Below are 57671 nucleotides of genomic sequence, written 5' to 3' on the forward strand. Positions count from 1 at the left end.
AATAAGTTCCTGGGGATCATCCTCTCCCGGCTAGGCCTGCGGTAGTCCGCCCGCGCCGTCCGTTCCCGCGGGGATTGACCGCCGGGGGACGGAGGTGGTAGGGTTGCCCCATGCATCCCATCCGCTGCGAAGCCGTTGTGCTCGCCACCATGGATTATCGGGAGAGCGACCGGATCGTCACCCTGTTCACGCTCTGCCACGGCAAGGTGCGCGGCCTGGCCCGGGGCGCCCGCAAGAGCATGCGTCGCTTCGGAGGCGCCCTGGAGCCCTTTGCCCGCCTGAACGTGGAACTGGTCGTCCGGGAGGGGCTCTCGTCCCTGCGCGGCGTGGACATTGTGACCGTCTTTCCCCGCATCCGGCAGGATCTGGCCGCCATCGGCCACGGCGGGTATGCCGTGGAGCTGGTCGACCGCCTCCTGCCTGACGGTGCGCCGGTTCCCCGACTGTTCCGGCTCCTCGTTTCCTATCTGGAGCACCTGGACCAGGGGGGTGCCACCCCCTCGGACCGGCGCTTTTTCGAAGCCAATCTGCTGAATATCCTCGGCTACCGCATTGCCCTCGATACCTGTGCCGGCTGCGGCGTCGATCTTCCCGCCGATTCGGCCCGGCGTGCCGGTGCGGGGGGCGCGGTGCTCTGCGCCGGCTGCGGCCGCTACGGCGCGCCGTTGTCGGCGGAGACCGTCCGTCTTCTGCACCGGTGTCTGGGCACCGGGCGGTTCGGTGCCGTTGCCTTTTCCCCCGAGGCCCTCGGCGAAGCGGGCCGCTCCTGGACGGCGCCATCGGGACCCATCTCGCCCGTCCTCTTAATTCCCTTGCCTTTTTGCGCCAGTTGGCCCCGTGACGTCGCTGCAGCCCTGCATCCGACACCCCGCAGGGGGGCGGACGAATGGGCGCGAGTGCGGCAGAGCGCGGGTATTCCGGGGGCTGCTTGGTTTCCTGGCCTGATGGATTGCGGGTTGCGGCGGATTAAATTCTTGACAGGGTGGGAGAAGCATTGTAATCTCGTGAGCTCTAATTGTGCGTAACTTGGACGCTTTTTCATTTTGGCCAAACCCTGTTTACGCACGATAAAGCTATTTTCATTTTATGCCAGGGGAGGAACCACCTTGACCTTCCAGGATCTGATTCTCGCCCTCCAGGGATACTGGGCGCAGCAGGGATGCGTTATCCAGCAGCCCTACGACACCGAAAAGGGTGCCGGCACCTTCAACCCAGCCACCTTCCTCCGCGTTCTCGGCCCCGAGCCGTGGAACGTTGCCTACGTGGAACCGTCCCGCCGCCCCACCGACGGGCGCTACGGTGAAAACCCCAACCGCCTCCAGCACTACTACCAGTTCCAGGTGATCATGAAGCCGTCCCCCGTGAACATTCTGGATCTCTATCTGGATTCGCTCCGGGCCTTTGGCATCGATCCCGCGAAGCACGACATCCGCTTCGTTGAGGATGACTGGGAGTCGCCGACCCTGGGCGCCTGGGGCCTGGGCTGGGAGGTGTGGCTCGACGGCATGGAGATCACCCAGTTCACCTATTTCCAGCAGGCCGGCGGGATCGATCTAAAGCCGGTCTCGTCGGAGATCACCTACGGCTGCGAGCGGATCGCCATGTACCTGCAGGGGGTCGACAACGTCTACGATCTGGAGTGGGTCAAGGGGGTGAGCTACGGCGACATCCACCACCGGACCGAGGTGGAGTTCTCCACCTACAACTTCGAGGAAGCGGACGTGGACATGCTCCTCACCCTGTTCACCATGTACGAGAAGGAATGCGTGCGCCTGGTGGAGCGCGGTCTCGTGCTCCCGGCCTACGATTTCGTCATGAAGTGCTCCCACACCTTCAACCTCCTGGATGCCCGGGGGGCCATCTCGGTCACCGAGCGCGCCTCCTACATCGGCCGGGTCCGCAATGTGGCCCGTCTTTGCGCCGAAGGCTACCTTAAGCTCCGCGAAAGCCTGGGTTTCCCGCTGCTGAAAGGAGGACGGAAGTAACATGAGCAAGGAACTGTTTCTCGAAATAGGCACCGAGGAGATCCCCGCCGGCTTCCTGCCCAAGGCCATGGCCGACATGGAGGCCATCGTCACGAAGGAGCTGGAGAACGCCCGCCTTGCCTTCGGCGAGGTGAAGACCTTTGCTACCCCCCGTCGCCTGGCGCTGGTGGTGAAGGGGCTGCCGACCGTTCAGCCCGATGCGAGATTACCGCCCTGGGGCCGGCCAGGAACATCGCCTTCGGTCCCGACGGCACGCCGTCCAAGGCGGCCGAGGGCTTCGCCCGTGGCCAGGGGGTCGACGTGGCGTCCCTGACTCTGGTCTCCACCGAGAAGGGCGAATACGTGGCCGCCGTCCGCAAGGAGAGCGGCCGGCCGGTGCCGGACCTCCTCGCCGAGATCCTGTCGCGGCTGGTGGGGGGCATCCCGTTTCGCAAGTCCATGCGCTGGGCTGATCTGGACGTGCGTTTCGCCCGCCCCATCCACTGGATCGTGGCCCTGTTCGACGGGGTCGTCGTCCCCTTTGCTTTCGGCAGCGTCCAGAGCGGCAATGTCTCGCGGGGCCACCGGTTCATGGCCAACCAGCCGTTCCCGGTCCGTGACTTTGCCCACTACCTGGACGAGTGCGAGCGGCACTTCGTGATCCCCGATCCCGAGCGGCGCAAGGAAACCATCCGCCGGGAGATCCATCGGGTTGCCAAGACCGCCGGCGGCCATCTCCTCCCCGACGAGGGGCTCCTGGACGAGGTGACCTACCTGGTGGAGTACCCCAGCGTGGTCCACGGCACCTTTTCCCCGGACTTCCTCAAGGTCCCCCGCGAGGTGCTCATCACCTCCATGCGGAGCCACCAGCGCTACTTCTCCATCGTTGACGACGCCGGCAAGCTCATGCCCGGTTTCATCACCATCAACAATACCCTGACCGAGGACCCCTCCGTGGTGGTCAAGGGGAACGAGCGCGTCCTGCGCGCCCGCCTCTCCGACGCCCGCTTCTTCTTCGAGGAGGATCAGAAGGTGAAGCTGGAGACCCGGGTGGAGTCCTTGAAAAACGTGGTCTACCAGCAGAAGCTCGGCACCTCCTACGAGAAGATGGAGCGCTTCCGCGCCCTGGCCGAGGGACTGGCCGACCTCCTCAATCCGGCGGTGAAGGCCAAGACAGCCCGGGCCGCCTTCCTCTGCAAGGCCGACCTGGTTTCCGGCATGGTCGGCGAGTTCCCCGAGGTACAGGGGATCATGGGCCGTGAGTATGCCCTGCTCCAGGGCGAGGACGCCGAGGTGGCCGCCGCCATCGCCGAGCACTACCTCCCCACCCAGGCCGGGGGGGACCTCCCCGCATCAGACATCGGCGCTTTCGTCTCCATCGCCGACAAGCTCGATACCATCTGCGGCTGCTTCGGGGTGGGGCTGATCCCCACCGGTTCGGCCGATCCCTATGCCCTGCGCCGTTCGGCCCTGGGCATCATCAACATCATTCTCGACCGGGGCTGCCGCCTCTCGCTGGAAGGAGAGATCGGGAAGGCCCTGGAACTCCTCTCCGCCAAGCTGACCCGCCCCGCCGCCGAGGTGATGGCTGATGTGCTGGAATTCTTCCGGGGCCGGTTCGTGAACCTCATGGCCGACCGCTATCCGGCCGATGCCGTGGACGCGGCCATTGCCGCCGGCTTCGACGACCTGGTGGACGCCGAGGCCCGCATCGGCGCCCTGGCCGCCTTCAAGGGGCGTCCGGATTTCGATTCCCTGGCCGTGGCCTTCAAGCGGGTCTGCAACATCGTCAAGGAGGGGGTCGATCAGCCCGTGGCTGCGGCCCTGTTCCAGGAGCCGGCCGAGGGTGCCCTGTTCGCGGCGTTCCAGCAGGTCCGCGCCGACGTGGAGGCCCGCACCGCCGCCGGCGACTACTTGGCCGCGCTCACCGGCATTGCCGCCCTCAAGGGCGCCGTGGACGACTTCTTCGACAAGGTGATGGTCATGGCCGAGGACGAACGGGTCAGAACAAACCGGTTAGCACTGCTGACCGGGGTCGCCCGGCTCTTCGGAGGGGTCGCGGACTTCGCGAAGATAGCCGCCTAGCTCATGCTAGGCGGTTTTTTTGTTTTAATTTCCCTAAATACCGCTTGAGCAGTATTAAAAACAGTTTATCGTAGCTGAACGGGTTTGACCGTCAGTAAAAACTCAAGGAGGCGTGCAATGGCTGGCAAGTATGTTTACTTCTTCGGCAATGGCCAGGCCGAAGGAAAGGCCGAGATGAAGAATCTGCTGGGGGGCAAGGGGGCCAACCTGGCGGAGATGACAGCGATCGGGCTCCCGGTCCCGCCGGGATTCACCATCACCACCGAGGTCTGCACCTACTACTACGCCAACAACCGGAGCTATCCGCCGAGCCTGGCGGCCGAGGTTGCCGAACACCTGAAGAAGATGGAATCTCTCATGGGGCGCACCTTCGGCGACCGGAACAACCCGCTTCTGGTGTCGGTCCGTTCCGCGCCCGGGCTTCCATGCCGGGTATGATGGATACCATCCTGAACCTGGGACTCAACGATGAGACGGTCCAGGGGATCATCGCCCAGAGCGGGGACGAGCGCTTCGCCTACGATGCCTATCGCCGCTTCGTGCAGATGTACTCCGATGTGGTCATGGGCATGGACAAGGACCTGCTCGAACACCTCCTCGAGCAGAAGAAGGATGAGAAGGGGGTCCACCTGGACACGGACCTCACCGCGGCCGACTGGAAGGAACTGGTCGGCAAGTTCAAGGCAAAGATCCGCGAGACCATCGGCAAGGAGTTCCCCGAAGATCCGCAGGAGCAGCTCTGGGGCGCCGTGGGCGCCGTGTTCGGCTCCTGGATGAACCAGCGGGCCATCACCTACCGCCGGCTCAATAACATTCCCGCCGACTGGGGCACCGCGGTCAACGTCCAGTCCATGGTTTACGGCAACATGGGGAACGACTGCGCCACCGGCGTTGCCTTTACCCGCGACCCCTCCACCGGCGAAAACTATTTCTACGGCGAGTACCTGGTGAACGCCCAGGGCGAGGACGTGGTGGCCGGCATCCGGACCCCGCAGCCCATCAATCGGGCCAACAGCAAGGACACCACCCTCCCGGCCATGGAAGACGTGCTGCCCGAGTGCTACCAGCAGCTCGTCCAGATCCGCGGCATCCTTGAGAAGCACTACAAGGACATGCAGGACATCGAGTTCACCATCGAGAAGGGCAAGCTGTTCATGCTCCAGACCCGCAACGGCAAGCGGACCGCCAAGGCGGCCATCAAGATCGCCGTGGACATGGTGCGGGAAGGGCTCATCGACGAGAAGACCGCTGTGCTGCGAGTGTCTCCGTCCCAGCTCGACCAGCTCCTCCATCCGTCCCTTGATCCCAAGGCCCAGAAAAGGGTCATCGCCAAGGGCCTTCCCGCCTCCCCCGGAGCGGCCAGCGGCGAGGTGGTCTTCACCGCGGACGAGGCCGAGGCTGCCGCCCGCCTGGGGCTCAAGGTGATCCTGGTCCGGGTCGAGACGAGCCCCGAGGACATCCACGGCATGCACGCGGCCCAGGGGATCCTCACGGCCCGCGGCGGCATGACCTCCCACGCGGCGGTGGTCGCAAGGGGCATGGGCAAGTGCTGCGTTGCCGGCTGCGGCGACATCAAGGTCGATTACGCCGGGAGCCAGTTCGCCACCGCCAAGGGGCAGGTGGTCAAGAAGGGGGATGTCATCACCCTGGACGGCTCCACCGGCGAGGTGATGCTCGGCGAGGTGCCGACAGTTCCGCCGCAGCTTACCGGGGACTTCGGCACCCTGATGGAGTGGGTGGACCGCTTCCGCAAGTTGAAGGTGCGAACCAATGCCGACACCCCCAACGATTCGCGGGTGGCCCGCGAGTTCGGCGCCGAGGGGATCGGCCTCTGCCGCACCGAGCACATGTTCTTCGAGGCGGATCGGGTCGCCGCGGTGCGGGAGATGATCCTCGCCGAGGACGTGGAGGGGCGCAAGAGGGCCCTGGCCAAGATCCTGCCCATGCAGAAGGGTGACTTCGTCGGCATCTTCCGGGAGATGAAGGGGCTGCCGGTCACCATTCGCCTGCTGGATCCGCCGCTCCACGAATTCCTGCCCCACGAGGACAAGGACATCGATGCCCTGGCCAAGAGCATGGGGGTCACGGCCCAGTCGCTCAGGGCCAAGGTGGACTACCTCCACGAGTTCAACCCCATGCTCGGACACCGTGGCTGCCGGCTGGGGCTCACCTTCCCGGAGATTTACGACATGCAGGTGCAGGCCATCATGGAGGCTGCCTGCGAACTGACCAAGAACGAGGGGTTCAGCATCGTGCCCGAGATCATGATCCCGCTGGTGGGCGTGGTGACCGAGCTTGCCCGTCTGCGGGAGAACACGGTGCGCGTATGCGAGGAGGTCATTGCCGCCTGCGGCGTCAAGGTCGACTACCTCATCGGCACCATGATCGAGCTCCCCCGGGCCGCCCTCACCGCCGACGAGATTGCCCGGGAGGCCGAGTTCTTCTCCTTCGGCACCAACGACCTGACCCAGACCACCTTCGGCCTCTCCCGGGACGATGCCGGCAAGTTCCTGCCGTTCTACGTGGAAAGCGGGCTGCTGGAGGAGGACCCCTTCGTCTCCCTGGACCAGAACGGGGTCGGCCAGCTCGTGAAGGTGGCGGTGGAAAAGGGGCGCGCCACCCGCCCCGACATCAAGCTCGGCATCTGCGGCGAGCATGGCGGCGACCCCTCGTCAGTCATCTTCTGCCACCGGATCGGCCTCGACTATGTGTCCTGTTCGCCGTTCCGGGTGCCCATCGCCCGGCTCGCGGCGGCCCATGCCGTCCTGGATGAAGCGAAGTAGCAGCGTGCGTCAGCGGGGGAGACAGGGTCTCCCCTGCTTTTTTCCGGTCAAATATCAGCTTGACAGGCCGTGCGTATTGGTGCTAGAAAGCGAAAAATTCGTCCGGGCTCACCCAAAGCCCCATTATGCCGCTGGCAGTAACAGGAGGAGATGAGTAATGGCTAAAGGTGTGGTGAAATGGTTCAATGACAGCAAGGGGTATGGCTTCATCGAGCAGGAAAACGGCGAGGATGTGTTTGTCCATTTCTCCTCGATCCAGGGCGACGGGTTCAAGACCCTGGTCGAAGGACAGGCGGTGACCTTTGATGTGGTCCAGGGGGCCAAGGGACTTCAGGCGGCCAACGTTATGAAGGCGTAGGCATTACAGCCGCAAACGGTTGCACATTGCGAAGCCCCGGGGAAACCCGGGGCTTTTTTACGTGCTCGTGGGCCGAGGATGGGGGGTGAGCGTGGAAGCGTATTCATTTGGATAAAACAATTTTTTAAATAATTAAAGGTATGGGGAGGTCTGCCGATACAATAGGATAAGTATACGCCACGGTCAGAAGGAGCCCGCCATGTTTCGAACGAGACTTGCTTTCAAGGTTCTCGCCATCATCGGTATAACCCTGTTCTTGGGGTTTGCCGCCCTCGGCATCACCTCTATCTGGCTTGAATACAATGCCATTATGGATCTTCAGACCCGCAACACCCGGGGGCTCTCGACCCTCGTGGTCCGTGACATCGGCGAGCTCATGACAGCGGGGGACATGGCCGTTATCGAGCGCTACGTGGCCGATGTGCGGGGCAAGGGGGCTGTCCTGGACCTGCGCATTTATGATACCGCGGGGAGACCGGCCGGTACCAGCCAGGATGCGCCGGACGGGGAGGTGCAGGCGGCCCTTGCGTCCGGGACTGCTGCGGAAAAGCGCCACAAGGTGGATGGGCGGCACGTGCTGAGCTTCATCGTTCCCCTGGCCAATGAGGTGCGCTGTCAATCGTGCCATGGCAGAGCGACCGCTTCAACGGCGCCATGCTCCTCACCACGTCGCTGGAGGAGGGGTACGCCGGCGCCCGGAACCTGACCCTGGCCCTGGCCGTGGTGGGCGTGTGCTCGTTTTTTCTCCTTCTTGGCGTAATGTACCTGTTTTTCCAGCGGACCATCATCCGGAACATCGGCGAGATATCGCGGCGGGTGCAGGAGATTGCCCGGGGCGAAGGGGATCTCACCGCCGCCGTGCCGGTGCGCTCCAGCGACGAGCTCGGGATGCTGGCCGAGGGGATCAACCTGCTGGTGGCCAAGCTCCGTGAGATTATCTCGGGCCTGTATCACCAGGCCGGGCACATTGCCATTTCCGCCTGCCGCACCATCAAGGAAACCGAACGGCTGGTGACATCCACCCACGAGCAGAAGGATCTGTCCACGTCAGTGGCGGTTGCCTCCGAGGAGATAGCGGCGACTCTCAATGATGTGGCCGTCAACACCCAGCGGGCAGCCCAGTTGTCCCTTTCCGTGGACCGGGCCGCCCAGGGGGGGATGGCCACCGTGACGGAGACCGCCGAGAGCATCGACCGGATCAGGGACAGCGTCATGGCAACGCTCGACACCATGGACAAGCTGCAGCAGTCGTCGGGCCAGATCGGAGAGATCGTCGGCATCATCGGCGACATTGCCGACCAGACCAATCTCCTGGCGCTCAACGCGGCAATAGAAGCGGCCCGGGCCGGGGATTCGGGCAAGGGGTTCGCGGTGGTGGCCAATGAGGTTAAGGTGCTGTCGGACCGGACCGCTTCCTCCACCCGGGAGATCGGGACCATCATCAGGAGCATTCAGGCGGAGATTCGCGCGGTTGTGGCATCCATTGCCGAAGGGAAGGACAAGGTCGAGGTGGGCGTCGAGCGGTCAACCTCGGCGCGGCGGCAGTTGGAGGATATCCTGCGCCTGGCGGCTGAGTCCACGGACATGATCAACCAGATCGCCACGGCCACGGAGGAGCAGAGCGCCACCACCGGCGAGATCTCCGAGAAGATATCCCAGGTTTCGGGTACGGCCGAACGGGTAAACGGCCAGATGGAGCAGACGGCGGGGATCTTCCGGGAGCTTTCGGAGACCGCCGAGCAGATTTACGGCACCGTGGGCCGGTTCAAGGTGGGGACTATCATGATACGGTCAAGGGGTTGGCGTCGGAGATGCGGGACCGGGTCGCCGCAACGCTTGAGCGGGCCGCGGCGGATCGGCGCACTACTCTTGATGCGCTGTTCAGCACCGAGTACACGCCGATCCCCGACACCTTCCCCCAGAAGTACAGCACGCCCTCTGACCGGCTCTTCGACGAGATCATTTCGCCGATCCAGGAGGAGATCCTGGGGCGCGACAGCGGCATGTACTACGCCATATGCGTTGACCGGCGCGGCTACTGTCCTTCCCACAACCTCCGCTATTCGCGCCCCCTCACCGGCAACCGGGAGGCGGACAATGAGCATAACCGGACCAAGCGGATTTTCGATGATCGCACGGGGCTTCGGTGCGCGGGCAATACGGGGAGCTTCCTGCTGCAGACCTACCTGAGGGATACGGGCGAGGTGATGAATGACCTGTCGGTGCCGATCGTTATCGGCGGCAGGCACTGGGGCGCCGTGAGGATCGGCTACCGGGCCGACGATTGAGGCCGGCCACGGCTACCGGACCTTGAAGCCGGCCATGGCTTCGGTGAGACCTTCCGCCTGGCGCGCGAGGCGGGAGACGGCCTCTTCCATGAGCCGGGTCGTATCGAGACCGTTGACCGCGGTGGTCTCCATGTTTTCCACTGCCTCAACGATCTTCTGGCTGTTTTCCGCCTGAACCTGGGATGCCTGGCGGATGGTCGAGATCATGCGCGTCACCCCTTCGCTGGAGCGGACGATGTGGGTGCTGGTGTCGCGCTGCTCCCGGGTGGAGGTGAAGACGCGCCCCGTGAGGCTCTTCATGCGGTCCGCCGCCTCGGTGATCAGCTCGGTGCCGTGGGCCTGCTCCTGGGTGGCGCGCACGATCTGCCCGACCATTTCCGCCACCCGTTCCATGGCCCGGCGCATGTTTTCGCTGCCCTGGGCCTGTTCCACGGTGGTCCGCGCGATCTCGCCCACCTGATCGGCTGCCATCTTCACCCCGTCCACGATCTTTTCGAGCGCCTCCCCCGAACGGTAGGAGAGCGTTTCCCCCTCCCCGATCCGGTCTTCCGCCTGCTTGATGGCCTGAACCGCCCGCACCGTCTCCTCCCTGAGTCCGGAGATGATATCTGCTATTTCTCCGGTGGAACTGGTGGTCCGCTTGGCAAGTTCCTTGATTTCGTTCGCCACCACTGCGAACCCCTTGCCGTGTTCCCCTGCCTGGGCGGCGATGATGGAGGCATTGAGGGCCAGGAGCTTGGTCTGCTCCGCAATCTCGTTGATGACCGAGATGATGGTGCCGATGTCACCGACCCGGTGAGAGAGGGTGGTAATGGTGTCAGAGGCGCTGCGGGAGGAACGGCGGATCTCGCTGATGCCCGAGATGGTCCGATCCACCGAGTCCCGTCCCAGTTCCGCGTCGCGCAGCACCTCTTCCGAAATGGCAGCGGTTTCCAGGGCGCTTTTTTCCACCTGCTTGATGGACAGGTCCAGTTCGGCCACCAGGGAGGCGGTGCGGGAGGCATCCTCCATGAGCACCCCGACGCTTCTGCCGATCTCCTTTTCCGCGGCCGCCATCTGGATGATGGATGAGCTCACCTCGTCCACCTCCCGGGCAAGCCCTTCCATGTGTTCCGCCACCACCTCGATGCTCGTCGACATCTGGACGATGGCGGCGGCATTCTCGGAGGCCGTGCGCGACAGGCTTTCCACTGACTGGGCGACCTCGTTCACCGATCGGTCAATGGCGCGGATCCCGTCGGTGGTCCGCTGCACTGCCCCTGTCTGGACTTCCGCCGTGTCGAGCCCGCGCTCAACCGCGTCCTTGACCGTGGCCGAGATGGCCCGCAGCTCTTCGACGGCCTCCTTGACCCGGGTAACCGTTCCAGCCAGGCGGCCGAACATGGCATTGAAGTTGTCGGTGAGCAGCCCCAACTCGTCGGACGATTCATCCGTGACCGTGACCGTGAGGTCTCCTTCGGCCCCCCGGTCCATGGCAGATGCCAGATTGTTGACACGAGCCACCAGTTTTCTGGCGGAAAGCATCCAGAGAGCGAAGAGCGACAGCAGGGCGTTGCACCCGAGCATGCCTGCCAGAAGGTGCGCATGTCCCTTGCCGTAGCCGGCTGCTGGTGCATAGGTAAGCGCCAGGACCGCTCCCGTCGTTCCCACGGCGAGGCCGGCGGCGAGCGAAAAACGAATGAGTCTGGACCCCAGGCTGAGATTCTTTGCCACGGCAATCTCCCGGTATATGGTGGTGGTGAGGTGCGCGGAATGCTGACGCGATACGTCAAGTTGCGAGGTTGTATGCAAATGGCATTCCTGATATGGCGTTCGGGTAAAGGCCGGAACAGCGTTATCCAAAAGAGTAAACGCGCGCTCCTTCCTGGTAGAGTTCGATGGGGCCATCTTCGGAAACCTTGATGACCTTCCCCGAAAAGGAAGCTGCCGTGGCCGCGGTGGTGCGACCGCCGCCGGTCACCAGTTCCCGGGCGTGGGAGGTGTCGATGATGACCCCTGTGTCAAGCAGTCTGCCGCGGCGGCTGAAGACGGTCATGCCGTCGGACGAGAGGAGCCGCACCAGTTCGCCCGACTGCTTGAGCTGGCTGATGGTCTTTCCTTTCACCCGCTTTGCCAGCATCATGCCGAGTGGGTCGTCGCCCCCCACCGAGCCCCGCTTGAGGCGGGCGAGTTGCCGGTCCCCCCGTTCCAGGATCAGGACCACCGTGCCGTGGCGGGTTTTGGAGAGGGTATAGAGGGTCCAGGCAAGTTCCTCGATTTCCTCCGGATCGAGGCAGCCGGCCAGGAACGAGCGGAAGATGTCCGGATCGAAGATGCCCCATTGCCCCCTGCGCCGCACCAGAAGCTTGTCGGGGCAGATGATGGCTTCGATTTCCGATGACTCGTTGACTTTGACCGCAAAGGCCCCGGCCCCGGCGTTCCGGAGCAGGGCAAAGACGCTGCGGTGGGCGTTGCGGTCCACCTCGTCCCGTTCGGAAATGCCGCTGGGCTTGACGATGCCGGTGAGCTGCATCTGAACATTGGCGGCAAACAGCGAGTTGGCTCCATCGATGAAGCGGTAGGTGAGGGGATTGTCGAAGAGGGTGGGCGCCAGCGCCTGCTGGGGATTCAGGTCGAGCCATGCGCACTTCTGATGGCGCACCCGCTTGCGGAATTCCACCAGCGTCGTCCGGTACACGAGGAAACCGGTGGTGGCGGGCTTCCCCTCGTAGCGCTGGTAGGAGAGGTTCTTGAGGAGCTGGATCAACTGCTGGATGGACCAGAACGCCTTGCGGTGGTCGCCCCGGAGGAAGCGGGCCACCGTGATGTCCATCAGAGAGGCCAGGAGTGCGGTGCGGAAGTGAGCTGCATAGCCCTCCTGCCTGAAGCCCGAGTAGAGCACGGCAAAGGCGGCCACCAGTTCGCCGCAGAAAATCTCCTCGGTGCGGGTGAAGGGAATGGAGTGCCGGCACGCCGAAAAGAGGTAGGTGACCTCATCGACGACCATGGGTTTGCGCAGGACGTGCCCCCCCTCGGCCTCTTCCTCTCCCGGCCCCGTGAGGGCAACCCGGGCTCCGCCGAGCAGCCCCTGGAGGCTCGGCTTGATGGCATCGAAGACGTCTATGGGCATCGGCGCTCCGCTGGCTGTAAGGTCAATAGCATCGGTACCATTCTATCACCGGGCCGGTCAACTACAATACGTGTCTTTCCGGCGCCGGGAACCACCGGGCCGGTTGCCGTCAAAGAAAAAGGGGAATGGATTACCCATTCCCCTTTTCAGTGGCTCAGTCGCCACAACCGCAAGAATGCATCTCCCGTCCGCCAAACGGCGCTTTCCTGCCGCACTTCTGGCACCGCCAGAAGAGACCGCCTCACCCCGGCAGCAGGAGCATAAGCCCCTGACATTCGGGGCAGCTTTTCTGTGTTTCCATGGAAAACCCCCGACAATTATTCACCCGCTGACAGAGGGGTGTCTGCAAAAACAATGTCAATAATGTGCTAATTTGTATTATGTAACGGCTACCCGGAGCGCCGCCACGCCGACAACCTCGGCTTCCACGGTGTCTCCCGCCACGAGGGGGCCGACGCCTGCAGGGGTTCCGGTCAGGATCACGTCTCCCGGTTCCAGCGTGAAAACTCCCGACATGTAGCTGAGGATCTGGGGAATCCGGTGGATCATGAGGGAGGTGGAGCCGTCCTGGCGCATCTCTCCGTTCACCCGGAGGGTAATGCGCAGGTCGTGGGGGTCGGCCACCCGGCTCGCCGGAACAAAGGCTGAAAGGGGGCAGGAGGTGTCGAACCCCTTGGCGATCTCCCAGGGCAGTCCCTTCTTCTTTAATTCGGCCTGCACGTCCCGCAGGGTCAGATCAATGGCAACTCCGTAGCCGGCCACATGCTCCAGCGCCCGTTCGGGCGGGATGTCTTTTCCCCCTTTTCCGATCAGCAGCGCCAACTCGGCCTCATGGTGGCATTCGCGCGAATAGGAGGGGATGATGATGGTTTCCCCGTCACCGATGACCGCCGTGGCGGGTTTCATGAAAACAACTGGCGCGTCGGGAGTCTCGTTGCCCAACTCCTTGATGTGCTCGGCGTAATTGCGGCCGATGCAGAGTATCTTGCCGATGGGAAACTCATTCCCCGACGGGGAAAGCCTGGCTGTTTTCATCTCGTGCCTCCTTGGGGTGGGTGAGGTCTACAGGTTGCCGGCGCGGCACTGCTCCCGGTCGAGCCTGCACCCCTGCCAGGTGCCGCGCCGACGCAGCTCGTTCACGATCGCGTACCACATCTGGTTGTTCTTCAGGTTCCAGGTGGGCGCCACCCGGATGGCGAGGGGGGCCGAGCCGTAGAGGCGCTGGACGGCAATGCGGGGGGGGAGAAGCTCCAGGAAATCGCAGGCCGTGGTCACGTACTCGGCAAGGGTGATCGGTACGAATTCGCGCCTGAGGTAGAGTTCGGCCAGACGGGTCCCCTGTACCGCATGGAGCTGGTGAAGCTTAACCGAGTCCACCGGCAGCCCCGCAAGCAGGTGCGCCGTTTTCAGGAATCCTTCACGGGTTTCGCCGGGAAAGCCGTAAATGAGATGGGTGCAGAGGGCGATGCCCCGTCCCGCGATCCGATCAACGGTCCGGAGGTACTCGTCCAGGGTATGGCCCCGGTTGATCCGCTCCAGGATGGCGTCGTCCATGGACTGGAGCCCCAGTTCAATGCAGACGTAGTGCTCCCGCGCCAGATCGGCCAGCAGTTCAAGGGCTTCGTCCGCCAGGGCGTCGGGCCTGGTGCCCACCGAGATCCCCACCACGTCGGGATGGGAAAGGGCGCGGGTATAAAGGTCCCGCAAGCGGGCAACCGGCGCATAGGTGTTGGTGAATTTCTGGAAGTAGACGATGAACTTCTCGCTTCCCAGCCGTTGCCGGTGGTAGGCCATGCCCTCGGCCATTTGCAATTCGATCGACTTGTCGGGGACGGTGCCGCCTGGGGAAAAGGATGCGTTGTCGCAGTAGATGCAGCCGCCGGTGCCGCGGCTGCCGTCGCGATTGGGGCAGGTGAAGCCGCCGTCCACGTTCACCTTGCTCACATTGCAGCCGAAGCGGCGGCGCAGCCAGGTGCCGTAGGAGTGGAAACGAAGCTCGGGATGTATGAACAGGTCTGACATGACTTACTCGTCTCGGGTTCGGGGCGGCAGGAGCGCAAGGATCGCCCGGGCGCGTTCCCTGGGGTCCGGGGCGGCGATGATGGCAGAAATCAGGGCAATCCCTGCCGCGCCGGCAGCCAGCGCCTCGGGGATGTTCGCCTCCTTGATTCCTCCCAAGGCGAACACCGGAATGTGTATCTCCTGCGTCGTTGCAGCCAGGTGGCCAATGCCCACCGGCTCACCGTAGGCTGCTTTGGACGGGGTGGGGTAGACCGGCCCGAACGTGATGAAGTCTGCCCCCTGTGCCACGGCTGCTGCTGCCCCGTGGCGGCCGTGACACGAAACACCGATGAGTCGCCCGGAACCGAGCAGTTTCCGAGCCACGGCAGCCGGCATCCCCTCTTCGCCCAGGTGAACGCCGTCGGCCCCCGCGGCCAGGGCGATGTCGACCCGGTCGTTGATCAGGAGCCTGGCTCCGAAGCGGTCGGTGAGGCTGCGCATGGCCCGGGCGAGCTCAAGCAGCGCCCGGGCCGGCAGGTCCTTTTCCCTGAGTTGCACGCACCGCACGCCACCGGCCAGGGCCCCCTCGACCACGGCGAGCAGGTCCCTGCCACCTGTCTGGTGGCGGTCGGTGATCAGGTAGAGCGAAAAATCGACCTTAGCCAATCATCCCCTCGATGGGGCTCGATGCCGTGGCATAGAGTTTCTTGGGAATGCGTCCCGCCAGGTAGGCGAGCCGGCCGGCCCGCACCGCCATGTTCATTGCCTCTGCCATGGCGATGGGATCCCTGGCGCCGGCGATGCCGGTGTTCATGAGAACTCCGTCGATGCCCAGCTCCATGGCGATGGCTGCGTCGGAGGCGGTGCCGACGCCGGCATCGACGATGACCGGCACCTTGACCGCTTCCTTGATGATCAGGATGTTGTACGGGTTCCGGATGCCCAGGCCGCTGCCGATGGGGGCGCCCAGCGGCATGACCGCGGCACAGCCGATATCTTCGAGCTTTTTGCAGACAATGGGATCGTCGCTGGTGTAGGGAAGGACGGTAAACCCTTCCTTCACCAGAATTTTTGCTGCCTTGAGCAACTCTTCATTATCGGGGAAGAGGGTCTTCTCGTCGCCGAGCACCTCCAGCTTCACCAGATCGCTCATCCCGGCCTCCCGGGCCAGCCGGCAGGTCCTGACCGCGTCATCGGCCGTGTAGCAGCCGGCGGTGTTGGGCAGGAGCGTGTATTTTTTCGGGTCGATGAAGTCGAGCAGGCACCCTTTGCCCCGGTCGGCCAGGTTCACCCGGCGTACCGCCACCGTGATGATCTCTGCCCCTGAGACCTCCAGGGACTTGATCATCTGCTCGTTGCTGGCGTACTTGCCGGTGCCGACCATGAGGCGGGAGGAAAACTCGCGGCCGGCGATGACCAGTTTATCGGCTGCATTGGACATGGTGTAATCTCCTTGAAGTGTTTGGATCGCGACGCATTGTCGGGAACGGGCCGGACCGATGCGGCCGGCCTTACCCACCACCTACGAAGTGGACGATTTCCAGCGTGTCGCCCTCTTTGAGGGCAGTGCCCTGGTACTCCGCCTTGGGCAGGATGTCCGTGTTCAACTCCACCGCGACCCTGCGCGGGTCGATGTCGATGGAGTGGAGAAAGTCATGGACGTTCATGGGTGCGATGCTCTTGGCTTCGCCGTTGACGGTTATGTTCATGGGGCCTCCTGTGGGGACGGGGTGAGGTTGTGTAAACAAAAAAGGCCGCAGAAGCGGCCCATGGGTTGTGGTGATCCATGTTCTATCGCTTCCCTACGCCGGTATTACCCGGATCAGGTTCGAAGGGTCGCCCTGCCGTTTCGTGCCGTTCCCGGTTATCCGGGCGCGGTCCGAACGGCATCACAGACGGGCTCTCAGCCGAAACTCCCCTAGCGGTTCGATGGTATGTGATTGTCGAAACAGCCTAACGCACAGACAAAGCTAGCAATTCTCCTCTTTTTCGTCAAGCCTTTTCCCGTTTCGGCAGCCCGGCGCTGCACCGGCGGCTACTCTCTGCGGTTCCGGTCGATGGCATCGATGATCTCCTGGTCCTTTCGGATCGCTTCGGAGCAGAAGTTCCAGATGTGATAGCTCTCAAGCCCCAGAATGGTGATTCCTGCGACGAAAACGGCCCAGTAGTTCTCACCCAGGGATTTGGCGAAATAGTAGAACAGATAGAAGGCGGTCAGGTAGCCCACATGGGCGAACCCGCTGTATTGCTCGGATCCTCCCATCATCCGTGCCAGAATCAGGATGATGGCGGAAAAGGTATAGAGCACGAGCACTCCGCTGATCATGGTCGCTGAAGGCGGTTTCCCCAGAAAGGCCCGGACCGGGTCCGACATGGGAGGCAGAAAGCTGAAGTCCCAGAGGGCGGCGGTGCTCACTGCCAGGAACAGGGCCATGGCCCACAGCCCGCGGCTTGCCGTGACGCGGTAGCGGCGGATGCGCTCGGCCGCTTCCTGCCTCACCAGGTCGCGGTCGGGCGGTGAGATGGGGGTGTCGTGTGAAGGAGAACGTTCAGTGGTTCGCTTCATGGGTGCCGTTTCGATGGTTGACCTGACAGCGGAGTCAGGAGCGGTCCCGTTGGTTGCCGGCCGGTTCGTCTGGGGTGGCCTGGTCCGGTGACTCCCGCCGCTCCTTCAACTGGTGGGCCAGCTCCTGGTAGGCACGGGCCAGTTCTCCCACTTCATCGCGGTAGGCGGGTGCCTTGCGGCTCAGGTCTCCCCTCTTGACGGCGGTAACGTAATCGGCCAGTTCGCGGACCGGCAGCAGTACGTTCCGGCGCAGCAGGGCCGAGACTCCTCCCACGGTCAGGAGCAGCACCATCAGGCAGAAGACGACCATCCTTCCCTGCATGACGTTGAGGGTCTTCTGGAGCGGGGCTTCGGACAGGCCGATGTCGAGGGTGCCGAGCACCTTCTGGTTCGGGCTGTGGACGTGGCACGAGGCATTGAAGCATTCGGGCTCATTGTACACGGGAACGGTTATGGCAATGACGTGCCGCCCCTTTTCATTGATGAAGCGTCGGGCCTGGTCCATGCGCCCCATGCTGGTGAGGGGGACCGGGCCGGAGTGGCAGGCCACGCATCCCGCCTCTTTCTTGTCCAGGAGTTTTCCGATGTCCTCGGTGTGGGCCGAAAACATGATAACCCCTTTCTTGTTGAAGATGCGGGCGTGCTCGACCCCTTTCTGCTGCCCCACGTTGTCGATGATGTTGCGCAGGGTTTCCCGGTCATCCTTGAGCATGGCATAGCGTGCCGACTTGACGATGGTATCCGCCAGATTGGTTTCATGCTGAATGGCGTCGTTCAGCATGTCGGTCTTGATGACCGAGTAGAGGAGGATGCAGCAGACGATGACGAACCCTGTCACGGCGATTGCCGGCGGGACAATGGCTTTTGCGGCGAAACTCCGGGGCATGGGATCTCCTTTAAAAAGAAGTTTTCATGGTGAAGGTTAACCTCAATTATACAAAATGCAAGGGCGGGGTTGATGCCCCCGCCCTTTTCAGTACTGCCTGGAGTGATGTCAGGTGGTTACATGTTGTGGCATTTGACGCAGTCCTCCCGGACGCTGAATGCGGTCTTGCCGTTGTGGCAGGCGCCGCACGATTTGCCCTTCTCCATTTCGTGCATCGTCACGACCTTCGTGCTCCGGCCCGTCTTGTAGAGCTTGGTGTGGCAGTCGGAGCACGTGTACATGGAGAGGTGCAGGGCATGGCTGAAGGTGGCCGGACCGGCTCCCTTGACCTTGTAGTTCACGTCCTTCACCGGGTGACACTTGGCGCACTGCTTCACGTCGAAGACCGTTTTGCCGTTGTGGCAGGCACCGCATGATTTGCCTTTCTCCATGGCGGCCATGCCAACCGGCTTGTTCCTTCCCGGTACGTAGAGCTTGTTGTGGCACTGGTCGCACTTCATCTTGCCGGCGTGCAGCTTGTGGCTGAAAATGATCTTGCCCGTGCCGGGCGAAGAGAGGGTGACCTCCTTCACCATGTGGCAGGTGGCGCATTCGTTGAGTCCGAAGGCAGTCTTGCCGTTATGGCAGGCGCCGCACGACTTGCCCTTTTCCATGTCGGCCATGGTTGCGCGCCTGTTGGGGCCGGCGTTGAAGAGCTTGGGGTGGCAGGCGTTGCAGTTGTCATAGACGGCCAGGTGCTTCTGGTGGCTGAAGGGGGTCGGCCCCGTGGCCTTGACCTGATACGTGATCTCCTTCACCGCGTGACAGCGGGCGCATTCCTTCAGGGGGAACACCCCCTCCTTGCCATTGTGGCAGGCGCCGCACGATTTGCCTTTTTCCATGTCGGCCATGGTGTAGGCGACCTTCTTCCTGAGGCTGAAGATTCCGTCGTGACACGCCTTGCAGTTGTTTTCAATCCCCTTCTTGCCAATGTGAGCCTTGTGGCTGAAGACTACCCGGCCGGCGTCCTTCGTCTGGAACACCGCATCTTTAATGGTGATGCCGTAGGCGAAACCGGCAAGTGAGATGATACATACCGCGAGAAGAGGTAAACAGCGGAATCTCATGGTAGCCTCCTGTGGCAAGTGGATGCTTGTATGCTGTATGCACAAAGCAGATGGATTATAAGTAACAGGTATAAATTAGTCAATTTTAAATACTGTTCTGGTCTGGCGGATAGTGGATTTCCGGCGATTTCCACAAAAAAGGCGAAACGGATCGGACCGTTTCGCCTGTGGCTCTGCCGGGGGGTGTTCAGTGATGCTCAACCTCTTCCCAGCCATCCCACATGGGTTTGAAGTGGGCAAGGGGGGTGTGCCCCATGGTGGCCAGGTAGACGTGGACGAAGAGGAAGGCGAAGAAGCAGCACGCGATCAGGAAGTGGGCGCTCACGAGGATTTTGAGCCCTCCCATGAGCAGGATCAGTTCGCGCAGGGGCGCCACGTTCAGGATCAGGATGCCGGTCATGATCACCAGGGGCATCAGGGCGAGCATGAGTCCCATGTAGGCCACCTTCTGCATGGGGTTGAACTTGTCGTCAGGGGTGGCATGGTGGGGGCTCTGCCCTCCTTTGAAGAAGTAGTAGAAGTAGTAGAGCACCTGCCGGAAGATTCCCATTTTGATGTCATAGGTGTTCGGCACATAGAGCTTGAACAGGTTGCCCTTGACGATCAGGTAGTAGGCAAGCCAGACGGCATAGAAGATCGATACCGTGATCCCTGCCGTGTTGTGGAGCCTGATGGCTGCCTTGTAGGTCCCGAAGATGTTCACATATTCGGGGAAACGGATCTGGATGCCGGTCAGGCAGAGGGTCACGATCCCGAGAGCGTTGATCCAGTGCCAGATCCTGACCGGCATCGGGGTGAGGTAGATGAATTCCTTATGTTCGGCATGCTCGTTATGGGCGCTCATGGCTCAGTGCTCCTTTCTGTTTTTCCGGGTCAGGAATCTGAAGGTCCCGTGAATTCCCGCGAACGCGATGCCGCCGCTCACTATCAGGCCGCCGATGATGGACAGTGCCGTGCTGCGGGTGGAGCCCATCATGTAGAAGTCGGGGGTCCCGTAGAGAAGGTCAAGGACTGCGCCTTTTTCAACCGCGACGCGACTGTAGGTGCCGTTTTTGTCGGGAAATGCGACGAAGCTCGTCTGCATGGCCCGGGGACCCGATGCGTGGCAGAAGGTGCAGTCCCAGCGGTTATCCAGAATCTGATAGGTGTGGGTTATCTTTTCAGGGGTCATCATCCCCCAGAGCCTCATGCCGTCATGCCGGGCGTTTTTGTTGAACGAGCGCAGCTCGGCCAGGGAAATATAGTTGTCGCCATTGGTGTCGATGATCGCCTTCACGTCCCGGTCGCCCGGAAGGGCGCGGGAGAGGTCGTCGTAGGTCGCCGTTTTGAAGTCGCTCTGGGGTTTTTCCCCGGCCCGCTTCTGGATGTACATGGTGATCACGTAATTCTCGGAGCCGGTATGGCAGGTGATGCACGGCAGCGCATCGATATGCAGGTCCGCCTGGGGAAGCCACTTGCTGTGAACCTCGACCATCTTTGCCGTCTCATGGCACTTGGCGCACTTGGCGTTCATGTCACGGCCGGAGGTCAGGGCGGGCGGCTTCACTGCGTGGGGATCATGGCAGTCGGCGCAGCCGGCATTGTTGGCGTGGAGGCTCGCACCGTATTCTTTGGCGATCGGCGAATGGCATTCGCGGCATGCAGCCCGCGAGGGACGGATTCCATCGTCGGGATGGCTCGCTGTGACGCTGTCGTGGCATGAGGTGCAGCCGATGATGGCGTGGGTGGTGCGGCTGTATTTGGCGGCATCGATGTAGAGGTGGGAGCCGCTCTTCCCGATTTCCTTGTCGCTGTGGCAGCCGAGGCAGACATCGGCCGCCTTGTCCCCGGCCAGGCCGCGGCGGGGAGTATCGCGAGGAGCGACAGCACAATTGCCGTCTTCCGTAGGGTGCGCATCGTGTGCCTCCTTGAGGTGATGTCGGGGCCGGCTCCCTGGGGGCCGGCCGGGCTCCGTGGCGCGCGGGGCGTCGCTCCCGCGCCGGCTGACTAGTGGTGCGCCTCTTCCTTGGCCATGGCCGGCTCTTTCCGGAGTCCCTTGGCAAAGCCGAGCATCATGAGGACGGCGGGCAGCAACTGTGCCACGATGATGAGAGCGCAGAATCCGAGGAATATCCATACGAAGACGCCGCTGTTGTCTTCCCGTGCTCCCGAGGCTGCCAGCGCCGGTACGACGCTGCCGAGCCAAAGTGCCGCTGCCTGTGTGATCGTTGTGGGTTTCATGGCTGTTTCCTCCTCCGTCGAGTTGTATGACTCCTGCTATTGATGATTGAGTTGCTTTGCTCGATGAGCCGGACTGTTACCGCGCCGGCCGGCAACTGAGCAGACTGTCGAACGCGCAGCGCACGGCTTGGCGTATTTCTTCCTTGTCCTCCGGCTTGCTGGGCTTCAGGGCGTGGTAGAAAATCCCTTCCTTCCGGAGCTTTCTCATGGTCGGCAAAGACGCCTCATCGGATACCAGAATGATCGTCAGGTCACGGTTGCACTTTTTGAGCAGAGGAACCAACTCGCCGGCCTTGAACTCATCGAACTCGCTCCCCATCAGCACAACCTGGGCCGCCTTCTTGAGGATTCCATAGATCGCGTTGGCCGCCGAGGTGGTCACGATGACGTTGTATCCCGCCTCGATGAAGAGATCAGCCATCTGCTTGCGAGCTTCCGTATCATTGTCCGCTATGAGAAGTCCTAACATGGTCGTCCCTCTCTCTGTCGGCTTCGCTGTGGCAGCTCGTTCCGCGCCGCTTACGCCGTTTCGTTGCCCGATGCCCCGGTGGTGATGTCTTTTGCCGGCCTGATGAACAGCCCCTTGATCATCGCTCCGAAGAGCATGAGCCCCGGCAGGAGCTGGAGCACAATGATCAGGCGCCGAATGCGAGAAACGAGGTTACCAGCAGGCCGTTCCCCTCTGATTCCGCTCCGCTGGCCGCCCATGCCGTGCCTGCCGTTGCCAGTGTCATCATCAATGCTTTCGCGGTCGTTTTCATATCAATCCTCCCTGATCCGGAGATGTGAGCCCTTTGATGTCAGGTAGTGCACTCGTCATGCCATGATGAGATTTTTTTATTAAAACTCTCTACTTTGTTGAAATGACAGAATTATTTTGCCGGGCTCAGCGGTGCGTGTTCCACTGGGCCTGCAGGGGCTGTATGGCTACTCTATACACGGAAGCCAATGGCGTCTGGCTTGCGGAGAGACCTTGCGCTGTGCAACTGATTGAAGTTGCGTTGGTTATTGGGTTTGAGGGTGGTGTATAAAAAAATATACAGTTGTTTTTAGCTGTAACATGCTGAAAATGCGAACTTTTGGTAAAAGGTGTATGCAACTCTTTCTGCCCAGGCGTTGTCAATGGGTTTGACTTCCCCACATGATTGAGGTAATTTAAAAACAGCTAATATTTGTCTATATTTGTCAGGGGGTTAATCTGTCTGGAACCATAGAGTCCATGTCGCTGCTCTCATGAAAACATAGCGCGGGGACGGCAACGGAAAGGGGATGGTGGCGGATGGAAAACATTGATGTACTTGTAGTTGACGATGAAGCGGTCATCCGGGAGGGACTGCGGAGGATCCTCGAAAAGGAGGGCTACCATGTGGAGACCTCCGCCAGCGGACAGATTGCCCTGGAGAGGCTGCAGGATGAGAACTACGGCCTGGTTATCACTGACCTCAAAATGCCCGGAATGAGCGGCATGGAGGTTCTCAAGGCAATCAAGATCCTGCAACCCGAGGTTCCCGTCATCATCATTACCGGATTCTCCACTGTGGACACCGCAGTCGAGGCCATGAAAAACGGCGCCTTCGACTATATCGCGAAGCCCTTTACCCCGGACCAGATCACGGAGAAAGTGAGGAAAGCCCTTGAGCAGCGAGCCGTACTGCTCGAGAATATCTTTCTGAAAAAGGAGCTGGGCGAGCACCACGGCTTCGACACCTTCGTGGGGGAGAGCAAGGAGATGCAAAAGGTTTACCGCCGCATCATCCAGGTTGCTCCCACCGACAGCACCGTTCTCATTACCGGCGAAAGCGGCACCGGCAAAGAACTGGTGGCCCGGGCCGTCCACAATAACAGCCACCGACGCGACAACCCCTTTGTGGCCGTGGACTGTACCTCCCTTGCCGAGAATCTCCTGGAAAGCGAGCTGTTCGGCCACGTCAAGGGGTCGTTCACCGGAGCCATCCAGACCAAGACCGGCCTGTTCAAGGTGGCCGACGGCGGCACGCTCTTTCTGGACGAAATCTCCAACATCAGTCTCACCACCCAGGCAAAGCTGCTGCGGGTGCTGCAGGAGCGGGAGATAACCCCCATCGGCAGCACCCAGCCGATCCCCATCGACATACGTCTCGTGGCAGCCACCAACAAAAACCTGCGCACTCTCGTCTCCCAGGGAACTTTTAGGGAGGACCTCTTCTTCCGGCTCAACATCATTCCCCTTGATCTGCCGCCCCTGCGGGAGCGCACGGGAGATCTCCATCTTCTTATCGGGCATTTCCTCTCCACGTTTTCCGAGGAGATGGGGCGGGATATCCGCGGGCTCGCCCCCGATGCCCTAGCCCTTCTGGAAGACTATGCCTTTCCCGGTAACGTACGTGAGCTTGAAAACATCATTGAACGGGCCGTTGTCCTTGCAGAGGGGGACTTGATTCAGAAGGAGGACCTTGAGCTTCGCGTCGCTACGGACGCCCAGGCCGGGGGGGGCGGCTATGTGCCCCAGAACGTGGAAGAGCTCAAGGAAACAAAGCGCCAGATTCGGGAGCGGGCCGTGGAGCCCATAGAGAAGGCCTTCGTGCTTCAGGCGCTCAAGCGCAACAACTGGAACATTACCCGGGCCGCCGAGGAGACGGGGATGCTGCGGCCCAACTTCCAGGCATTGCTCAAGAAACTCCGGATTTCGGTCCGTAACCAGATGCCCAACTGAACGTACCGGCCACACAGTCTCACATACAAAAAGGGGCGCTCTATCGAGTGCCCCCTTTTGTATGTGGTCGTTTTGCTGTCTGCACCGCTCGCTGCCGGGTCAGGCGTTTCCCTGCCGCGGGCCGGCTGCCGCCTCAAGGGGGGCCTCGTGAACAAGCGGGAGGCGTATGGTGAAGGTGGTCCCCATTCCTACTCTGCTCTGCACGTCGATCCTGCCGCCATGCCCCTCGATGATTCCGTAGGAAACCGAGAGGCCCAGCCCCGTCCCCTTGTTTTCCTTGGTGGTAAAGAAGGGGTCGAATATCTTGCTGATTATTTCATCGGGAATCCCGCAGCCCGTGTCGGCAATTTCCACGCTGACCTCCTCATTCACATGATCGAGCCCTGTCCTGATGTGCACCTCTCCTGAACCGGCAATGGCGTGGCAGGCGTTCAGCAGGAGGTTGATGAACACCTGCTCTATCTGGTGGGGGTCAAGGAGCATTTCAGGTATGTCCGGGTTGTACTCCTTGACCACGGTGATGTCGTGGAAGCATGACTGATGGACCACCAGGGTCAGGGTGGCGTCCATGATGGCGTTGACGGACGACGGTCTTTTCTGCGGAATCGACTCCCGCGAGAAATCAAGCAGGCCCTTGACGATCTTGGCGCAGCGCTGGGTCTCCTTGACGATCAGGTCCAGGTCGGCCTTGAGTGACGGGTCGAGCTTTTTGTCGCTGGCCATGAGTGACGCAAAGACCAGAATGCCGGTCAGGGGGTTGTTGATTTCGTGGGCAATGCCGGCCACCAGCTCTCCCAGTGAGGCAAGCTTTTCGGAATGGACGAGCTGGGCCTGAATTCTCTTGAGCTCCTGGGTCCGCTCCTCGACCTTTACCTCCAGGTTTTTGCCCCAGTCTTCGAGCTCGCCATGGACCTTCTTGAGGTTCACGGTCATGGAGTTGAAGGCCGAGGCCAGTTCACCCAGCTCATCATGGGACGACAGCGTCACCCGCGTGTCCATATCCCCCTCGCCGACCTGCTGGGTAAGCCTGACCAGTTGTCGCACCGGCCGATTGACGAGACGCTGGGTGAAAAAAGTGAGGCAGAGGGCGATGAGCGTGATCTGCAGCACCGTCAGAACGATGATTTCGTTGCGGTAGGCATAGACCTTCTGGTGCATGGGGTCGAGGGAGACGATGACGTCGAGAACCCCCAGGACTTTCGCCTCCTTCGGGTGGTAGTGGCAGGGGGCGGTAAAGCAGCGCTCGTCGTTGTAGATGGCCTTTGCCAGGCCGAGAACCTGTTTACCTTCCCTGTCGGTGAAGAGGCGGCTGCGGTTCATGGTGGTGGCATGGACCAGGGGCGAGGGGCCCGAATGGCACATGTTGCACGCCTCGGCCTTTTTGTCCAGGAAGTAGCCGATTTCCCTCTGATCCGTGGAGTGGGTCACCTGGCCGAATTTGTTGATCATTCTGATCCGCTGGGTGATCCCCTTCTGGCTCCCGACCTCGTTGATGATCTGGTAGGCGCGCTCGCGGTTGTCTTCGAGCATGTGGTAGTGGGTGGTGCGAATGATCGTTTCGCTGAGCTTGTCGGCATCGGAAACCGCCTCTTCGAAGAGGAGTTTTTCCAACTGCTCCACGTTGATGTAGGCAAAGAGCCCCATAGTTACGAGGAGCACGAAGCTGGTGGCAATCGTTAATTTGGCGAGCAGGCTCAGGCGCACGGCAGCGGTTCCCGATTACGTGACGGAGTTGCTGTTATGTGGCTGTGGATATCGTGGTAACAAAAGATTAATGTGCGCAGCATTAATAGTCAAGCTGCTTGTGACCACAGATTCGGAGTCTCCGGAGGTGACACCGGCGGGAATAGGATGTATGATGTGAAATGCTTGACCTGAGCGGCAGGAAGAGCAACAAGGTGCTTCACGAGGTGGTAATGACCGGACCGAAACGTAGAGAATCCTATTTTCCCTTTGAACTGCACATGTCCGGCCGGGCGTGGCAACGCCTCGACCTGGAAACGGCAGCCAGGGGCCTTCCGCTGTCAGGGGGGCGCATTCTTTTCCTGCGCCGGATTGCCGAGCGACTTGATACCGTTCCCGAGGTGGCGGGGCGCCAGGTCTCAGCCGGAGCCCTTAACCTCTATACGCTTCTGCTCCGGGCCTTGCGCGGCATGGTCGACCTCTACGAAGAAAAGGGGCTGCCGGGAGCGCTCCTGTCGTCACTGGGAGCGGCCGGGGCCGTCTGCGGTGAAGACGCTGTCGCGGCGGTTGAGCGGAGTTTCGTGGAGCTTTTCCCTCCTGCCGCGGTACTTCTTGACGGAGAGAGCCCCGATCGCTTTCTGGGCGGTGCCGCATACCGTGAGCAGCGGCGCCGTCATGTGGCGACCGAGCTCCTGCTCCTGCGGGTGGCGTCGGAAAACCGGGCGATCGATACCTTCCGCCACCTGTTTGACGACGGCGAGCTGGCAGCCGTTTCTCCCTACCGACGCGTGATGGAGTCGGTCGAGGGCACGCTCGGAACGCTCCCGCCCGTACCGGGACTCGGCCTGGCCCTTCCCGAACTGCTGCGTGCCCCCCTCAAGGCCGCGCCCGACTCCCTGGCGGGGCAACTGTCATTTATCCGGGAGCAATGGGGGGTCTTTCTGCCGACCGAGCTCGTGGAGGAGTTGGCCATCGCCTTTGGCATCCTTGAGGAGGAAACCCGCGCACGCTGGGGAGGCGCCGGGCCTCCACAGGTTCTCAGATTCGGACCCGGGGCCGGGTTCGCCGGTCCTGACGACCACTATCCGGAGCCCGAGCGGTTCTCCCCCGACGTGGACTGGATGCCGAACGTGGTCCTCATGGCAAAGATGGTCTACGTGTGGCTCGGGCAGTTGTCCCGTTGGTACGACCGCGAGATCACCCGCCTGGACCAGATTCCCGATGCGGAACTCGACAAGCTGGCCCGCTGGGGCATTACGGGACTCTGGCTCATCGGCATATGGGAGCGCTCCAGCGCCTCGCGCGCCATCAAGCACCGCTCCGGCAACGTCGATGCCATCGCGTCTGCGTACTCTCTGTTCGATTACCGGATCGCCGACGACCTGGGCGGATGGGACGCGCTCCACGACCTGAAGGAACGGGCGCTACGCCGCGGCATCCGCCTTGCCAGCGACATGGTCCCCAACCACACCGGCATCTACTCCAAGTGGATCGTGGAGCACCCCGACTGGTTCATCCAGCTCGACTACCCGCCATATCCCACGTACCGCTTTACCGGCCCCGATCTCTCCGGCTCGCCCGAGGTGAGCGTTCACATCGAGGACGGTTACTGGGACCGCACCGACGCCGCCGTCGTCTTCAAGCTGTACGACCATCGGGACGGGGCCACCCGCTACATGTACCACGGCAACGACGGCACGAGCACCCCCTGGAACGACACGGCCCAACTGGACTACCTCAAGCCGGAAGTGCGCGAGGCGGTGATCCGGACCATTCTCCATGTGGCCCACAACTTCCCCATTATCCGGTTCGACGCGGCCATGACCCTGGCCAAGCGCCACTACCAGCGCCTCTGGTTTCCCCAGCCGGGTCACAGCGGAGTCCCCTCCCGGGCCGAGCACGGCATGACCAGGGCCGCTTTTGATGCCGCCATGCCCGAGGAGTTCTGGCGTCAGGTGGTGGACCGGGTTGCCGCCGAAGCGCCCGATACCCTGCTGCTGGCCGAGGCCTTCTGGCTGATGGAGGGATACTTCGTCCGGACCCTCGGCATGCATCGGGTGTACAACAGCGCCTTCATGAACATGCTCAAGATGGAGGAGAACGCCAAGTACCGCCAGACCATCAAGAATGTGCTGGCCTATGATCACCGCATTCTCCAACGGTTCGTGAACTTCATGAACAACCCCGACGAGCGGACCGCCGTAGAGCAGTTCGGCAAGGAGGGAAAGTACTTCGGTGCCGCGGTGCTGCTGGTCACCATGCCGGGGCTTCCCATGCTCGGCCACGGACAGGTCGAAGGATTCCACGAGAAGTACGGCATGGAGTACCGGCGCGCCTACTGGGACGAACCGGTGGACGAGCATTTGGTGTCCGGCCACGAGCGGTGGATCTTCCCGCTCATGCGCCGCCGCCCCCTTTTCTCCGGGTCGGGCAACTTCGTGCTCTATGACTTTTTCGTGAACGGAGCGGTAAACGAGGATGTGTTCGCCTACTCCAACCGCCGGGGAGACGATCGGGCGCTCGTTGTCTTCCATAACCGGTTTGCCGCCACTTCCGGCTGGATCAGGAGTTCATGCGCCAAGGTCGCCAACCCCGAAACGGGCGACACGACCTCCGTCCAGACCGACCTGGGGACTGTCCTCGGCTTGAACGGCGATGGTCGGCACTACTACGCGTTCCGCGACCACGCGACAGGGCTCGAGTACCTGAGAAACGGTCGCGAGCTTTGCAGGGAGGGGCTGTTCGTTTCCCTGGAGCCGTACGAGTTCCACGTGTTCCTCGATTTCAGGGAGATCCGTGATGACGATTTCGGAACCTGGGGCCACCTCTGCCATCGGCTGGGCGGGGGGGGGGTGCCGAGCATCGACGAGGAGGTCAAGCTTGTCCGCCATGGGACGCTTGTGGCGCGTTTCACCGACCTCTGGGACGAGCCGGCGGTGCTTGACGTTCTCGCCTCCGCCGGCAGGGTGACCGCGGCGCGCCGGAAGGCGACGGCTGCGTTCCGTGAGAAGCTCATGGCGTTCCTGACGGAGCTTGCCCGGGAGACAGGGGCGGCCGGCGAGATGGGGGACGTGGCTGACACGATCATGGCCCGGCTGGCCTTGGGAGTGAAGCCGGCCGCAGCCAGGCTAGAAGAAGCGGACGAGCATGACCCCGGCACCTGTGCCGCCCCCGGGGACGCTCTGCTGGGCCGGCTGATCCGCGGGAGCCTCGCGGTTGTCGGCGAAGCGGGACGACTCGCCGGCGCTGACGGCTACCGCGCCCGTTCCGCCGAATGGTTTGCGACCCTGGGGCTGCGGCGAGCCCTGGCCGACATCTTCCGCCCGGCATGCGGCACCGGCGACGATGAGGCGCTGTGCGCGGATCGGGCGGTCCTCCTGGTCGAAGTGCTCCTGGGACTGGAGCGCCTCGATACCGCAGAGGCCCTGCGCCGCTGTCTGGCGAGACTTTTTACCGACCGAGCGGCAGCCCGTTTTCTTGGCGTCCATCGAAGCGGAGGCGTCGACTGGTTCGTGCAGGAGCCGTTCGAGACGCTGGTGGGCTGGATCCTGTTCCTCGCAGACCGGGATGCCGCCGTTGCGAAGCAAAGGGGCGAGCGGGCCGGCACCACAAGGATGATTGCCCACGAAGCGGTGCGCCTGGAGGCGATGGCGCGTACGGCCGGCTATCGGGTCGATCTTATGCTTGCTGCCCTGCTGGAAACGCCGGAGCGGAAACATACCCACTCCGGCAAGAAACCCGCTTCGGTGCGCGCAACTCGTTGCAAACGGTGACGCGATAGCGTGTTTCCGTGAGTGGAAACGGAGTTAATGGGCCTGCTTGCATGGTGGAGGAGAAAAAGGCTGCGCAGGGGCGAGTTTCCCCCCCAGTGGCTGGAAATCGTTGAACGCAATGTGCCGTTCTACAGTCGCCTGTGCGCTGACGACCGGCAGGAGTTGCTGCGGCACGTGCGGGTGTTCGTGGAGGAAAAGAGCTTTGAAGGCTGCGGCGGCATCCGGATGACCGACGAGATAAGGGTCACCGTTGCTGCCCTTGCCTGCCTGCTCATCCTCCATCGGCCCGGTGATTACTTCCCGCACCTTTCGTCGATCGTCATCTATCCGGACGAGTACGTCGGCCAGCGGCAACGCTGGGACGAGGGAGGGGTGGTCACCGAGGGGCCCGAGCCCCGGGTGGGCGAGTCATGGGAGTTGGGGACCGTTGTCTTGTCCTGGAAGGATGTGGTGCTGGACACCCAAACACCCGATGACGGGTTCAACGTGGTGTTTCACGAATTCGCCCACCAGCTCGACCACCAGGACCGGCTCACCGATTACGACGGCTTTCTGCCCAATGAGCCCGAACAGTCACCCTGGCGTGAGATCCTGGAACAGGAATACCGGCGCCTCATTGACGACGACGAAGCCGGCCGCTGGAGCTTTCTCGATCCCTATGGGGCCGAGAGCCCTGCGGAATTCTTCGCCGTGGCGACCGAGAGTTTCTTCGAGATGCCCGGCGAGTTGAAGGCCCGCCATCCGGAACTCTACGGATTATTGCGTTCGTACTATCGCCAGGACCCCGCTGTCTGGGAATAACCTTCGTCTGGGTAGGTCTCCGCCACCTCGATCTCGATGTAGTCCGAGAAGTTGGGGTCGCCGGCGCGGCGCAGGGTCACCTCGGTTGAGACGAGCCTCTTGTTGACGTAGGAGTAGCCGGACAGAACGATGATCTGGGCCGACGTCTTGATGCCGAAAACCTCGGCGGGCGTCGGCACCCCCTCAACATCCCCAGCCACGATCACGGTCCGATGGATCTCTTTCAGCCTCCGGTCGAAGAACTGTTCCACCTCCCTCAGGTCTCCCTTTACCGCATAGACCACGTTGCGCCGCAGGGGCTCATTCTCACGGATCTGAAACACGCGGGAATCGGGGAAACGGCCGGTCCGCGGCTCAGGAGCGGGAATGTCCACGGCGGGAATGATCCGCTGTCTTTTCCATGAGGTGGCAAAATCGCTGCTCACGGGGATGTGGAGTTCGTAAACCGCCACCGTTAGCGGAACGAGCGGCTTGCTGGTCTTGATGTCCCGGATCGTGCCGTCGGAAATTTCAATGGTATCCGGTTCGCCTTCCACCTTTCGCGTAATGGTGATTGCTGCGTCAAGGACGGTCCGGTCCCACGCGAAGTCGCCATAGTAGGCGGCCCCGTAGATGCTGATACCCCGGGAGATCAGGCTTTCATTGAGCTTGCGCACGTTTCTGCTGGTAATTCCCCGGTCCGAGGTGATGGTCACGAGACGGCGGTCTCCCTCGGTGGTAACCGTGATATCCCGGTACTGGAACGAGGGGGAGAAGAGGGGGGCGAGGGTCCGTTCAGCCGGAGAGGCCTCGGGCGCCTCCACCGCAAGGTAGTCCTGGGGGGCCGCCGGAACCACTGCCTGCACGGGTGCTGCCAGCAATATCGCACTACCTGCCGTTGCCGCCAGGGCCTGTCTCGCGAAGAGAATGTATCTGTCCAAACGCACGGGGGTCTCCTTTCGAGCTGGTTCGCTTCCGTCAATGACACCCATGGAGAGATTCATCCCGCCAGGGAGGAAGACGAATGGTCCGTATCTGGTGCTGCCGGAGGATGGGTTGGATTGTGGGTGGTGAGGATTGTCTAATTATGCATGTCGGCTACTCGATTTCCAGCAAAATAGTTGGGCGGGGCGGTGCATCGGCATTGGCCGAGCCCGGGCCGGAAAGCGCAAATGGGGCTGCGGCGTGTGCCGCAGCCCCATCGTGTATGCTGGAGCCACCGATCCGACTTGAACGGACGACCTGCTGATTACGAATCAGCTGCTCTACCGACTGAGCTACGGTGGCATGCAATACTTCATGTAACTTTGCTGAATTGCGAGACTGAATTGTATGCTCGGCCACAGGATTTCAGAAAAAGTGTCGTAAATGCGTTGTGGCGATACCTGTATTTACCCGAATGCCGGGCAGGTGTCAATATGTAATCCCTGCCGCTAGCGGGTTGCCGTCCGCTGCTTTTCCATGGCGTCGTCCATCACCTTGTAGGCACAGAACTCGCCGCACATGGTGCAGGCGCCGTGCTCGGCCACGCCCGACTCGGCGCGCATGCGCCGGGCTTTTTCCGGGTCGAGGGCCTGTTCGAATTGCCCTTCCCAGTCCAATTTCTTGCGGCATTTGGCCATGGCGATGTCCTTGGCCATGGCCCCCTTGACCCCTTTGGCGATATCGGCGGCATGGGCGGCGATGCGGGAGGCGATGACCCCCTCGCGGACGTCTTCCACGCTCGGCAGTCGCAGATGCTCGCTCGGCGTCACGTAGCAGAGGAAGTCGGCCCCGGCCGCTGCGGCGATGGCGCCGCCAATGGCGCAGGTGATGTGGTCGTAGCCCGGAGCGATATCGGTTACCAGGGGCCCGAGGACGTAGAAGGGAGCGCCGTGGCAGAGCCGCTTCTGGAGGAGAATGTTCGCTTCGATCTGGTTGAGCGGCACGTGCCCGGGGCCTTCGATCATGACCTGAACCCCCACGTCCTGGGCCCGCTGGGTCAGCTCGCCCAGAAGGATCAACTCGTGGATCTGGGCCCGGTCAGTGGCATCCGCGAGGCAGCCGGGGCGGAAGCCGTCCCCCAGCGACAGGGTCATGTCGTACGCCTTGACGATGTCGAGCAGCCGGTCAAAGTGCTCGAAGAGAGGGTTTTCGGCGTTGTTGTAGGTCATCCACTCAACGGTGAAGGCGCCGCCGCGGGAAACCACGTCCATGATGCGTCCCTCGTTCTTCATGCGCTCGACCGTGGCGCGGGTCACGCCGCAGTGGACGGTGATGAAGTCGACCCCGTCCTCGGCATGCTTGATGATTCCCTCGAAGATATCGTCCACGGTCATGTCGACGATGGCCTTTTTCTTGGTTCTGACCGCATCGAGGGCCGCCTGGTAGAGGGGGACGCTGCCGATGCAGGCATTGGTCTCGGCGATGATCGCGCGGCGGATTTCGTCCACCGGTCCGCCGGTGGAAAGATCCATGATGGCGTCGGCGCGTGGTGAACCGCCACCCGGGCCTTCTCAAGCTCCTTGGTGATATCCGTGTCGTCGGCGGAGGTGCCGATGTTCGCGTTGACCTTGGTCCGCAGCCCTGTGCCCACGGCCAGGGGGCGGCCGTTGTGGTGCTTGTTGTTGTGGCAGATGATGATGGTCCCGTCGGCAATGCCCGCCCTGATGAATTCGGGCGATACCCCTTCGGCCAGGGCGGCCTCTTTCATCTTGTCGGTGATGATACCGTTGCGGGCGTATTCCAGTTGCGTCATAGCCATGTGTCGATACTCCTTGGTCGTTATCCGGGTGATTTCTGCCGGTCCCCGATCACCGGTCCCTGACGTCCTCCGCGGCGAGGATATGGTTGACCGGTCCGTGTCCGCGTCCCAGGGGCTGGGCAAGGCGGATGGCAGCGGTGATGTAGCGTTTGGCCCGGGCGATCGCTTCGCGCAAGGGGTCGCCCTGGGCCAGATAGGCGGCAATGGCCGAGGAGAAGGTACAGCCGGTGCCGTGGGTGTTTTTCGAGAGGATTCGCGGTGAGGCGAAGCGGTGGAAGGCTGCCCCGTCGAAGAGGATGTCCACCGAGTCGCCGGCCAGCAGGTGGCCGCCCTTGATGAGAACGTTGCGCGCCCCCAGCCGGTGCAGGCGGCGGGCCGCCTCCCGCATCGATTCTTCGTCGGAGATGCTTGCGCCGGTGAGCCGCTCGGCCTCGGGTATGTTGGGGGTAACCAGGTAGGTGAGGGGAAAGAGCCGCTCCTTGAGCACGCTTACCGCTCCGCGGTCGATCAGGTTCGCCCCCCCCTTGGCCACCATGACGGGATCGACCACTACCATTCGCCGCCGGTACTCGACAAGCTTCGAGGCGATGGCGACGATGGTTTCCGCCGAGAAGAGCATGCCGGTCTTGACCACATCCACGGGAATGTCGGAGAAGACCGCATCGAGCTGGTCGGCAACGAACGCCGGTGGTACGCCGTGGATGCCGCTGACCCCCCGGGTGTTCTGGGCTGTCAGGGCCGTGATGACCGACGAACCGTAGCTCCCGAGCAGGGTGACGGTTTTCAGATCTGCCTGGATGCCCGCGCCTCCCCCGGAATCGCTGCCGGCCACGGTAAGGACGGAGCCGCGCGGAAACGGTGCGCGCCGGTTGAAGAGCAGGGCTAGCTCGGTGGCCGCCAGGGCCGGGTCGGGCTGGGACAGGACCGCCGATATGACTGCCACGGCATCGGCACCGGCGTCGATGACACGGGCGCCGTTATCGCGGGTGATGCCGCCGATGGCGACGATGGGGATGCTGATGGAGCTCCGGATGGCCGCAAGCAGCTCCGGTCCGGCCACGTGCTCGACCTCCTTGCTCCGGGAGGGGAACATGGCGCCGAAGCCGATGTAGTCCACCCCGGCCGCCTGGGCCTCCAGGGCTTCGCTCAGAGTGTGGGTGGACACGCCGATGATCGTGCCGGGGCCGAGAACGCGCCGCGCTTCGCGGGGGTCGCCGTCCCCCTGGCCCAGGTGGAGGCCGTCGGCCTTGAGGCTTGCGGCCATCTCCAGGTCGTCGTTCACGATGAAGGGGATGCTCCGCCTGCGGCACAGCTCCCGCAACTCAAGGCCGAGGGTGAACCGGCCCTCCCGGTCCAGATTCTTGTTGCGGTACTGGACCACCCGGGCACCGCCGTCAATGGCCGCCTCAACGCGCGTGATGAGGTTGTCGTCGTGGTCGGTCACCAGGTAGAGCCCCCTGATGACCGAGTCGTGCTTGTCCCGGTTGACGACGAGCCGAAGCGTGTGACCGTTAGAGGCCATGGCAGGAAATCTCCTCAAAAAAAAACCGCGACGGCAAAGTCGCGGTTCCAGAAAAGACGTACGGATGATTGTTTCTGGCCGCTTCCCTACGCCGGTATAAACCGGATCAGGTTCGAAGGGTTCGGGCGTGGCCCGTCTCAGTTCCCAGGAACTCCCCCAGCAGACTATGTGTGTAAACAAAGCTAAACGATAATCCCCCACAAGTCAACGGAATTAACGTGGATTTGCCGGGCGGTAAGGCGCAGGTTTTCATCCTTTACAGCCGGGAAGAGAAGTGGTACCTAAAGGGGCATGGACAGCCGGCCCACCATTGCTGAAGTCGATCTCGCCGCCCTCCGTCACAACTACGACCTCGTCGCCCGTACGATTCCCCAGGGGTGCGGCATCCTGGCGGTAGTCAAGGCCGACGCCTACGGCCACGGCTTCATGGATATCGCCCGCGAGCTGGAGGCCCTGGGAGTGACCGCCTTCGGCGTTGCCTTCCTGGCCGAGGGAATTCAACTGCGCAAGAGCGGCATCGATCGTCCCGTCCTGATCCTGGGAGGGGTTTATCCCGGCCAGGAACGCAAGTGCGTGGGGTTCAACCTGTCCACGGCCCTGTTCAGCCTGGAGCAGGCGCGGGTTCTGGACGATGCGGCCGGCCGCCTGTATCGCCGGGCAAGGTCCATGCGAAGATCGATACCGGCATGGGGCGCCTCGGCATCCCCCACGAGGAGGCGCAGGCCTTCTTTCGCGCCCTGCGGGAGTTGAAGCACCTGGACCTGGAGGGGATCATCTCCCACTTCGCCTCCGCCGACGAACTCGACGAAGATGGCCGGCGCTACTCCGATCTCCAGGCGGGCCGGTTTGCCGCGGCTGTCGCGGCGGCCCGCCACGAGGGATTCGAGCCGCGCTATGTCCATATCGCCAACAGCGCGGCAGCCTTCGGCATGGACCTGCCGTTCTGCAACCTCGTCCGGCCCGGAATCGTCCTCTATGGCGCGCTCCCTTCCGGCGACTTCGAGGGAAAGATGGCGCTCAAGCCCATCATGCGCCTGCGCAGTTCCATCGCCTTGCTCAAGTGGGTTGAGCCGGGCACGAGCATCAGCTACGCCCGCCGCTTCACCGCCCCTGACCGGCGACTCGTGGCCAGTATTCCGGTCGGCTACGCCGACGGTTACAGCCGTTCCCTCACCAACCGCGCGGAGGTTGTCGTGCGCGGCCGGCGCGCTCCGGTCGTGGGCACCGTCTGCATGGACTGGATCATGGCCGACGTGACCCACATCTCCGGCGTGACCGTTGGCGACGAGGTGACGCTCCTGGGGTGCGACCGGGAGGGGAACTGCGTCCGTGCCGAAGAGCTTGCCGAGTGGGCCGGCACCATCCCCTACGAAATTTTCTGCGGCATCAGCAAGCGGGTGCCGCGCATCTACCTCAACCCGTCGATCAGGCACAGGTGAGGAGAAAGGAACCTCCGATGACCGAAGGCATCAAGCTGACATCGCTCGTCAAAGCAGCCGGCTGAGCGGCAAAGCTGGGCCCGGCGGGCCTGGAACAAGCGCTGAGCGGCATGGTTCGGGAAGACGATCCGAATCTGCTGGTGGGGCCGGAAACCGCCGACGACGCGGGGGTGTACCGGATAGGGGAGGGGCTCGCCCTGGTGGAGACGGTGGACATCATCACCCCACTGGTGGATGATCCCTACACCTTCGGCCGGATCGCGGCGGCCAATGCCCTGTCGGATGTCTTCGCCATGGGCGGGCGGCCGGTCACGGCCATGAACCTCGTCTTCTTCCCGGCGTGCGCGCTGCCGGGGTCGGTCCTTTCCGCCATTCTGGCCGGCGGGCACGACGCCCTGCGCGAGGCGGGGGCCTGTCTCGTGGGCGGCCATACGGTGGAGGACGACGAGCTCAAGTACGGCCTGGCCGTGACCGGACTCATCAGTCCGTCGCGCGTGGTGCGCAATGCCACTGCACGTGCCGGGGACCGGCTGGTGCTCACCAAGCCGCTCGGCACCGGCATCGTCTCGACGGCGATCAAGGCCGACATGGCACCGGCTGCGCTCACGGCCGAAGCCGTCCGCTGGATGACCACGCTGAACGCCGAAGCCGCGGGACTCATGCTCGAGAGCGGGGCCTCCGCCTGTACCGACGTGACCGGTTTCGGCCTGGTCGGACACGCCTGCGAGATGGCTCGGGGGGCAGGGGTGACCCTGCGTCTTCACCTGGAACAGGTGCCGGTGCTGGACGGCGTCATGGGCCTGGTGGCCGACGGGCTCGTGCCGGCCGGCTGCTATCGCAACAGGGATCACTATGCACCCTTTGTCGGCGCGCCCCGCAGCGACGACGACCGGCTTCTTCCCCTCTTCGATCCCCAGACATCGGGGGGGCTTCTCCTGTCCCTGGCTCCGTCCTCCGCCGGCCGGTTCCTCGCTGCGGCCGGCGACCGGGGGCTGTTTGCCCTGGAGGTGGGGGAGGTCCTCCCGCCGGGGAGTGCGCCGTTGACATCGTCTGACTCCAACGTTGATCCAGGCCTCGGCATTGCCGTTGACCTGGGCACCACCACCCTTGCCGCTTCGCTGGTCGATCTGTCCTCCGGAGAAAGGCTGGCGTCCGCCGGGTCCCTGAACCCCCAGCGGGAATTCGGCGCCGACGTGGTCTCGCGGCTCGATGCCGCCTGTCGTTCCGGTGAGTCGCTGCAACGCATGGCCGCGTTGGTCAGGGAGGAGTTGTACCGCCTCGCGGTCCGTCTGCTCGACAGCGCCGGCGAGGCACGGGATCGCCTGCGCATGGTGGCCGTGGCCGGCAACCCTGCCATGGAACACCTCCTGCTCGGGCTCCCCGTGGTCCGGTTGGCATACCCCCCCTACCGTCCGCTGTTCTCGACCTCCACGAATATTCCCGCGACAGACCTGGGGTGGGACCTGTCCGGCCGGGTCGCGCTCTTCCCGCTGCCGGGCGGCTTTGTGGGCGGCGACACGGTAGCCTTCCTGTTCGGTGTTCCCGATGTGTGTGCCCCGTGCCCTGCTCCCCGTCTGTTTCTGGACATGGGAACCAATGGCGAGATGGTTCTCCAGTGCGGTGATGTGCTGCTGGGCACATCGGCCGCCGCCGGTCCCGCCTTCGAGGGGGGAGGGCTCGCCTGCGGCATGGCTGCCCTGCCGGGGGCCGTGAACGGCATCGTCCGGGATGGAGACCGCGTGCGCGTCACGACGATCGGAGGCGGCCAGCCCCTCGGTGTCTGCGGTTCTGCGGTGCTGGACACGGTTGCGCTCCTGCTGGAAGAGGGGCTTCTGGACTCCACCGGCCGCCTTCTGCCGCCGGAAGAGATCGCGTCACCCGTCGGCGCCCGCATGGGAACGGTGGGCGGGGAGCCCGCGCTCATCCTTCATCGGGATGCGGCGCGGACCATCTATCTCTCCCAGGAGGATATCCGCCAGGTGCAGCTCGCCAAGGGGGCAATCCGCGCCGGCATGGAGGTCCTGTGCGAACGGGCCCACATCCGGTGTGAGGATATTGAAGAGGTTGTCCTGACCGGCTCTTTCGGCGCGGTTCTCTCACCCCGGAGCCTAAAATTCATTGGAATTTTCACGGAAAAGATGGTACAAACGACCCGTTTCGTCCGGGAGGGTGCCCTGGCCGGTGTCGAAAAGGCACTGACCGCCCCGGAGGGGTTCGAGGCCGTTGATCGACTGGCCCGGGCGCTCCGGGTGATTCCCCTCTCGGGTACGCCTGCCTTTGAGAAACACTTTCTGAAGCACATCGACTTCCCGTCTCGCTAACATCCGCCACGGAGCTCGTGGTGATCTCAGCTCATGTCAAAGGGGTAAACCATGGCAAAGATAACACGTGCGCTCATCAGCGTCTCGGACAAGACCGGCATCCTCGATTTCGCCCGGGAACTGGCCGGCTACGGCGTGGAGATCCTCTCCACCGGCGGTACCGCAAAGCTTCTCCGCGACGCGGGACTCGCGGTCAAGGACGTTTCCGATTTTACCGGTTTCCCGGAGATGCTCGACGGCCGGGTCAAGACGCTTCACCCCAAGGTCCACGGGGGCCTTCTGGGAATGCGCTCCAACCCAGACCATGTGGCAACCATGAAGGCGCACGGCATCGAGCCCATCGACCTGGTGGTGGTGAACCTCTACCCCTTCGAGGCCACCGTGGCCAAGCCCGACTGCACCCTGGAAGATGCCATCGAGAACATCGATATCGGCGGTCCCACCATGCTCCGCTCCGCGGCCAAGAACAACGCCGACGTGACCGTGCTCGTGGACCCGGCGGACTACCAGCCGGTTCTCGATGAGATGAAGGCATCCGGCGGCGCCGTGTCCCGGGAGACCAACTTCCGCCTGGCGGTGAAAGTCTACCAGCACACCGCAGCCTATGACGGCGCCATTTCCAACTGGCTCGGCGCCCGGACCGGCGAAGGGATCGCCACCTATCCCGACACCGTCACGCTTCAGTTCAGAAAGGCCCAGGAGATGCGCTACGGCGAGAACCCCCACCAGGGTGCCGCCTTCTATGTGGAGCGCCAGGTGAAGGAGGCGTCCGTTGCCACTGCCCGCCAACTCCAGGGCAAGGAGCTTTCCTACAACAACATCGCCGATACCGACGCTGCCCTGGAGTGCGTGAAGCAGTTCGCCGAAGGCCCCGCCTGCGTCATCGTGAAGCATGCCAACCCCTGCGGCGTGGCCGTGGGCGGGACGCTGCTGGAGGCCTACGACCGGGCCTATGCCACCGACCCCGAATCGGCCTTCGGGGGCATCATCGCCTTTAACCGGGAACTGGACGCCGACACGGCGCGGGCAATCTGCGACCGCCAGTTCGTGGAGGTCATCATCGCTCCCGCCGTATCGCCGGAGGCCACGGAAGTGGTTGCCGCCAAGAAGAACGTGCGGCTCCTGGAGTGCGGCACCTGGCCGGAGAAGCCGCAGCCGCGCCTCGATCTGAAGCGGGTGAACGGCGGCATCCTGGTGCAGGACACCGATCTCGACCTGTACGCCGAGCTGAAGGTCGTGACCACGCGGCAGCCCACCGAGCAGGAGATGAAGGACCTGCTCTTTGCCTGGCGCGTGGCCAAGTTCGTCAAGTCCAACGCCATTGTCTACGGCAAGGGCAATATGACCATCGGCGTGGGGGCCGGCCAGATGAGCCGGGTCAACTCCGCCCGCATCGCCGCCATCAAGGCCGAGCACGCGGGGCTCGAGGTGAAGGGGGCCGTCATGGCGTCCGACGCCTTTTTCCCCTTCCGCGACGGCATCGACAACGCGGCTGCCGTGGGCATCACCGCGGTGATCCAGCCGGGCGGCAGCATGCGCGACGCCGAGGTGATCGCCGCCGCCGACGAGCACGGCATGGCGATGGTATTCACCGGCATGCGGCATTTCAGGCACTGAGACACGGAACGATCACGGGGAGGAACCCATGAAGGTATTGGTAATCGGAGGCGGCGGGCGGGAGCATGCCCTGGTCTGGAAAATCGCCCAGTCGCCCCTTGTCGGCAAGGTGTACTGCGCGCCGGGAAACCCCGGCATCGGCCTTATCGCCGAGAACGTTCCCCTGGCGGTGGACGACCTGGACGGGCTCGCCGCGTTTGCGACGGAGCAGGCCATCGACCTCACCGTGGTGGGGCCGGAACTGCCTCTTTCCCTCGGCATCGTTGACCGGTTCGAGGAAAAGGGGCTGCTGATCTTCGGCGCCCGCCGGAATGCCGCCATCATCGAAGCGAGCAAGGCGTTTTCGAAAGACCTGATGAACAAGTATCAGGTACCCACCGCCGCCTATGACGTCTTTACCGAGGTGGAGCCGGCCGTGGCCTTCATCGACCGGGTAGGGGTGCCCATCGTCGTCAAGGCGGACGGGCTGGCCGCGGGCAAGGGGGTCATCATCGCCCATACCCGTGAGGAAGCCGTTGGCGCCGTGACGGACATGCTGTCGGGCAACGCCTTCGGCGATGCCGGTTCGCGGGTGGTCATCGAGGAGTTTCTCACCGGGGAGGAGGCATCGTTTCTCGCCTTCACCGACGGCAAGAACATCATCCCCCTGGCCAGCGCCCAGGATCACAAGGCGGTCTTCGACGGCGACACGGGGCCCAATACCGGCGGCATGGGCGCCTATTCTCCCGCGCCGGTGGTTACCCCGGCCATCCATGACAAGGTCATGGCAGAGGTGATGCGCCGGACCGTGGACGGCATGGCTGCCGAGGGGCGCCCCTATCGCGGAGTGCTGTATGCCGGGCTCATGATCAACGGCGATCAGGTGAAAACCCTCGAATTCAACGCCCGTTTCGGCGACCCCGAGTGCCAGCCGCTGCTCATGCGGATGAAGTCGGATATCGTGCCCGTGCTCCTGGCGGTTGCCCGGGGTGACCTGTCGGGCATTGAGCTCGAATGGCACGACAAGGCCGCCGTTTGTGTCGTCATGGCCGCCGGGGGATATCCCGCCGATTACCGGAAGGGAGACGAGATCCGGGGGCTGGAGGATGCGGCCCGCATGGAGGATCTGTTCGTGTTCCACGCCGGCACATCCCGGAAAGACGGCCGTATCGTCACCAGCGGGGGGCGGGTGCTGGGGGTTACCGCCCTCGGCGCCACGGTGGGCGAGGCCATTGATCGCGCCTACCGGGGGGTCCAGGCAATTTCGTGGGACGGCGTCCACTACCGCACAGACATCGGCGCCAAGGCGCTCACGCGTTGACAGGGGAGGTTGCGATGGAAAACCCTCAGGTGCTCATCATCATGGGGAGCGATTCGGACGTTCCCGTCATGGAAGAAGCGGCAAAGGCCCTTGATGCCTTCGGCGTGACCTGGGAAATGCGGGTGGCGTCAGCCCACCGTTCGCCGAAAAAAGCGGCGGGTCTCGCCTCGGCCGCGGCCGCGCGCGGCGTGAAGGCAATCATTGCCGGCGCGGCGTGGCTGCCCACCTTGCGGGGGTCCTCGCCGCCGAGACCATCCTTCCGGTTATTGCGGTGCCAATGCCGGGAGGGGCGCTCAACGGCGTCGACGCCCTGTACTCCATGGTGCAGATGCCGGGCGGGATTCCGGTGGCCACCATGGCCATCGGCAAGGCAGGAGCCAAGAATGCCGGTCTGTTCGCGGTGCAGATCCTGGCCCTCGGCGATGCCGCCATGGCCCGCAAGCTGGTGGAATACAAGGCGGCCATGGCGGAAGAGGTGGAGGCCAGGGACCGGGATCTCCAGGCTCGGTTGGGCCGGATGTAGAGGAATATTAACTTGCTGTAATTATGCGGGTTTGGCAGCGGGCCCAGCAGCTTTCCGCTTGACAAAATCTGCATCTGCTGTATAACAAATTGCGATTTTCATCAACCTGTTAGAAAGGGGTAAGAATCACATGAAAAAGGTTATTGCTTCTCTCGCGCTGTCCGTATTCTGCGCCGGCCTCGCCTTTGCCGCCGACGACATCGTCCTCAAGGCCAAGAACGGTGATGTGAAGTTCCCGCACAAGGCCCACCAGAAGGTTATCCCCGACTGTAAGAAGTGCCACGAGAAGGGCCCGGGCAAGATCGAGGGCTTCGGCAAAGAGATGGCCCACGGCAAGGGGTGCAAAGGCTGCCACGAAGAAATGAAGCAGGGGCCGACCAAGTGCGGCGAGTGCCACAAGAAGTAATGATTGCTTGATCTTGCTTCTTTGTGATGTACCAAAGGGATAACAGGGATTTACTGTTATCCCTTTTTCTTGACCGAGAAAATAATTAAATTAAATTAACTGTTTGTTTTTTCCGGATATTTTTGTTTATAATCGTCTCTGCCCTGGTCGGGGGTCTGGCATTGACGACCATAATCCTAAACATTGCGGGAGCGTTACCTTGACAACCAGCGATCGCGGCTTCTTGCAGGCACTGTGGGATTTTTTCTGTTCCCTCAAGTTGGCTATTTTCCTTCTCATTCTCCTGGCGGCAACGTCCATCATCGGTACGATCATTCCGCAGCAGAACCCGCTTCCCCCTGAGTATCTCGCAGCCATAGGCGGCACGGGAGGCATGAAGTTCAAGGTCTACTCGACCCTCGGCTTTTTCGACATGTACCACTCCTGGTGGTTCATCCTGCTGCTCTATCTGTTCACGGTCAACATCGTTGCCTGCTCCATCAAGCGGCTGCCCCGGGTATGGAAAACCATCTCCGAGCCTACGCTCGTCATGGACGAGGGCTTTGAGCGGACCCTGACGCTTACCCATGATTTCAAGAAAGAGGGTGATGCGGCTGCCCTCAACGAGAAGATGAAGACGTTCCTCAAGGGCGAATTTGCCGAGCCGGTGGTGACCGAGCGGGATGGAGAGTTCCATCTCTTCGCCCAGAAGTCGCCGTACAGCAGGCTGGGTGTTTATGTGGTGCACCTGAGCATCGTCATCATCTTCATCGGCGCCCTGCTCGGATCGTTTTTCGGCTACAAGGCCTATGTGAACATCGTTGAAGGCTCGGGAACCTCCACGGTCATGTCTCGCAAGGGCGTGCCGATCGATCTCGGCTTTACGGTCAAGTGCGAGGATTTTTCAGTTTCGTTTTACGACACCGGCGCCCCCAAGGAGTTCAAGAGCCTCCTCACCGTCATCGACGGCGGCAAGGTGGTCATCGACAAGCGTCCGGTCATCGTGAACGATCCGCTGACCTACAAGGGAATTACGTTCTACCAGTCGAGCTACGGTCCTGCGGATGAGGGCGGCCTCTATCACCTCACCGTGCGCGAGCGCAAGGGGGGGGCTCCCGTGCGGGTTTCGCTATCCATGGGAGAGCGGAAGGTTCTGCCCGACGGTTCCGCAGTCCAGCTCCTGGAGGGCACTGACGAGATCGGACGCTTCATTCCCCAGTTCCGGGGACCGGCGGTGAGGGTCGCCGTTGAGCCCAAGAGCGGCGAACCCCAGGCGTTCATCGTGTTCCAGAACTATCCGGAATTCGACGTCCAGCGTGGAGCGGACCTTATCTTCACCTACGAAGGGGCCGATCTCAAGATGTTCACCGGACTTCAGGTTGCCAAAGACCCGGGCGTCTGGGTGGTGTGGCTGGGGTGCACCCTGATGGTGGTTGGCTGCTGCATGGCGTTCTTCATGTCCCACAAGCGGATCTGGATACGGGTTCGCAAGGGGCATGTGACCCTCGGCGGCACCGCCAACAAGAACCAGCCGGGATTCCAACTCGCCTTCGACGCCCTTGTCGAAAAACTGAAAACTCTGTAAGTACGGGTGGAGGATTGACCAATGACCAGTTCCATGCTGTTCAACATCACGACGTTCTCCTATCTGGTCTCCATGCTCGCCTTTTTTGCCTTCCTGGCGAGCAGGAACCGTCATGTGGGGATGGCGGGAAGTCTCATTTCCTATTTTGGCTTCTTCGTCCACACGGCCGCCATTTTGCTCCGCTGGAAAGAGTCCTATGACATCGGGCACGGCCACGCTCCCCTGTCGAACCTCTACGAGTCGGTGGTTTTCTTTGCCTGGACCATCGTTCTCATCTTCGGCATCATTGACCTGAAGTACAAGTACCGGGTCGTGGGCGCGTTCGTCATGCCCTTTGCGCTCCTCGGCATGGCATGGGCCCAGTTGACGCTCAACAGCGGCATCGAGCCCCTTGTTCCTGCGCTCCAGAGCAACTGGCTGCTCTATCACGTCGTCACCTGCTTCCTGGGCTATGCCGCCTTTGCCGTTGCCTGCGGCATCTCCATCATGTATCTGATCAAGGCGGGGAAGGAGGATTCGTCCCAGTCGGCGCAGGCCGGCGGAATCATCTCCATGTTCCCGCCCACGAAGATCCTGGATGATCTCAACTACAAGGCGATCATGATCGGGTTCCCGCTGCTCACGCTCGGCATCATCACCGGCGCGGCATGGGCCAACTACGCCTGGGGCACCTACTGGAGCTGGGACCCGAAGGAAACCTGGTCGCTGATCGTCTGGTTCGTGTATGCCGCATTCCTGCATGCCCGCTTTACCCGCGGGTGGGTCGGAAAGCGCGCCGCCATCCTTTCCATTGTGGGATTCGCGGCCACCATCTTCTGCTACCTCGGCGTGAACCTCCTTCTCTCCGGTCTCCACAGTTACGGAGGAGGGTAGGCCTTCCGTTGGCAGTGCTCTTGCATTGCTTGCAGGGCATGCCTGACAATTTTTCCCGACATACCCTCATCGCTTCGGCGCCCATACGGGCGCCGAAGTTCGTGCGTTCCGCCATGAAAGCGCTGTTGGCCGGCAGTGTTTGTCGCCTTCTGGCTGTTTCCCTCGTTATGTCAGCCACTTCCCTTTGGTCGGCGCCTATCCCCGGCATCCCTGACGGATGCGCCACGCGTTGTCACAGGAGCAAGGCCCGCGATGGCGTAGTGCATGGGCCGGTGGCCTCCGATGATTGCATCGCCTGTCACAATCCCGTCGGTGCGGCGGTCCACCCCAAGCAGCAGGGGGCGTTCCGGCCTGTGGCGAAAGGTGCTGCCCTCTGCCAGATCTGCCATGAAAGCATGGCATCGAAGAAGGTGGTTCATCCCCCGGTTGGCGGAGGAGAGTGCCTCTCCTGCCATGACCCTCACCAGTCGGCCAATCCGTCACTTCTCAAGGCGCGCGGTGCTGCGCTCTGCTTCGGTTGCCACGATGCCGCTGCCTTTTCCTTCCGCCATGGCCATCTGCCCGTCACCACCGGCGAATGCCTGAAGTGCCACGACCCCCATCAGTCAGACTCACCGAGGCTTCTCCGCGGGAGCGGGGCGGCTCTTTGTTTCCGGTGCCATGACGAAAAAATGGCAGCGGGCCGGTCAATTCACCAACCCGTGGCGCGGGGAGAGTGCTGCGACTGTCATAACCCGCACGGGTCCTCCTTCCCGAAGCTTCTGCGGAATGCCTATCCCGAGGCGCTGTACCTGAGCTACGAGCAGAATGACTTTGCCCTCTGTTTCACGTGCCACTCCCGCCAGATGGCCGACGACCGCCGCACGGATACCCTCACCGGCTTCCGCAACGGTGACTATAATCTGCACTATCTGCACATCAACAAGCCCGACAAGGGGCGTTCGTGCAAGACCTGCCACGACGCCCATGCGGCGCCGCAGCAGCGGCTTGTCAAAGAGCGGATTCCCGGCTTCGGCAGTTGGGACATACCCATCCGATACACAAAGACGGATACCGGCGGCACCTGCGTTGTGGGGTGCCACAAGCCGAAATCCTACGACAGGCTCCGCGCGGTGAGCAACCCGTAGCGGCTGGAGGATACATGCTGGGGAAAGGACTATGGCTGGCCGTCTGTGCCGTGATACTGCTGGGCACGCCGGCGACGGCGGGCACAATCGCCTTTGTGGCGCCGACGCCCAATACCTGGGTCGGCCGATCGGATCATCTGGTTCTCAAGCTGAACAATCCCGAAATCACCGCTGTCCGCATCAATGTCAATGGTGTTGTCGGCGATATGCTGGCTATCTCGTCGCCCGAGTACCGCAAGGCCTTCCAGGATTTCCTCATCGTGCAGCCCCTCTGGGATCAGGGCCGCAACGAAGTCTCCGTTGAGGCGTATGCCGGCAAAGAGCGGGTCGAGACCACCGTTGCGACCGTCTATTACGCTCCTGGCAGGATGGTGCGACGGTGCCGCCCGAGTTCAAGCCGTTTGCCTTCCATGTGGCCGATACGGAGAGCAGGTGTGCCGGTTGCCACAACATGGCGCCGAGCCCGGCCCAGCTTCTGAGCACCCAGGAGCGGGAAAACCCCTGTTTCGGCTGCCATCGCGGCATGCTCAAGGTGGCGTTTGTCCATGGCCCGGCCGGGACTTACTCCTGCGTCTATTGTCACAAGGAAAAGGCATCCCCGAAATATTCGGTGCCCAAGCGCGACAGTGCGCTCTGCGTCGAGTGTCACGAGGACAAGTCAACGGATTTCGCCAAGCGGAAATACGTTCACGGCCCCATTGCCGGCGGCATGTGCGAGGTATGTCATGATCCCCACGGCAGCGCCAACCGGGCCCAGTTGCGGATGCCGATCAACACGCTCTGTCTTTCCTGCCATGAGGCCGTTGCCAGGAGGCCCCATATCCTGAGGACACCGTCGGGAGAGGGGCACCCGGTAAGCGGCAGGAAAGACCCCTCTGCGTCAGCCTCGGGGCGGGACATGTCGTGCATATCATGCCACAATCCCCATGCGGCGGATGTGCGTTATTTCTTTGTGAATAACGCGGAAGAACGCATGGCATTGTGCCAGATGTGCCATAACAAGTAGACTAGGGCTGGCGGCGTACGATTGCCGGACTATTCTCATGGAACGAGGTGACCATATGAACGTTCTGAAGCTCATCCGCAGGTTCGTCGGTGCGGCCGTCCTGTGCGCCCTGTGCGCCGGCTGCGCAGGACAGCAGGTCCGGGAGGAGCGGCGCTACTTCTGGCCGCCGCTGCCCGAGCGTCCCAGGATCGAATGGCTCGGTGCCTACAGCAGCCAGAACGACTTCCCGAAGCAGGGATTCGCGTCGTTCATGGCAGCCATTGCCGGGGAAGAACAGGCCATGAGCCTGACCAAGCCGCTGGATGTCTATGCGGATGGCCAGAACAGGATTTATGTGGCAGATCCGGGCCTTCGCGGCGTGGTGGTGTTCAACATGAAAGAGCGGAGCGTGTCGATGCTCGGCGGACCCCAGGCGGCTAACCAGTTTACCACCCCGGTTTCGGTCACTGGTGATTCCCAGGGGAATATTTACGTTTCCGATGCGGAAAAGGGGGGGATACTAGTTTTTGACAGATTTGAGGTGCCGCGTCGTTTTATCGACACCAAAGCTACTGTCACGAGGAACACTGACATCGCCGTGGATGAAAAGCGTCAGAGAATTCTCGTGGTGGATGCGCGCGAGCACCGGATTGCCATCCTCGACATGCAGGGGGGGCTGCTTTCCGCCTTTGGAAAACGTGGCATCGAAGACGGCGAATTCAACTTTCCCGTGGCGGTGGCCATCAATCGCAAGGGGGAGATCATCGTAGGCGATGCCATGAACGCCCGGGTTCAGATCTTCGATCAGGACGGGAAGTTTCTCCGCAAGTTCGGGCGCCGGGGCGACGGGCCGGCCGATTTCCAGATCATGAAAGGCGTGGCCGTCGACTCGGAGGATCATATCTATGTGACCGAGGGAAAAGGTCACAAGCTCATTATCTTCGGCACCAACGGCGAGTATCTTCTCACCGTGGGCGGACTCTACTCCGCCATCACCACCGGCAAGCAGGCCCCCGGCGGATTCGTCATTCCTCAAGGGGTCTTCATTGACGACAAGGACGTCATTTACGTGGTTGACCAACTCAATCGGCGGTTCCAGGTGTTCCAGTACATCTCCGACGATTTCCTCAAGCGCAACCCCATCCCGGATGGCAGGAGTAATATCGGTTCCTTCGCCTGCCAGGAGTCTGTCCGACTTGGGAAATCGAAGCGAAAGCTCGGCTGGCCCAGGGCAGATTGTGTCGATTGCGCAGGTCAATTGTCATTTCACTGGCAGAAAAACCGGCGAAATATGAACCGACCAGACGGATTTGCAGCGGCTTTACGCTAAGTCAGACAAACGCCCGAAACCCGCGGTTTCCGAAGAGCCCTCGCCAGCATGGTTGCTGTCGGGGGCTCTTCTTATTTTTGTCATCAACAAGTTATTTAGCGGATGTATTGAGTGTCAGTGCCATCTTCCCTTCGGTGCTGTAGCGAGTTGCGGTTAGTGCCAAAAAAATGTAGCGCTATATGGCGTTCGAACTTCTCGGAAATACGTCCCGGGACAACGTTGCCGAGAGAAATAGGCTTGATTGGTGTAATCCGTGTGCGTGTATCCAACCGTAATTATTGATCTCCAGGTCTTTTATGAGAAGGCGTTGAATATTGGCGTGCTGGTTGCATTGTGTATCTCATCCATTGGTATCAACGCGAACGGCTGAGAAAGCACATAGTACCCACGTGAAAGGAGAACGCAGCATGAGAAGCGAAGCAAAAATCGGATTGGCCCTGACCGCACTCCTGGTGGCCGTTACCGCGGCGGGAGCCGCCAGCATCAAGAATACCAAGCACGACCTGAGTTCCGGAAGCACCGGCGCCACATTCAAGGCGACGAACACCGACCAGATCTGTGTGTTCTGTCACACCCCGCACAACTCGGTGCAGGACATTCCCCTCTGGAACCGCGGCAACCCCACTGCCACAACCTTTACGCTCTACTCCTCCAGCGGCATGAACAACGCGCCGGTCAAGCAGGGCTTTACGGCCGACTCCATCTCGCTCTTCTGCATGAGCTGTCATGACGGGGCCACCGGCCTGGGTGGCGCGGTGCACAACGACCCCAACGGCGTGGCAATCACCATGGTGGGGGGGAACGATGTGATCACCGGCGATGCCAACCTGGGCACCGACCTGAGTAATGACCACCCGGTCAACTTCCTGGTTACCGCCTCCGGAATTGCCGCCGACGGCAACCTGGGCGCCCTCGATACCGGTACCAACCCGCCGACCATGAAGACCGCGGACGTGACCAACGGCCTCCCCCTCTTCAGGTCCGCCCGCGGAGCCACGACCCTCGAGTGCGGCAGTTGCCACAAGGTCCACGACAACACCGACGCTCCGTTCCTCCGTACCACCATGGCGGGCAGCAAGCTCTGTCTCGGCTGCCACAAGAAGTAGGGGGACCTCTCCGGAACGAGGGTGGACTCTGGTCCACCCTTTTTTACGCAGCGGTCCGGCTTGTGGTGCCTGCAGCCGGTCGCCCGGAGGGTGGTTTCTCGTGGAGTGGGTGTGAACGTGTTGCCGTCTCCGGCGGAATGCCGGAGTGATCCGTGGGTTCCATGACGCTAGGACGCATGCACATAGGGCTGGCGTCAGTGTCGGTCTTGGCCGGCCTGGTTCTTTGCTCGCCCGCATCGGTGCGGGCCGGTATTTCCGGCGAGGCGGAGCTGGGATACGTGCGCTATGAGGCCGATGCCAACGGCTCCCGGATCAGCGATGCCCATTCGTTCTATCAGCGCTACTCCTTGCTGTATGAGACATCCGGCGAGCTTTACAAGGGCAGGGTCGGGCGCTACGACCTTGCCCTGGGCTACGAGTGGGGCTCCTTTGATACGAAGATAAAGAATCCCTCCAATCCCACCGACCCCCAGACCAACTACAACCCCTCCGTCAGTGCCGGGCATTTGCTGTATCGCGGCGAAGTGGTGCTCGATCCGCTGGAGCTCCCCCTGCGGCTCAGAGCCTACAGCTATGACACGAACCGGATCAACATGCACGAGGACCTGTCCGGCATTGACGGTTCGTCGATCTTTGCGCCGAGGCTGATCACCAACCTTTACGACGGTACCCACATCAATAGCGGCGCAACCCTGGTCTTCGGGGTGAAGAACGGCCTGACCAATGGTTATAACGCCATTTTCCGGCATATCCCGCTGGTCATGCTCGACTACCGCGACGATCTCAACCGGGACCTGAAGAGTCTGACCCCCGTGGATACGCGCATGCGCCGTCTGGCCTTCGTGAGCCTGAACAAGAGGGACAACTGGTTCCACTACCGGACCACCGACTTCAGGGACTACCTCAACACCGACCAGTCCTTCAAGGAAACCCAGATGCAGATCGGCACGGTCGATCACCTGCTGGCGCGGCGGTGGATCGACCTGACCAACTGGGTGAAGATCTCGGCCGACGGCCAGTTCACCAAGCACGCGAGTTCAATGCCGGCCAACTCCTTTGAAGCTTACGAGCTTAACCTGTTCGCCGTGGCTTCCCGCAAGACCTGGGATGCACGGACCTTTTCCAGCTTTTCCCGGCTGCTCGACGATGAAGGGATTACCCTGGAGCGGACGGTGCCCTTCTATGCAAGCGGTGTCCTTGGCGCCGATGTGGACTGGAAGGCCAGCCTCTATTCCAATGAAAAGCGGATTCAGTCCCCCAGCGGCAGCGTGGTCAACAACTCCAACTACAACGCTTCGGTCCGCGCCGACATGTTCCGGCGCTCTCCCTTCACTCTGGGGGTGGTGGTGCGTGGGGAGAGCACCGAGAGTTACGGCTCGAAACTGCTTTCCTTCGAAGGAGGCGTCGAAACGGCAAGCACTGCGCGCCTTTCGCGTGACTACAGCCTGTCGGGGAGCTATACGGTCAAGTACTTCGATGCGACCGGCGGTACCGGTTCGGGCGACGGCTACCTCAACCAGAACGTCCTTGGCCGTGTGGCGTATGTGGCATCGCCCACCTGGCGTTTCGAGGTGGAGGAGGACCTGTCCGCGGCCAGCGGCACCAATCCGCGCAACTTCAACAATTCGGCGATCACCGTGAACAGCGGATTCAGCAGCGGCACGAGCACGGTATCGGGCTCTGCCATCTCGTTCCAGCGCCGCAACAGCGAAATCGACGAATATGTCCGCTCCGTTACCACGGTCAGCGCGGCCTGGCGTCCCTTCTCCCGCACCTCGCTCAGCTTTTCGGTCAGCGAAGACGTCCTCATGCAGTCGGGAGCGCCGACCGACTTCCTGACCACCTTCCGCAGTACCATCGACTACAGTACGCCGACCTTTTTGGCCCGGATGCGCAACAGCTACAACGTGCGGATGGTCGGTGGCGAGAGCATCGACTATCTGGAAAGCGTGGGCACCCTGGAATACCGTCCCGTCCGGCAGTTGGAGGGACTTCTCACCTATACCTACAACGTGGGCGACGTGGACGTGAACACCAGGAGCGAGTTTCTGGACCTGCGGCAGCGGCTGGGTTACAGCTTCTACACCCTGAGCGGGGCGAACAGGAAACTGCTGGAACTCTACGAGGAGTTCACCTATAATCGCACCCTGAACACGGGGACGGTGGCCAACGAGCTCAACACCACCAGGCGGTTTACCCTGGGCGCGCGGTATTTCCCGCTCCGCAGCCTGTTTGTTGGGGCGGATGCGCGCTACTCGCTCATCGAGCCGGGAAGCATCACGGAGCAGCTCTATACCGGCGTGGTGGGACTCAATTTCCGGAAACTCCAGGCTAACCTGGAGTATACCTACGGCAAGCGGGACGGCAGCGACAACCGGATCGAGAAGCGGATCGCCGCAAACATGAAGAAGTTTTTCTGACAACGGGTTCCGTCGCCCCTGCTGGATACCAACTGTGAAAAAACCGGGCCGGACCCGGTTTTTCTTTTGTCGCCATGGCCGATTCCATTACCTTTTCCATTATCATTCCCGTGAAGCCGGGCGGAACCGTCCGTGCCCTCGATCGCCTCAGGTCGCTCGCGTATCCCTCCTCGCACATGGAGGTCCTGGTGGCCGAGGGGACGCGGCCGAGCCGTCAGCGTAACCAGGCTGCAGCCGCTGCAGCGGGCGAGATGCTCTACTTTCTGGATGACGACTCTCTGGCCTCACCGGATTTTCTGGCGCGGGCGGCAGCGCATCTGGCCGATCCCTCCGTAGCCGCCGTGGGCGGCCCGTCGCTCACTCCTGCATCCGACAGCCGATTCCAGCGCGCCATCGGCGTCGTTCTGGCGTCACGGCTGGGTGGGGGCGGGGCGCGCAACCGCTACCGCGCCACCGGCAGCCCACGCCGGACGAGCGAGCGGGAACTGATCCTCTGCAACCTGGCCATGCGCCGGGATGTCTTCCTGGCGGAGGGAGGCCTTGACGAGCGGCTCTACCCCAACGAGGAGAACGAGCTCATGGACCGGATCTCGAAGCGGGGAATGGGCCTCGTGCACGACCCGGATCTGGCTGTCCGGCGGAGCCAGCGATCTACGTTCCGGGCGTTTGTCCGCCAGTTTTTCGGCTACGGAAGGGGGCGCGGAGAGCAGACCCGCATTGCCGGTGTGCGCTCTGTGGTTGATTTCCTGCCAACGGTGTTTCTGATCTACCTGCTTCTCCTGCCGGTCGCGCCCTGGGCTCCCTGTTTCCTGCCTGCCGCCCTCTACGGTGCGGCGGTGATGGTGTCGGCCCTGTCGGGCGCCGTGCGTTCGCGCCTCTATGCCGCATTGCCGTGGCTTGTGGTGCTCTATCCGACACTCCACCTCTGTTATGGGGCCGGCCTCTTGAAAGGCCTGCTGACACCCCGCTTCAGGTCGGAGGCAGGGGAAACCGCGGCGGTCACGATCCGTTGCATCAAGGAGTTCGGCGCTCCCTGGCATCTGCCTGCCCACGGTACCGGGGAGGTTCCACAATGACGGCATCGCCGCTGCCGCACAAGCGCATCCTGCTCGTCTTTTTTCTTCTGGTGACCGTGACGGTCTACGGGAACACTTTTTTCAACCAGTGGACCTATGACGATATCCCCGTTGTCCTGAAGAACCCCGATACCCACTCGCTTGCCGGTTTTGCCCGGAACACGATGCCCGGCCGCCCCATGCGCGAGCTCACCTACATCCCCGACCATCTCCTGTTCGGCGACCAGCCCGCCGGCTATCGCATCCAGCAACTGGCCTGGCACGGAGTGAACGGACTGCTGCTGGTCGCCCTGTTCCACGCCCTGGGGGTAGAGCTTCCCTTTGCCCTCATGGGGGCGCTTCTCTTCCTGGTGCACCCCCTCCAGTCCGAGTCGGTGGCCGGCATCGCGCACCGCAAGGAGTTGCTGGCCCTGCTCTTTGCCCTCGGTGCCGTGCTCTGCTTCGTGGGGAGTTTCGCCGCCGCCGGGGGGCGGCGCCTTGCCTTGTGGCTCGCTGCTCTTGCCGCGTACGGCGGCGCACTCCTTGCCAATGAGGCCACGGTGACGCTGCCGCTCGTGGCTCTCCTCTACGAATGGCTGATGGTGGAACCGGGGAAACGGGTGCTGCTCAGGCGCCCCCTCGTGGCACTTCTCTTCCTCGTGGCGGCCGGTGCGGCGCTCATGTACCGGTTCCGGGGGCTCCTGGCCCCTGAACATTTGCTCACGGTCTATTCCAAGAACAGCTTTGGTGCTTCGGAGAGCTATCTTCCCCTCTTCATGGGTGCCATGAAGGCCTTCGGATTCTATCTCTCCAAGATCGTTCTCCCGGTCCGCCTGGCCCCCGAGTATGTTTTCCGGCTCTCCGAAAGCCTCTGGCAACCGTGGGCGTTGCTGTCGCTCGGGCTCCTTGCGGCAGTGGCAAGCGCGGCGGTCTTTCTCCGTCGCCGGCTTCCCCTGGTATCGTTCGGTATCGGCTGGTTCCTCATCTTCTGGCTGCCGGTTTCCAACCTGGTTCCCGTGGCCTACCTGGCGGCGGACCGGTACATGTACCTCTGCCTTCCCGGCGTTGGGCTCGTCCTGGCGGGCTGTCTCCAGCGCTGGCCCCACCGGAGGTTTGTCGGCGCCTCCTGCCTCGTGATTGTTGTGTTCGCCGGGCTCACCGTGATACAAAACGGGTACTGGCGCAGCGAACATACCCTCTGGCGGCATGCGGTCAGGGTCAATCCCGACTCTACCTGGGTGCGCGAGACGGTGGGGCTGAGTTACCTGCTGACGGGGGATTACGAGCAGGCGGCGGCGCATGCGCGGGAGGCGCTGCGGATCGACCGGTTCAACATCCGGGCGTACCTGACCCTGGCCAAGGCCGAGGAGCGGCGCGGCAATCTGGCCGAGGCGGTGCTCAATTACGAGAAGTTCACCATGTTCGGCGCCATGGAGTACCCGGACGAAGCCGCCCAGGTCAGGCTCTATCTGCCTGTCCTGCGGCAGCGTCAGGCAGTGCAGAGGCAACATCAGTGAGGTGCCCGGTGGAACTGAGTATCGTTGTTCCGATCTACAATGAGGAAGAGACTATTCCGCATCTTCATGCGCGGGTGAGCGACGCCCTGACCGGGTCAGGCATCGACTACGAGCTGATTCTCGTGGATGACGGCTCCTCTGACGGCTCGTTCGCCCTGCTGCGGGAGATTGCCCAGCAGGACCGGCGGGTGAAGGTGATCCGCTTCCGCCGCAACTTCGGCCAGACCGCCGCCATGGCGGCCGGCTTCGATGCGGCCCGGGGCAGGGTCATCGTGCCCATGGACGGCGACCTCCAGAACGATCCGGCTGACATTCCGACGCTCCTGGCCACGATCGACGAGGGATACGACGTGGTCTCGGGCTGGCGCAAGGACCGGCAGGACACCTTCGTCAACCGGCGCCTTCCCTCCATTATCGCCAATGCCCTCATCTCCCGGATGACAGGGGTCCACCTCCACGATTACGGCTGCACCCTGAAGGCCTACCGGCGCGAGGTGCTGGACGGGGTGAACCTGTACGGAGAGATGCACCGGTTCGTCCCCGCCCTGGCCTCCCAGGTGGGGGCGCGGGTGGCGGAGATCCCGGTCCGTCACCATGCCCGCCTCTACGGCACGAGCAAGTACGGCATCTCCCGCACCATGCGCGTCGTTCTGGACCTGATGACGGTGAAGTTCCTGCTCACCTACTCCACCAAGCCGATCCAGCTCTTCGGCAAGTGGGGGATCTATACCATCCTGGCCGGATTCCTGACCGGCGGGCTCACCCTCTCTATGAAGCTCTTCGAGGGGATGAGCATGAACCGCAATCCCCTCCTGATCCTGACCGCCTTTCTCCTCTTCGGCGGAGTACAGTTCATCGCCCTCGGCCTGCTGGGCGAGGTGAACGCCCGCACCTATCACGAGTCCCAGGGGAAACCGATCTACGTCGTCCGGGAGAAGATCAATCTGGATGAAGGGTAGGGGGGCGGCGCCGTGAGGATTCTCATGCTGGCCCCCACGCCGTTTTTCGCCGACCGCGGATGCCACGTCAGGATTTACGAAGAGGCCCGGACGCTCATGGCCCGCGGGCACCAGGTGCGGATCGTCACCTACCACCTGGGGCGGGACATGGCGGGCATCCCCACGGACCGCACCCTGCGCGTCCCCTGGTACACGAAGCTCTCCGCCGGGCCCTCCTGGCACAAGCCCTACCTGGACATCCTCCTCTGCGGCACCGCCCTGCGCGCGGCCCGGCGCCTGCGGCCCGACCTGATCCATGCCCACCTGCATGAAGGGGCGTTCTTCGGCGTGTTCCTGAAAAAACTGCTGGGCGTCCCCCTCCTGTTCGACTGTCAGGGGAGCCTCACCATGGAATTGGCCGACCACGGGTTTGTCCGCGAAGGGTCGCTGCTCTACCGGTTTTTCGCTCTGCTGGAGGGGTGGATCAACCGCAGCGCCGATGCCATCGTGACCAGCTCGGGGCCGGGCCGGACCGATCTCGTCACGAAGTGGGGGGTGCCGCCGGCAAAGGTGACGGCCCTCATGGACGGGGTCGATACCGCGGTGTTCCGCCCCCATGACCGCACGGAGGTGCGCCGCCGGCTCGGCATCGCGCCGGACGTGCCGCTGGCGGTCTATCTGGGGGTGCTGAACCGCTACCAGGGGATCGACCTTCTCCTCTCGGCCATGGTGATCCTCAAATCCCAGGGCAGCCCGCTTCGGCTTCTGGCCATGGGATTTCCGGAGAAGGGGTATCGGCAGAAGGCGCGCGACCTGGGCATCGCCGACATGGTGACCTTTACGGGGCGGATCGACTACGGCAAGGCGCCCCTCTACCTTTCGGCGGGTGACATGGCCGTGTCGCCCAAGGTGTCCCTGACCGAGGCCAACGGCAAGCTCTTCAACTACATGGCGTGCGGGCTCCCCACCATTGCCTTCGATACGCCGGTGAACCGGGAAATCCTGGGCGAGGCGGGCATTTATGCCCGTTATGGCGACGCGGCGGATCTGGCCGCGCACCTGGCCGGCCTGGCAGGCGATGCGGCCGCTCGGGCCGAGCGTGCCCGCCTGGCGCGGGAACGGGCCGAGCGCGAACATTCCTGGCAGGCTCGGGCCGGCATCCTCGAAGCGGTCTACCGCCGGATGAAGCGCGCATAACCGATTGCATTCCCGTGGAAAGTAGAGTATCGTTCATTTCATGAACGACCTTCGCGAAAAGGATGAATCCTATCGCTCCTTTCTGCTCCTGTCGGCCATCTCGTCGGAGGAGCCCCTGTCCCAGCGCGAAATCGCCCGCCAGGTCGGCATCGCCCTCGGGCTCGTCAACTCCTACCTGAAACACCTCGTGGACAAGGGGTTTGTGCGGATCAAGTCCTTTCCCCGGAACCGCTACGCCTATCTCCTCACCCCGCGGGGGCTTGCCGAAAAAAGCCGCCTTGCCTATGAACACCTGAGCTCGTTCACGACCCTCTTCCGCGTTGCCCGCCAGGATTATCTCGCCCTGTTCCGGGCGCTCAGGGCTCAGGGAATCGGGCGGGTGGCCTTCTGCGGCGTGGACGAGGTGGCGGAGATCGCCTACCTGTCGCTGCGGGAGGTGGGACTGGAGCTGGCCCTGGTCATGGACCAGGCGGCCGACGGCCGCGAGTTTTTCGGCAAGCCCGTGGTGTCCATTCCCCATGGGCTCCTGGCGGGCAACCACCATATCGTCATCACCACGTTCAAGCGCCGGGAGGCCCTGCGGGAAGAGCTCCTGCAGCGGGGCGCGGCCCCGGAGCTTCTGCACCAGGCCGGCGAACCGGCCGGCGAAATTCAGTCAATTAGGGAGGAACATCCGTGAAGCGCGCACTCATAACCGGCATTTCAGGCCAGGACGGCTCGTACCTGGCGGAACTGCTCCTTGGCAAGGGATACGAGGTCCACGGCGTCATCCGGCGTTCGTCATCGTTCAATACCGGGCGGATCGACCACCTCTACCGGGACCCCCACGAGCCCGACGTGCGGCTTTTTCTCCACTACGGCGACCTGAACGACGCCAGTTCCATCAACCGGGTCCTGCGCGAGGTGCGACCCGACGAGATTTACAACCTGGGCGCCCAGAGCCATGTCCGGGTTTCCTTCGATGTCCCCGAGTACACGGGGGAGATCGATGCCCTCGGCACTGTGCGGTTGCTGGAAGGCATTCGCGAGACCGGGCTGAACACGAGATTCTATCAGGCATCGTCCTCAGAGCTGTACGGCAAGGTTGTGGAGACGCCCCAGAAGGAAACCACCCCCTTCTATCCCCGCTCACCCTATGCCTGCGCCAAGGCCTACGCCTACTATATCACCCTCAACTATCGCGAGAGTTACGGCATGTACGCCTGTAACGGCATCCTGTTCAACCACGAGTCGCCGCGCCGCGGCGAGACGTTCGTCACCCGGAAGATCACCCGGGCTGCCGGCCGGATCAAGACGGGTCTTCAGGATCGGCTCTATCTCGGGAATCTGGATGCCAAGCGCGACTGGGGCTTTGCCGGGGACTACGTGGAAGCCATGTGGCTCATGCTCCAGCA

The 57671-nt window shown here is 62.5% G+C and carries 37 protein-coding genes, 1 tRNA gene, 12 pseudogenes and 2 other annotated features (2 of these 52 cut by a window edge); of the genes and pseudogenes, 30 read left to right on the forward strand and 20 right to left on the reverse strand.

What is annotated here, in order from left to right; all coding sequences use genetic code 11:
* The 7 genes and pseudogenes from A2G06_03020 to A2G06_03050 all read left to right on the forward strand — a co-directional run.
* On the forward strand, positions 1-45 hold the 3' portion of the coding sequence (locus A2G06_03020) for a hypothetical protein (GenBank protein ID ANA39521.1). Its footprint begins 399 nt before the window's first position; only the last 45 of its 444 coding nucleotides appear in the window; its start codon lies beyond the left edge, outside the window; it ends in the stop codon at positions 43-45.
* Between the two features lie 65 nt (positions 46-110).
* Positions 111-841: pseudogene (locus tag A2G06_03025) on the forward strand (DNA repair protein RecO).
* Positions 842-1106: 265 nt separating this feature from the next.
* On the forward strand, positions 1107-1985 hold the full coding sequence (locus tag A2G06_03030; GenBank protein ANA39522.1) for a glycine--tRNA ligase subunit alpha: 879 nt from the start codon (positions 1107-1109) through the stop codon (positions 1983-1985).
* A gap of 1 nt (position 1986) precedes the next feature.
* Positions 1987-4049: pseudogene (locus A2G06_03035) on the forward strand (glycine--tRNA ligase subunit beta).
* 117 nt (positions 4050-4166) lie between these two features.
* Positions 4167-6832 (forward strand): annotated as a pseudogene (locus A2G06_03040) (pyruvate, phosphate dikinase).
* Between the two features lie 157 nt (positions 6833-6989).
* Complete coding sequence (locus tag A2G06_03045) at positions 6990-7190, forward strand: cold-shock protein (GenBank protein ANA39523.1); 201 nt, start codon at positions 6990-6992, stop codon at positions 7188-7190.
* Between the two features lie 199 nt (positions 7191-7389).
* Positions 7390-9478, forward strand: a pseudogene (locus A2G06_03050) (chemotaxis protein).
* A 12-nt stretch (positions 9479-9490) separates the two neighbouring features.
* Here the strand turns inward: A2G06_03050 and A2G06_03055 are convergent.
* From A2G06_03055 to A2G06_03125, 15 genes and pseudogenes are all read right to left on the reverse strand, one after another.
* On the reverse strand, positions 9491-11191 hold the full coding sequence (locus A2G06_03055; GenBank protein ID ANA41579.1) for a chemotaxis protein: 1701 nt from the start codon (positions 11189-11191) through the stop codon (positions 9491-9493).
* A 121-nt stretch (positions 11192-11312) separates the two neighbouring features.
* Entirely contained in the window at positions 11313-12587 is a 1275-nt protein-coding gene (locus A2G06_03060; protein ID ANA39524.1) for a hypothetical protein, read from the reverse strand.
* A gap of 378 nt (positions 12588-12965) precedes the next feature.
* On the reverse strand, positions 12966-13622 hold the full coding sequence (locus A2G06_03065; GenBank protein ANA39525.1) for an acylpyruvase: 657 nt from the start codon (positions 13620-13622) through the stop codon (positions 12966-12968).
* 27 nt (positions 13623-13649) lie between these two features.
* On the reverse strand, positions 13650-14609 hold the full coding sequence (locus A2G06_03070) for a radical SAM protein (protein ID ANA39526.1): 960 nt from the start codon (positions 14607-14609) through the stop codon (positions 13650-13652).
* A 3-nt stretch (positions 14610-14612) separates the two neighbouring features.
* Complete coding sequence (locus A2G06_03075) at positions 14613-15254, reverse strand: thiamine phosphate synthase (protein ANA39527.1); 642 nt, start codon at positions 15252-15254, stop codon at positions 14613-14615.
* Entirely contained in the window at positions 15247-16029 is a 783-nt protein-coding gene (locus tag A2G06_03080; GenBank protein ID ANA39528.1) for a thiazole synthase, read from the reverse strand. The genes A2G06_03075 and A2G06_03080 overlap by 8 nt, the downstream gene beginning before the upstream one ends.
* A gap of 70 nt (positions 16030-16099) precedes the next feature.
* A complete protein-coding gene (locus tag A2G06_03085) occupies positions 16100-16297 on the reverse strand; it encodes a thiamine biosynthesis protein ThiS (GenBank protein ID ANA39529.1) in 198 nt (65 codons plus the stop codon).
* Positions 16298-16370: 73 nt separating this feature from the next.
* Positions 16371-16518, reverse strand: a binding site (TPP riboswitch).
* Between the two features lie 105 nt (positions 16519-16623).
* Positions 16624-17154, reverse strand: coding sequence for a menaquinol oxidoreductase (locus A2G06_03090; GenBank protein ANA39530.1), 531 nt, complete (start codon positions 17152-17154; stop codon positions 16624-16626).
* A 34-nt stretch (positions 17155-17188) separates the two neighbouring features.
* Positions 17189-18040 (reverse strand): HAMP domain-containing protein, encoded by an 852-nt coding sequence (locus A2G06_03095; protein ID ANA39531.1) that lies wholly within the window; start codon positions 18038-18040, stop codon positions 17189-17191.
* Between the two features lie 116 nt (positions 18041-18156).
* Positions 18157-19146 carry a cytochrome C gene (locus tag A2G06_03100; protein ID ANA39532.1) on the reverse strand — a complete coding sequence of 330 codons (990 nt, stop codon included), beginning with the start codon at positions 19144-19146 and terminating at the stop codon, positions 18157-18159.
* Between the two features lie 187 nt (positions 19147-19333).
* On the reverse strand, positions 19334-19990 hold the full coding sequence (locus A2G06_03105; protein ANA39533.1) for a cytochrome b: 657 nt from the start codon (positions 19988-19990) through the stop codon (positions 19334-19336).
* Positions 19991-19993: 3 nt separating this feature from the next.
* A pseudogene (locus A2G06_03110) lies at positions 19994-21042 on the reverse strand (cytochrome C).
* Between the two features lie 90 nt (positions 21043-21132).
* Complete coding sequence (locus tag A2G06_03115) at positions 21133-21366, reverse strand: hypothetical protein (protein ANA39534.1); 234 nt, start codon at positions 21364-21366, stop codon at positions 21133-21135.
* 76 nt (positions 21367-21442) lie between these two features.
* Positions 21443-21835: a hypothetical protein gene (locus A2G06_03120; protein ID ANA39535.1), complete on the reverse strand. Its 393-nt coding sequence runs from the start codon at positions 21833-21835 to the stop codon at positions 21443-21445.
* Between the two features lie 50 nt (positions 21836-21885).
* Positions 21886-22127: pseudogene (locus tag A2G06_03125) on the reverse strand (hypothetical protein).
* A gap of 518 nt (positions 22128-22645) precedes the next feature.
* On the opposite strand from A2G06_03125, the gene A2G06_03130 reads away from it, so the two are divergent.
* Positions 22646-24058 (forward strand): Fis family transcriptional regulator, encoded by a 1413-nt coding sequence (locus A2G06_03130; GenBank protein ID ANA39536.1) that lies wholly within the window; start codon positions 22646-22648, stop codon positions 24056-24058.
* Between the two features lie 99 nt (positions 24059-24157).
* On the opposite strand, the gene A2G06_03135 is transcribed toward A2G06_03130, so the two are convergent.
* Positions 24158-25762: a two-component sensor histidine kinase gene (locus A2G06_03135; protein ID ANA39537.1), complete on the reverse strand. Its 1605-nt coding sequence runs from the start codon at positions 25760-25762 to the stop codon at positions 24158-24160.
* A 212-nt stretch (positions 25763-25974) separates the two neighbouring features.
* On the opposite strand from A2G06_03135, the gene A2G06_03140 reads away from it, so the two are divergent.
* Positions 25975-29514 carry an alpha-amylase gene (locus A2G06_03140; GenBank protein ID ANA41580.1) on the forward strand — a complete coding sequence of 1180 codons (3540 nt, stop codon included), beginning with the start codon at positions 25975-25977 and terminating at the stop codon, positions 29512-29514.
* A gap of 36 nt (positions 29515-29550) precedes the next feature.
* Entirely contained in the window at positions 29551-30315 is a 765-nt protein-coding gene (locus A2G06_03145) for a hypothetical protein (protein ANA39538.1), read from the forward strand.
* On the opposite strand, the gene A2G06_03150 is transcribed toward A2G06_03145, so the two are convergent.
* From A2G06_03150 to A2G06_03165, 4 genes and pseudogenes are all read right to left on the reverse strand, one after another.
* Positions 30285-31241 (reverse strand): hypothetical protein, encoded by a 957-nt coding sequence (locus A2G06_03150; protein ANA39539.1) that lies wholly within the window; start codon positions 31239-31241, stop codon positions 30285-30287. The genes A2G06_03145 and A2G06_03150 overlap by 31 nt on opposite strands.
* A gap of 264 nt (positions 31242-31505) precedes the next feature.
* A tRNA-Thr gene (locus A2G06_03155) sits at positions 31506-31581 on the reverse strand.
* A 146-nt stretch (positions 31582-31727) separates the two neighbouring features.
* Positions 31728-33037: pseudogene (locus A2G06_03160) on the reverse strand (phosphomethylpyrimidine synthase).
* Positions 33038-33086: 49 nt separating this feature from the next.
* A complete protein-coding gene (locus tag A2G06_03165) occupies positions 33087-34559 on the reverse strand; it encodes a phosphomethylpyrimidine kinase (protein ID ANA39540.1) in 1473 nt (490 codons plus the stop codon).
* A 66-nt stretch (positions 34560-34625) separates the two neighbouring features.
* Positions 34626-34727: a binding site (TPP riboswitch), on the reverse strand.
* Between the two features lie 123 nt (positions 34728-34850).
* Between A2G06_03165 and A2G06_03170 the strand changes: the two are divergent.
* The 20 genes and pseudogenes from A2G06_03170 to A2G06_03265 all read left to right on the forward strand — a co-directional run.
* A pseudogene (locus tag A2G06_03170) lies at positions 34851-35998 on the forward strand (alanine racemase).
* A 17-nt stretch (positions 35999-36015) separates the two neighbouring features.
* Positions 36016-37041, forward strand: a pseudogene (locus A2G06_03175) (selenophosphate synthetase).
* Positions 37039-38319: a hypothetical protein gene (locus A2G06_03180; protein ID ANA41581.1), complete on the forward strand. Its 1281-nt coding sequence runs from the start codon at positions 37039-37041 to the stop codon at positions 38317-38319. The pseudogene A2G06_03175 and the gene A2G06_03180 overlap by 3 nt, the downstream one beginning before the upstream one ends.
* Positions 38320-38370: 51 nt before the next feature.
* A complete protein-coding gene (gene purH / locus A2G06_03185) occupies positions 38371-39936 on the forward strand; it encodes a bifunctional phosphoribosylaminoimidazolecarboxamide formyltransferase/inosine monophosphate cyclohydrolase (protein ID ANA39541.1) in 1566 nt (521 codons plus the stop codon).
* 28 nt (positions 39937-39964) lie between these two features.
* Positions 39965-41236, forward strand: coding sequence for a phosphoribosylamine--glycine ligase (locus tag A2G06_03190; protein ANA39542.1), 1272 nt, complete (start codon positions 39965-39967; stop codon positions 41234-41236).
* 14 nt (positions 41237-41250) lie between these two features.
* Positions 41251-41759, forward strand: a pseudogene (locus A2G06_03195) (phosphoribosylaminoimidazole carboxylase).
* A gap of 130 nt (positions 41760-41889) precedes the next feature.
* Positions 41890-42165 carry a cytochrome C gene (locus A2G06_03200; protein ANA39543.1) on the forward strand — a complete coding sequence of 92 codons (276 nt, stop codon included), beginning with the start codon at positions 41890-41892 and terminating at the stop codon, positions 42163-42165.
* 199 nt (positions 42166-42364) lie between these two features.
* Positions 42365-43729 carry a cytochrome C biogenesis protein ResB gene (locus tag A2G06_03205; protein ID ANA39544.1) on the forward strand — a complete coding sequence of 455 codons (1365 nt, stop codon included), beginning with the start codon at positions 42365-42367 and terminating at the stop codon, positions 43727-43729.
* A 21-nt stretch (positions 43730-43750) separates the two neighbouring features.
* On the forward strand, positions 43751-44602 hold the full coding sequence (locus tag A2G06_03210; protein ANA39545.1) for a c-type cytochrome biogenesis protein CcsB: 852 nt from the start codon (positions 43751-43753) through the stop codon (positions 44600-44602).
* A gap of 113 nt (positions 44603-44715) precedes the next feature.
* Positions 44716-45729, forward strand: a complete 1014-nt coding sequence (locus A2G06_03215; GenBank protein ID ANA41582.1) for a cytochrome C — start codon at positions 44716-44718, stop codon at positions 45727-45729.
* A 14-nt stretch (positions 45730-45743) separates the two neighbouring features.
* Positions 45744-46735 (forward strand): annotated as a pseudogene (locus A2G06_03220) (cytochrome C).
* Positions 46736-46790: 55 nt separating this feature from the next.
* Positions 46791-47861, forward strand: a pseudogene (locus A2G06_03225) (hypothetical protein).
* 590 nt (positions 47862-48451) lie between these two features.
* Positions 48452-49150, forward strand: coding sequence for a cytochrome C (locus tag A2G06_03230; protein ANA39546.1), 699 nt, complete (start codon positions 48452-48454; stop codon positions 49148-49150).
* 176 nt (positions 49151-49326) lie between these two features.
* A complete protein-coding gene (locus A2G06_03235; protein ID ANA39547.1) occupies positions 49327-51570 on the forward strand; it encodes a hypothetical protein in 2244 nt (747 codons plus the stop codon).
* Between the two features lie 74 nt (positions 51571-51644).
* Entirely contained in the window at positions 51645-52646 is a 1002-nt protein-coding gene (locus tag A2G06_03240; GenBank protein ID ANA39548.1) for a glycosyl transferase family 2, read from the forward strand.
* A complete protein-coding gene (locus A2G06_03245; GenBank protein ID ANA39549.1) occupies positions 52643-54142 on the forward strand; it encodes a hypothetical protein in 1500 nt (499 codons plus the stop codon). Before A2G06_03240 ends, A2G06_03245 begins: the two co-directional genes overlap by 4 nt.
* Before the next feature lie 8 nt (positions 54143-54150).
* On the forward strand, positions 54151-55101 hold the full coding sequence (locus A2G06_03250) for a glycosyl transferase (GenBank protein ANA39550.1): 951 nt from the start codon (positions 54151-54153) through the stop codon (positions 55099-55101).
* Positions 55102-55125: 24 nt separating this feature from the next.
* Positions 55126-56277 (forward strand): glycoside hydrolase, encoded by a 1152-nt coding sequence (locus tag A2G06_03255; GenBank protein ID ANA39551.1) that lies wholly within the window; start codon positions 55126-55128, stop codon positions 56275-56277.
* A gap of 40 nt (positions 56278-56317) precedes the next feature.
* Positions 56318-56956 (forward strand): transcriptional regulator, encoded by a 639-nt coding sequence (locus tag A2G06_03260; GenBank protein ANA39552.1) that lies wholly within the window; start codon positions 56318-56320, stop codon positions 56954-56956.
* Positions 56953-57671 carry the 5' portion of a GDP-mannose 4,6-dehydratase gene (locus A2G06_03265; GenBank protein ID ANA39553.1) on the forward strand. It continues 331 nt past the right edge of the window, so only the first 719 of its 1050 coding nucleotides appear in the window; the start codon lies at positions 56953-56955; its stop codon lies off the right edge, out of view. The genes A2G06_03260 and A2G06_03265 overlap by 4 nt, the downstream gene beginning before the upstream one ends.

The sequence above is a fragment of the Geobacter anodireducens genome, assembly GCA_001628815.1.
Classification (GTDB): domain Bacteria; phylum Desulfobacterota; class Desulfuromonadia; order Geobacterales; family Geobacteraceae; genus Geobacter; species Geobacter anodireducens.

Excerpts from the sequence above, each read along its gene's own strand:
- A2G06_03065 (ANA39525.1), bottom strand. The coding sequence starts at position 13,622 with ATGAAAACAGCCAGGCTTTCCCCGTCGGGGAATGAGTTTCCCATCGGC.
- A2G06_03240 (ANA39548.1), top strand. The coding sequence starts at position 51,645 with ATGGCCGATTCCATTACCTTTTCCATTATCATTCCCGTGAAGCCGGGC.
- A2G06_03095 (ANA39531.1), bottom strand. The coding sequence starts at position 18,040 with ATGCCCCGGAGTTTCGCCGCAAAAGCCATTGTCCCGCCGGCAATCGCC.
- A2G06_03165 (ANA39540.1), bottom strand. The coding sequence starts at position 34,559 with ATGGCCTCTAACGGTCACACGCTTCGGCTCGTCGTCAACCGGGACAAG.
- A2G06_03130 (ANA39536.1), top strand. The coding sequence starts at position 22,646 with ATGGAAAACATTGATGTACTTGTAGTTGACGATGAAGCGGTCATCCGG.
- A2G06_03260 (ANA39552.1), top strand. The coding sequence starts at position 56,318 with ATGAACGACCTTCGCGAAAAGGATGAATCCTATCGCTCCTTTCTGCTC.
- A2G06_03070 (ANA39526.1), bottom strand. The coding sequence starts at position 14,609 with ATGTCAGACCTGTTCATACATCCCGAGCTTCGTTTCCACTCCTACGGC.
- A2G06_03140 (ANA41580.1), top strand. The coding sequence starts at position 25,975 with ATGACCGGACCGAAACGTAGAGAATCCTATTTTCCCTTTGAACTGCAC.
- A2G06_03235 (ANA39547.1), top strand. The coding sequence starts at position 49,327 with ATGCACATAGGGCTGGCGTCAGTGTCGGTCTTGGCCGGCCTGGTTCTT.
- A2G06_03080 (ANA39528.1), bottom strand. The coding sequence starts at position 16,029 with ATGTCCAATGCAGCCGATAAACTGGTCATCGCCGGCCGCGAGTTTTCC.
- A2G06_03245 (ANA39549.1), top strand. The coding sequence starts at position 52,643 with ATGACGGCATCGCCGCTGCCGCACAAGCGCATCCTGCTCGTCTTTTTT.
- A2G06_03190 (ANA39542.1), top strand. The coding sequence starts at position 39,965 with ATGAAGGTATTGGTAATCGGAGGCGGCGGGCGGGAGCATGCCCTGGTC.
- A2G06_03105 (ANA39533.1), bottom strand. The coding sequence starts at position 19,990 with ATGAGCGCCCATAACGAGCATGCCGAACATAAGGAATTCATCTACCTC.
- A2G06_03090 (ANA39530.1), bottom strand. The coding sequence starts at position 17,154 with ATGAAGCGAACCACTGAACGTTCTCCTTCACACGACACCCCCATCTCA.
- A2G06_03060 (ANA39524.1), bottom strand. The coding sequence starts at position 12,587 with ATGCCCATAGACGTCTTCGATGCCATCAAGCCGAGCCTCCAGGGGCTG.
- A2G06_03045 (ANA39523.1), top strand. The coding sequence starts at position 6,990 with ATGGCTAAAGGTGTGGTGAAATGGTTCAATGACAGCAAGGGGTATGGC.
- A2G06_03085 (ANA39529.1), bottom strand. The coding sequence starts at position 16,297 with ATGAACATAACCGTCAACGGCGAAGCCAAGAGCATCGCACCCATGAAC.
- A2G06_03215 (ANA41582.1), top strand. The coding sequence starts at position 44,716 with ATGAAAGCGCTGTTGGCCGGCAGTGTTTGTCGCCTTCTGGCTGTTTCC.
- A2G06_03255 (ANA39551.1), top strand. The coding sequence starts at position 55,126 with ATGCTGGCCCCCACGCCGTTTTTCGCCGACCGCGGATGCCACGTCAGG.
- A2G06_03120 (ANA39535.1), bottom strand. The coding sequence starts at position 21,835 with ATGTTAGGACTTCTCATAGCGGACAATGATACGGAAGCTCGCAAGCAG.
- A2G06_03145 (ANA39538.1), top strand. The coding sequence starts at position 29,551 with ATGGGCCTGCTTGCATGGTGGAGGAGAAAAAGGCTGCGCAGGGGCGAG.
- A2G06_03200 (ANA39543.1), top strand. The coding sequence starts at position 41,890 with ATGAAAAAGGTTATTGCTTCTCTCGCGCTGTCCGTATTCTGCGCCGGC.
- purH (ANA39541.1), top strand. The coding sequence starts at position 38,371 with ATGGCAAAGATAACACGTGCGCTCATCAGCGTCTCGGACAAGACCGGC.
- A2G06_03230 (ANA39546.1), top strand. The coding sequence starts at position 48,452 with ATGAGAAGCGAAGCAAAAATCGGATTGGCCCTGACCGCACTCCTGGTG.
- A2G06_03210 (ANA39545.1), top strand. The coding sequence starts at position 43,751 with ATGACCAGTTCCATGCTGTTCAACATCACGACGTTCTCCTATCTGGTC.
- A2G06_03100 (ANA39532.1), bottom strand. The coding sequence starts at position 19,146 with ATGAGATTCCGCTGTTTACCTCTTCTCGCGGTATGTATCATCTCACTT.
- A2G06_03115 (ANA39534.1), bottom strand. The coding sequence starts at position 21,366 with ATGAAACCCACAACGATCACACAGGCAGCGGCACTTTGGCTCGGCAGC.